At 41.4% G+C, this 57,671-nt stretch carries 47 protein-coding genes, 2 tRNA genes, 3 pseudogenes, 1 riboswitch and 1 other annotated feature (2 of these 54 running past the window's edge); of the genes and pseudogenes, 31 read left to right on the top strand and 21 right to left on the bottom strand.

Annotated features, from left to right (window positions below; translation table 11 throughout):
• The 4 genes and pseudogenes from BT147_RS03145 to BT147_RS03130 form a co-directional block, all read right to left on the bottom strand.
• A protein-coding gene (locus BT147_RS03145) for an FtsX-like permease family protein (protein ID WP_072330784.1) crosses the window boundary here: on the bottom strand, positions 1-772 show its beginning. Its footprint begins 1,154 nt before the window's first position; 772 of the gene's 1,926 nt are visible here — the first part of the coding sequence; the start codon lies at positions 770-772; its stop codon lies off the left edge, out of view.
• A 100-nt stretch (positions 773-872) separates the two neighbouring features.
• Positions 873-1,019 (bottom strand): annotated as a pseudogene (locus tag BT147_RS15805) (ATP-binding cassette domain-containing protein); the annotation flags it as partial.
• Positions 1,020-1,167: 148 nt separating this feature from the next.
• Entirely contained in the window at positions 1,168-2,154 is a 987-nt protein-coding gene (locus BT147_RS03135) for a sensor histidine kinase (RefSeq protein WP_072330783.1), read from the bottom strand.
• The gene (locus BT147_RS03130; RefSeq protein WP_083426322.1) at positions 2,151-2,852 is read right to left on the bottom strand and encodes a response regulator transcription factor; all 702 of its coding nucleotides are present in this window, start codon (positions 2,850-2,852) and stop codon (positions 2,151-2,153) included. The genes BT147_RS03135 and BT147_RS03130 overlap by 4 nt, the downstream gene beginning before the upstream one ends.
• A gap of 150 nt (positions 2,853-3,002) precedes the next feature.
• Here BT147_RS03130 and BT147_RS03125 point away from each other — a divergent pair, with 150 nt between their 5' ends.
• Complete coding sequence (locus tag BT147_RS03125; RefSeq protein ID WP_072330779.1) at positions 3,003-3,818, top strand: squalene/phytoene synthase family protein; 816 nt, start codon at positions 3,003-3,005, stop codon at positions 3,816-3,818.
• A 103-nt stretch (positions 3,819-3,921) separates the two neighbouring features.
• Here BT147_RS03125 and BT147_RS03120 read toward each other — a convergent pair whose 3' ends face one another.
• Both BT147_RS03120 and metH read right to left on the bottom strand, forming a co-directional pair.
• Complete coding sequence (locus tag BT147_RS03120; RefSeq protein WP_072330777.1) at positions 3,922-5,778, bottom strand: bifunctional homocysteine S-methyltransferase/methylenetetrahydrofolate reductase; 1,857 nt, start codon at positions 5,776-5,778, stop codon at positions 3,922-3,924.
• A 15-nt stretch (positions 5,779-5,793) separates the two neighbouring features.
• Positions 5,794-9,249: a methionine synthase gene (gene metH / locus BT147_RS03115; RefSeq protein ID WP_286118964.1), complete on the bottom strand. Its 3,456-nt coding sequence runs from the start codon at positions 9,247-9,249 to the stop codon at positions 5,794-5,796.
• Between the two features lie 89 nt (positions 9,250-9,338).
• Positions 9,339-9,507, bottom strand: a riboswitch (SAM riboswitch).
• Between the two features lie 164 nt (positions 9,508-9,671).
• Here metH and BT147_RS03110 point away from each other — a divergent pair.
• The 3 genes from BT147_RS03110 to BT147_RS03100 all read left to right on the top strand — a co-directional run bounded on the left by BT147_RS03110 (position 9,672) and on the right by BT147_RS03100 (position 12,900).
• Positions 9,672-11,462, top strand: a complete 1,791-nt coding sequence (locus tag BT147_RS03110) for a M3 family oligoendopeptidase (protein WP_072330913.1) — start codon at positions 9,672-9,674, stop codon at positions 11,460-11,462.
• A gap of 119 nt (positions 11,463-11,581) precedes the next feature.
• Entirely contained in the window at positions 11,582-12,418 is an 837-nt protein-coding gene (gene thyA, locus BT147_RS03105) for a thymidylate synthase (RefSeq protein ID WP_072330911.1), read from the top strand.
• A complete protein-coding gene (locus BT147_RS03100; protein WP_072330773.1) occupies positions 12,418-12,900 on the top strand; it encodes a dihydrofolate reductase in 483 nt (160 codons plus the stop codon). Before thyA ends, BT147_RS03100 begins: the two co-directional genes overlap by 1 nt.
• A gap of 44 nt (positions 12,901-12,944) precedes the next feature.
• Here BT147_RS03100 and BT147_RS03095 read toward each other — a convergent pair whose 3' ends face one another.
• The gene (locus BT147_RS03095) at positions 12,945-15,071 is read right to left on the bottom strand and encodes a DNRLRE domain-containing protein (protein WP_286118984.1); all 2,127 of its coding nucleotides are present in this window, start codon (positions 15,069-15,071) and stop codon (positions 12,945-12,947) included.
• A 356-nt stretch (positions 15,072-15,427) separates the two neighbouring features.
• Between BT147_RS03095 and BT147_RS03090 the strand changes: the two genes are divergently transcribed.
• The 7 genes and pseudogenes from BT147_RS03090 to cshA all read left to right on the top strand — a co-directional run bounded on the left by BT147_RS03090 (position 15,428) and on the right by cshA (position 24,582).
• The gene (locus BT147_RS03090) at positions 15,428-16,201 is read left to right on the top strand and encodes an ABC transporter ATP-binding protein (protein ID WP_072330769.1); all 774 of its coding nucleotides are present in this window, start codon (positions 15,428-15,430) and stop codon (positions 16,199-16,201) included.
• A gap of 372 nt (positions 16,202-16,573) precedes the next feature.
• On the top strand, positions 16,574-18,904 hold the full coding sequence (gene helD / locus BT147_RS03085; RefSeq protein WP_072330767.1) for an RNA polymerase recycling motor HelD: 2,331 nt from the start codon (positions 16,574-16,576) through the stop codon (positions 18,902-18,904).
• A 196-nt stretch (positions 18,905-19,100) separates the two neighbouring features.
• Positions 19,101-20,828 (top strand): hypothetical protein, encoded by a 1,728-nt coding sequence (locus BT147_RS03080; protein ID WP_072330765.1) that lies wholly within the window; start codon positions 19,101-19,103, stop codon positions 20,826-20,828.
• Positions 20,821-21,390 (top strand): hypothetical protein, encoded by a 570-nt coding sequence (locus tag BT147_RS03075; RefSeq protein WP_072330763.1) that lies wholly within the window; start codon positions 20,821-20,823, stop codon positions 21,388-21,390. The genes BT147_RS03080 and BT147_RS03075 overlap by 8 nt, the downstream gene beginning before the upstream one ends.
• A gap of 281 nt (positions 21,391-21,671) precedes the next feature.
• Positions 21,672-22,016 (top strand): annotated as a pseudogene (locus tag BT147_RS15955) (lytic transglycosylase domain-containing protein); the annotation flags it as partial.
• A 138-nt stretch (positions 22,017-22,154) separates the two neighbouring features.
• Entirely contained in the window at positions 22,155-22,751 is a 597-nt protein-coding gene (locus tag BT147_RS15950) for a M23 family metallopeptidase (RefSeq protein ID WP_353640698.1), read from the top strand.
• A gap of 196 nt (positions 22,752-22,947) precedes the next feature.
• On the top strand, positions 22,948-24,582 hold the full coding sequence (cshA, locus tag BT147_RS03065; protein WP_083426321.1) for a degradosome RNA helicase CshA: 1,635 nt from the start codon (positions 22,948-22,950) through the stop codon (positions 24,580-24,582).
• A 121-nt stretch (positions 24,583-24,703) separates the two neighbouring features.
• On the opposite strand, the gene BT147_RS03060 is transcribed toward cshA, so the two are convergent.
• From BT147_RS03060 to BT147_RS03045, 4 genes are all read right to left on the bottom strand, one after another.
• Positions 24,704-26,338: an MDR family MFS transporter gene (locus BT147_RS03060; protein WP_072330759.1), complete on the bottom strand. Its 1,635-nt coding sequence runs from the start codon at positions 26,336-26,338 to the stop codon at positions 24,704-24,706.
• 71 nt (positions 26,339-26,409) lie between these two features.
• Positions 26,410-26,841: a MarR family winged helix-turn-helix transcriptional regulator gene (locus BT147_RS03055; protein ID WP_177239648.1), complete on the bottom strand. Its 432-nt coding sequence runs from the start codon at positions 26,839-26,841 to the stop codon at positions 26,410-26,412.
• Positions 26,842-27,027: 186 nt separating this feature from the next.
• Positions 27,028-27,741 carry a hypothetical protein gene (locus BT147_RS03050; RefSeq protein ID WP_072330755.1) on the bottom strand — a complete coding sequence of 238 codons (714 nt, stop codon included), beginning with the start codon at positions 27,739-27,741 and terminating at the stop codon, positions 27,028-27,030.
• On the bottom strand, positions 27,738-28,391 hold the full coding sequence (locus BT147_RS03045) for a DUF4004 family protein (protein WP_072330753.1): 654 nt from the start codon (positions 28,389-28,391) through the stop codon (positions 27,738-27,740). The genes BT147_RS03050 and BT147_RS03045 overlap by 4 nt, the downstream gene beginning before the upstream one ends.
• A 193-nt stretch (positions 28,392-28,584) precedes the next feature.
• Between BT147_RS03045 and BT147_RS03040 the strand changes: the two genes are divergently transcribed.
• The 4 genes from BT147_RS03040 (at position 28,585) to pstB (ending at position 32,176) form a co-directional block, all read left to right on the top strand.
• Complete coding sequence (locus BT147_RS03040; RefSeq protein WP_072330751.1) at positions 28,585-29,520, top strand: PstS family phosphate ABC transporter substrate-binding protein; 936 nt, start codon at positions 28,585-28,587, stop codon at positions 29,518-29,520.
• A gap of 162 nt (positions 29,521-29,682) precedes the next feature.
• Complete coding sequence (gene pstC / locus BT147_RS03035; RefSeq protein WP_286118983.1) at positions 29,683-30,555, top strand: phosphate ABC transporter permease subunit PstC; 873 nt, start codon at positions 29,683-29,685, stop codon at positions 30,553-30,555.
• A complete protein-coding gene (gene pstA / locus BT147_RS03030) occupies positions 30,555-31,412 on the top strand; it encodes a phosphate ABC transporter permease PstA (RefSeq protein ID WP_072330746.1) in 858 nt (285 codons plus the stop codon). The genes pstC and pstA overlap by 1 nt, the downstream gene beginning before the upstream one ends.
• Before the next feature lie 11 nt (positions 31,413-31,423).
• Positions 31,424-32,176 (top strand): phosphate ABC transporter ATP-binding protein PstB, encoded by a 753-nt coding sequence (gene pstB, locus BT147_RS03025; RefSeq protein ID WP_072330744.1) that lies wholly within the window; start codon positions 31,424-31,426, stop codon positions 32,174-32,176.
• A gap of 258 nt (positions 32,177-32,434) precedes the next feature.
• Here the strand turns inward: pstB and BT147_RS03020 are convergent, their stop codons facing one another.
• A complete protein-coding gene (locus BT147_RS03020; RefSeq protein WP_072330742.1) occupies positions 32,435-33,754 on the bottom strand; it encodes a tetratricopeptide repeat protein in 1,320 nt (439 codons plus the stop codon).
• Positions 33,755-33,993: 239 nt separating this feature from the next.
• On the opposite strand from BT147_RS03020, the gene BT147_RS03015 reads away from it, so the two are divergent.
• On the top strand, positions 33,994-34,296 hold the full coding sequence (locus BT147_RS03015) for a hypothetical protein (protein ID WP_072330740.1): 303 nt from the start codon (positions 33,994-33,996) through the stop codon (positions 34,294-34,296).
• A 200-nt stretch (positions 34,297-34,496) separates the two neighbouring features.
• Here the strand turns inward: BT147_RS03015 and pabB are convergent, their stop codons facing one another.
• Complete coding sequence (gene pabB, locus BT147_RS03010; RefSeq protein ID WP_072330738.1) at positions 34,497-36,245, bottom strand: aminodeoxychorismate synthase component I; 1,749 nt, start codon at positions 36,243-36,245, stop codon at positions 34,497-34,499.
• 268 nt (positions 36,246-36,513) lie between these two features.
• Between pabB and murG the strand changes: the two genes are divergently transcribed.
• From murG to nfi, 12 genes are all read left to right on the top strand, one after another.
• Complete coding sequence (gene murG / locus BT147_RS03005) at positions 36,514-37,587, top strand: undecaprenyldiphospho-muramoylpentapeptide beta-N-acetylglucosaminyltransferase (RefSeq protein ID WP_072330736.1); 1,074 nt, start codon at positions 36,514-36,516, stop codon at positions 37,585-37,587.
• Between the two features lie 39 nt (positions 37,588-37,626).
• Entirely contained in the window at positions 37,627-38,382 is a 756-nt protein-coding gene (locus BT147_RS03000; RefSeq protein WP_072330734.1) for a hypothetical protein, read from the top strand.
• Positions 38,379-39,383 carry an agmatinase family protein gene (locus BT147_RS02995; protein WP_072330732.1) on the top strand — a complete coding sequence of 335 codons (1,005 nt, stop codon included), beginning with the start codon at positions 38,379-38,381 and terminating at the stop codon, positions 39,381-39,383. Before BT147_RS03000 ends, BT147_RS02995 begins: the two co-directional genes overlap by 4 nt.
• A gap of 104 nt (positions 39,384-39,487) precedes the next feature.
• The gene (locus tag BT147_RS02990; RefSeq protein WP_177239646.1) at positions 39,488-39,778 is read left to right on the top strand and encodes a DUF2642 domain-containing protein; all 291 of its coding nucleotides are present in this window, start codon (positions 39,488-39,490) and stop codon (positions 39,776-39,778) included.
• A gap of 185 nt (positions 39,779-39,963) precedes the next feature.
• Positions 39,964-40,407, top strand: coding sequence for a MarR family winged helix-turn-helix transcriptional regulator (locus BT147_RS02985; RefSeq protein WP_072330730.1), 444 nt, complete (start codon positions 39,964-39,966; stop codon positions 40,405-40,407).
• A gap of 102 nt (positions 40,408-40,509) precedes the next feature.
• Positions 40,510-41,343, top strand: coding sequence for a glutamate racemase (racE, locus tag BT147_RS02980; protein ID WP_072330728.1), 834 nt, complete (start codon positions 40,510-40,512; stop codon positions 41,341-41,343).
• A gap of 112 nt (positions 41,344-41,455) precedes the next feature.
• The gene (locus BT147_RS02975; RefSeq protein WP_072330726.1) at positions 41,456-42,526 is read left to right on the top strand and encodes a GerMN domain-containing protein; all 1,071 of its coding nucleotides are present in this window, start codon (positions 41,456-41,458) and stop codon (positions 42,524-42,526) included.
• A 128-nt stretch (positions 42,527-42,654) separates the two neighbouring features.
• Positions 42,655-43,398 carry a ribonuclease PH gene (gene rph / locus BT147_RS02970; RefSeq protein ID WP_072330724.1) on the top strand — a complete coding sequence of 248 codons (744 nt, stop codon included), beginning with the start codon at positions 42,655-42,657 and terminating at the stop codon, positions 43,396-43,398.
• 1 nt (position 43,399) lies between these two features.
• A complete protein-coding gene (locus tag BT147_RS02965; RefSeq protein ID WP_072330722.1) occupies positions 43,400-44,023 on the top strand; it encodes an XTP/dITP diphosphatase in 624 nt (207 codons plus the stop codon).
• Positions 44,024-44,176: 153 nt separating this feature from the next.
• Positions 44,177-44,692: a metallophosphoesterase family protein gene (locus BT147_RS02960; protein ID WP_072330720.1), complete on the top strand. Its 516-nt coding sequence runs from the start codon at positions 44,177-44,179 to the stop codon at positions 44,690-44,692.
• 82 nt (positions 44,693-44,774) lie between these two features.
• A tRNA-Arg gene (locus BT147_RS02955) sits at positions 44,775-44,851 on the top strand.
• A gap of 305 nt (positions 44,852-45,156) precedes the next feature.
• A complete protein-coding gene (gene nfi / locus BT147_RS02950; RefSeq protein WP_072330718.1) occupies positions 45,157-45,828 on the top strand; it encodes a deoxyribonuclease V in 672 nt (223 codons plus the stop codon).
• Positions 45,829-45,839: 11 nt separating this feature from the next.
• Here the strand turns inward: nfi and BT147_RS02945 are convergent, their stop codons facing one another.
• On the bottom strand, positions 45,840-46,337 hold the full coding sequence (locus BT147_RS02945; RefSeq protein ID WP_072330716.1) for a toxin-antitoxin system YwqK family antitoxin: 498 nt from the start codon (positions 46,335-46,337) through the stop codon (positions 45,840-45,842).
• A 13-nt stretch (positions 46,338-46,350) separates the two neighbouring features.
• Entirely contained in the window at positions 46,351-47,919 is a 1,569-nt protein-coding gene (locus tag BT147_RS14980) for a YwqJ-related putative deaminase (RefSeq protein WP_083426316.1), read from the bottom strand.
• A 226-nt stretch (positions 47,920-48,145) separates the two neighbouring features.
• On the opposite strand from BT147_RS14980, the gene BT147_RS02935 reads away from it, so the two are divergent.
• Both BT147_RS02935 and BT147_RS02930 read left to right on the top strand, forming a co-directional pair.
• A tRNA-Arg gene (locus BT147_RS02935) sits at positions 48,146-48,222 on the top strand.
• 275 nt (positions 48,223-48,497) lie between these two features.
• Positions 48,498-49,535, top strand: coding sequence for an LPXTG cell wall anchor domain-containing protein (locus BT147_RS02930; RefSeq protein WP_072330714.1), 1,038 nt, complete (start codon positions 48,498-48,500; stop codon positions 49,533-49,535).
• A 192-nt stretch (positions 49,536-49,727) separates the two neighbouring features.
• Here the strand turns inward: BT147_RS02930 and BT147_RS15390 are convergent, their stop codons facing one another.
• Positions 49,728-50,654: a sporulation protein gene (locus BT147_RS15390; RefSeq protein ID WP_072330712.1), complete on the bottom strand. Its 927-nt coding sequence runs from the start codon at positions 50,652-50,654 to the stop codon at positions 49,728-49,730.
• Between the two features lie 172 nt (positions 50,655-50,826).
• Here BT147_RS15390 and BT147_RS02920 point away from each other — a divergent pair, with 172 nt between their 5' ends.
• Positions 50,827-52,119, top strand: coding sequence for a hemolysin family protein (locus tag BT147_RS02920; protein ID WP_072330710.1), 1,293 nt, complete (start codon positions 50,827-50,829; stop codon positions 52,117-52,119).
• 66 nt (positions 52,120-52,185) lie between these two features.
• Here BT147_RS02920 and argS read toward each other — a convergent pair.
• From argS to BT147_RS02895, 5 genes and pseudogenes are all read right to left on the bottom strand, one after another.
• Positions 52,186-53,864 (bottom strand): annotated as a pseudogene (argS, locus tag BT147_RS02915) (arginine--tRNA ligase).
• A 40-nt stretch (positions 53,865-53,904) separates the two neighbouring features.
• Positions 53,905-54,113 (bottom strand) — a binding site (T-box leader).
• Between the two features lie 112 nt (positions 54,114-54,225).
• A complete protein-coding gene (locus BT147_RS02910; protein ID WP_072330708.1) occupies positions 54,226-55,713 on the bottom strand; it encodes a glycine betaine uptake BCCT transporter in 1,488 nt (495 codons plus the stop codon).
• A gap of 198 nt (positions 55,714-55,911) precedes the next feature.
• The gene (locus BT147_RS02905; RefSeq protein ID WP_072330706.1) at positions 55,912-56,613 is read right to left on the bottom strand and encodes a TraR/DksA C4-type zinc finger protein; all 702 of its coding nucleotides are present in this window, start codon (positions 56,611-56,613) and stop codon (positions 55,912-55,914) included.
• 70 nt (positions 56,614-56,683) lie between these two features.
• Complete coding sequence (locus BT147_RS02900; protein WP_072330704.1) at positions 56,684-57,349, bottom strand: permease prefix domain 1-containing protein; 666 nt, start codon at positions 57,347-57,349, stop codon at positions 56,684-56,686.
• Positions 57,342-57,671, bottom strand: partial view of a PadR family transcriptional regulator gene (locus BT147_RS02895; RefSeq protein ID WP_072330702.1) — the 3' portion only. 18 nt of this gene lie beyond the right edge of the window; 330 of the gene's 348 nt are visible here — the last part of the coding sequence; its start codon lies beyond the right edge, outside the window; the stop codon is at positions 57,342-57,344. Before BT147_RS02895 ends, BT147_RS02900 begins: the two co-directional genes overlap by 8 nt.

Raw genomic sequence — 57,671 nt, 5'->3', positions numbered from 1 at the left:
AGAATGAACGATTTTTCTTTAATAGACGGATCGAGACCCCAGTAAACTGAGTAAAAAAGAAATAAGTACCGATGATTCCTAATCCAAGAAATGATAACATAGTCATCTGCGAAAAATTCTTTGGTAGATAGAGGACAAGTAAGCCACTAAACATACAAGCGATTGATAGAAGAGCAAGGAGAATGGAAACTTTGGGCTCGGTCTTCGGCTTACTTGATCCCGTTAATAATTCAAGAACACGATGGGAGCGAATCAACCATAGGACCAGAGATGAAACAATGATAAATAACACTAAAAAGGAAACAATCGTTAATCCAGTTGCTTTTACAGGAAGATATAAGGGAAGTTCATTTACTCCCACGACTTTTGCTCCTAATAGGAGAAAAAATTTGGCGAGAAACAGCCCACAGACGATCCCAGCTAAGATCGAAAACGACCCGATCAGTATATTTTCAAAAAAGATAAGTCGATTTAACTGTTTTTTTTGAGCCCCTAGTATGGTTAATATACCAAATTCTTTGTTTCTTACTTTTAAAAAGGAGCTTATTGAGTAGAGGACAAAAAAGAAAGCGAAGCCAAACACAATAACTTCTGCTATAGATAGAAATATTTGAGTTTTCTCACCTAGACGCGTTTTGGCTAAATCGGGGTGGAAAATAAACATCGCATAGATAAAGAAGATCATAACTGCGAATGAACTACTTAGGAAATAAGCCAAATAGGCTCTAACATTTCGCTTTACATTCTTAAATGCGAACTGACGAAAGTTCATGATTGTCCCCTCCTAAAAGCGAAAGCATATCAATGATTTCTTGGAAGAATTGTTGCCTGTTATCTTCGCAGCGAATTTTTTCGGCGATGGTGAGCGTATCCATGTTTAGTAGTGTCGTTTTCCCACTTCCCGATGGACCCATAATCCCCACAAATTCACCTTGGTCGATCGTTAGATTGATGTCTACCAGCGCTTTCGTCGCTACTTTTCCAGTATAGATTTTGTTTAGTTGTTGTACTTGTAACATGTACATTCTCCTCCGTTTGGCTGTGGTTGGATGATTCATACTTTACCGGAGAAGGGGAATTGTTTCTAACGAATTAGCTTAATCAATCTTACTTTTTTGTAAGGTTCTGCTAGACGAATAAAAGACGGCTACCTGATGGGATAGCTGTTTATACCTCAACTGTCTGCAAATATAATCGTACCGTCGTACCTACACCCACTTGAGATTCCAACTCCACTTGATGATCTAACCGCTTACCGATTTCTTTTACCAGATAAAGCCCCATACCCGTTGACTCTCGATATTCCCTCCCGTGTTGCCCTGTGAAGAAAGGGTCAAACACACGACGGATGTCTTGCTTGGGAATACCGATCCCGTGATCTGTGATCTCTAACACGACTCGATTCTCTTTCGTGTAAGTGGCTACGACAACTTCTTCACCAGAACCAGCCGAATAGCGAACGGCATTTGTAAGCAACTGAATCAGGATAAACTCCAACCATTTTTCATCAGAGTATATTTTTACCTCTGGGTTGATTTGTACAACGGGATATACTTGATTGCGGATAAACAAGCGCTTATGATTTGAAATCACGTCCCTCACAAGAGGTTGTAGAGAGATGGATTCAATATGAAGGTCATGTTCAAATTCATCTAGACGAGAAGCATATAAAACCATCTCTAGCCCTTCTCGTAAGCGGTCTAACTCCTCATGGATACTGGTAAAGATAGGAGCATCTTCATCTTGAATAGTGAGTTCGATCACGGAGATGGGCGTTTTCATCTGGTGAACCCACTGATTGATAAAGGTGATGTGGTCACTTAGCTTTTGTTTGTAGTGGATATAGCCGTCTTGGTAATGATGAAATTGGATGTTTAATAATTGATCTAGTTTCTCTGCCATCGGGGCATAGCCGACTACTTGTACCGATTCGTTTAATGTCTCGATCGGATTAGATAGGCGGTCATAGAAGGAGCGTAGGCTGATAAAACGATAAATTAGGTACACAAGTAGAATAGAGCTGCTTAAGAGAATCGGATAGAGTAAGAGAGATAGATTCTTCACATCTTCGAGCCAAAGAATAAAAAAGGTAAGCGACATTTGAATGATGGTAAGAATGCAGAGAGGGAGGTGATCCCGTAGAAAGAGTCTCATTCTACCTGCCCCCACGTTACTTTTAACATATAACCTGCTCCCCTCACGGTCTCGATCGCATCTGGAACGCCCAGTTCTTGAAGCTTTTTACGAGTACGTGCCATGTATACATTTAAGGTGTTAGCATCGATAAAGGTTTCTCCGTCCCACAGTTTCTCAAGTAGACGGTCCCTGCTTACAATGCGGGTGGGGCGCTCCATTAGGGTTTGGAGTAAAATAGTTTCTTTATGGCTCAATTCTATTTTTATATCCTGATAGGTTAGTTCTAGTCTTTCTGGCTGGAGTATGAGTCCAGATAGTTCGATGACCCGCTCCCCTTGTTTATGAGCATAGATACCGTAGTTCCGTCTGAGATGGCTACCGATCTTAGCCATCACTACCTCGAAGTGAAAGGGCTTGGTGATATAATCGTCGGCTCCATTTTCCAGTGCCATCACTTGCTCCATCTTCCCAGAGCGAGCAGAGATAAAGAGAATCGGACACGTTGATACAGCCCGAATCTGACGACACCAGAAGTATCCATCGTATTTCGGTAAATTGACATCTAGCAGAACTAGATCGGGATTCACTTCTTTAAACTGGGTTAAGACATGATCAAAATCAGTTGTGATCACAGCTTGGTAACCATATTTTTCGAGATAGGATTGTAGCAATTCGGTGATCTTGATGTCGTCTTCTACAATCATAATTTTATACATCGATATCCCCCGTTTACTGGTACAGAATCGTATTGTCGCGAATCGTTCTAACTTCGTTTTGTAGTGGATCTAATATTTTATTATACTAAATACGCAAGAAATCGATCGTTTTGGTAAAATATAAATATGATTAATCGGAGGTGTCAAGGTATGAGCCAGGAAATGGACAAGGCATTAGATGTATTACAGTTAACGAGTCGAACGTTTTTTATTCCAATTACTAGACTACCAGATGGCTTGAAAGAGGCTGTTACATCAGCTTATCTCGCTATGCGTGCGATTGATGAGATTGAAGATCATCCTGATTTGAACAAAGAGATTAAGATTCAATTACTACGTGGTGTTAGTCTAATTCTACGAGAACCTTTTCATGCGGATGATATTAGGCGTTTATTTGAGCCATGGAGTTCTATATTGCCTGAGGTAACGCTTCTCCTGCCTGAGTGGCTTGAACTATGCCCAGAGGCGTTACATATAGAAGTGTACCGCGCTACTGCTGTGATGGCTGACGGAATGGCGAAGTGGTGTGATCGGCATTGGGATATTCGTGATGTTGCAGATCTAAATGAGTATACCTTTTATGTAGCTGGACTAGTGGGTTTACTATTAAATGAGATTTGGAAATGGCACGATGGTACGCAGTGTGATACGAATCTAGCTGTCGCCTTTGGTCGTGGACTCCAAGTGGTCAATATTATTCGGAACCGCGAGGAAGATTTAGCACGGGAAGTAGATTATTTGCCTGATGGCTGGAATACAGATGATCTATATGACTATGCGAGAAAGCAGTTAGAACTTGCTGACCAGTATATCCAAAGCATTCAAACTCGTGAAATATGGGAGTTTTGCCGAATTCCGTATGTGCTTGCTCTAGGGACGCTTAAGGCTATGGAATTAGGCAATCAGAAGCTAACAAGAGAAGCGGTAGTTGAATTAGTGGAAAATGCCCTCGCTTCTTCGAAGTAGAAGGAAGTCTGTGCTTCCAACATAAAAAAATCTCCCTTATTGTATAACAGGTATACAATAAGGGAGATTTTTTATATTGAGTGTGTAATAGGCTATCAAACAATCATGCACTATCCTGAGCGGCACGTGCATCTTTTTCACGAATGTATCTGGTTAACTCTACTGTCATAGGCCAATAGGAAAACGGAGTGATGAGATAGATTCCGGGGAAGTAGGTCATTGCAGTATCGAGCAGATCTTTGGCTATTTCTACTCCTACTTGCCTTGCTATAGAAGGATCTGTGATGGATTCAAAACGGCGTATCACATCATCTGCGATTTTAATTCCAGGGACTTCGTTGTGTAGGAAGAGGGCATTTCGGTATCCAGTAATCGGCATGATGCCAACGAAAATCGGAATCTCTAGATGACGAGTCGCTTCATGTAGTTTGATGAGGGTCTGTTTATCGTAGATGGGCTGAGTCATGGCATAATCGGCGCCCGCTTGAATTTTCTTCTCTAGCCGGGCGACAGCCGATTCAATCTGCCGTACGTGAGGATTAAAGGCGCTTCCTACGATAAACTGAGCCTGTTGTTTGAGTGGACGTCCTGTGAAGGCAAGACCTTGATTCATCTGTTTAATCATGCTGATGAGTTCAAAAGAGGTTACATCGTAGACGGAGCTAGCTCCTGGTAGATCCCCGATTCGAGTAGGGTCGCCAGTGATAACAAGAATTTGATCGATCCCTAAGGCATGTAACCCCATCAGATGCGATTGTTGGCCGAGTAAATTTCGATCCCGACAGGATACATGGATGAGTGGCTCGATTCCTAGTTGAGACTTGAGAAGTGCTCCTAAAGCAAGGTTGCTCATGCGTGCGGAGGCAAGGGAGTTATCAGCGAGTGTGATGGCATCGACACCAGATTTATAAAGCTCTTGGGAACCGAGTAAGAAGCTTTGAACATCTAAGTCTTTCGGTGGATCAAATTCACAGATAATCGTTCTGTCTAGGGCGACTTTCTCTAAAACGGTTGACTCTGTCCGTTTGGGTGGTTGTGAAAGGACTTCACACGTTTCTGGCACTACGGGTGGATTGATGCGAGTGACGGGAGTTTGGTTTTGTGCGATTTGAACAATTTCTTGAATGTGTGCAGGTGTTGTTCCACAGCAACCGCCAATAATCGAAACCCCTTGATTAATCAAGAGATGAGCGGTTTCGCCGAAATAGGATGGAGCTGATTTATAACGAAGCTCACCGTCACTTTCACCCAGCCGCCCAGCATTTGGGAAGGCACTGATGAGGAGATCTTGTGGGACGATAGTTTTTTCTAGGGCACGGATGATTTCAAGTGGACCCATCCGACAATTTAACCCTACCCCCGTAACTCCATGTTTTTGTAGTTGTGCAAAAGCATCTGTAAGAGAATGCCCATCTCGAGTCCGAGAAACTTCAAGAAGCGAGAGCTGAGCCACGATAGGGGTATCCGTTAGCGGGCGAATTGCATTGATCGCGATCAATAGCTCCTGTAGATCCATAAACGTTTCCAGTAGGATGATATCCACGCCTGCATGGAGAAGGGCTGTTGCTTGTTCTTCGTATAGATCGTGATATTCATCTGAGTCATATTGGGTCACTCGTCCTGCGACAATGGAGCCAATGGATCCTGCGATATACGTATCTGCTTGAATGGATTCACGTGCGATTTTAATCGCTTCTCGATTGATTCGTGTTACTTTATGTCCATATCCGTAGCGCTCAAGGCGTTCGCGATTTGCGCCGTATGTGTTGGTTGTGATGAGCTTAGAGCCAGCTTGCTCATAGGCTTGATGGACATTGGCAATCATTTTGGGATGTGTGAGGTTGTAGAGCTCATAGCAGGTTCCAACAGGTGCTCCTTGTTGATAGAGGTAGGTGGCCATAGCTCCGTCCCCTACTACAAGATGGTTTTTCAGATATTCAAGTATTCCTATTCTTTTCATCTGAGGTCCTCCTGTCTAGATTGCATTAAAATAACGAGCTTGTGGATGGGAGAAGACGATGGCTGTGACGGATGCCTCTGGCTCCATCATGAATCCATCTGTTAGCTGTATTCCAAGTTCCTCCGGTTGTAGTAGAGCAAATAATTTTTTTTGATCTTCTAAATCTGGGCATGCAGGGTAGCCAAATGACACACGAATACCGCGATAGCGTGCGCCAAAGCGTTGTTTCATCGTAAAATCGACAGGATCTGGGAATCCCCATCGTGCGCGAATCATCTCATGGATCCGTTCGGCACATGCTTCTGCGATCTCTAAAGCGGTCGCTTGCAAAAGATGCGAGCGTAGGTATTCGCCTTTCTCTTTCCATTCCTGAGCAAGTTGTCTTACGCCTAGGCCAGCCGTGACTGCAAACGCGGCCATAGAGTCCATTTCTCCAGTAGAGACATCGCGGACGAAATCAGATAGGCACAGATGAGGGTCTTTTGTTTGTCTAGGGAAGAGGAATTTTTCTCTAATCGGAGCATTTGGTTGATCGGTCTCGTATAGGAATATTTGGTTCTCCTCACTCCGGACAGGAAAAAATTGGTATACACCTTTTGGCTGAAGCCAGTTGTTCTTCACAATTTCCGTCCATAATTCCTCCCAGATAGTCTTCAATTCCACCGCTTTTTCGTTACCTTCTGCAAGCAGTTTTTCTACATTTCCTTTTAGACCCAAGTGATGTCCAAATAGCATTTGCTCGTTCAGATAGAGCCGTAATTCGGAAAGTGGAAGCTCGCGATAGATATGGCGATCCCAATCGGGAGGAGAAAACAATTCGGGACGCGGATCGACTGTACTTCTGACAGGCGTAGAAACAATAGGTGCAGAGGTAGGCTTTTGTTCTGTTTTTTGTTCGCTTTCTTGCTCTAACCTCAGTTGCTCTAGCTGATCTCGCCCAGTGGGATTAACAAGTTGATTACAGAGATCAAGTCCGTTCATCGCATCTTTCGAGTAGAGCACCAAACCTTGGTACTGGGGAGCAATTCGTGTTTCGGTAAATTTGCGAGTGAGAGCTGCTCCGCCTACCAAAATCGGGATATTAATACCCGCATCTTTGAGATCCTGCGCAGTTGTAACCATTTGCTGAGCTGATTTGACAAGTAAGCCAGATAGTCCAATCGCATCTGGTTTTTCGCGACGTGCTGCTTCGATGATTTGATCGGGTGGAACTTTGATTCCCAAGTTAATGATTTCAAAGCCATTATTAGCTAAGATGATTTCTACGAGGTTTTTACCAATATCATGGACATCCCCTTTTACGGTAGCGAGGATGATCTTTCCCTTCCTCACAGAATCCGTTCGATCCATAAAAGGCTCTAGAAAAGCGACAGATGCCTTCATTACCTCGGCGCTTTGCAATACTTCTGCTACGATTAATTGATTGTCGTTAAATAATCTCCCTACTTCATCCATACCAGCCATGAGAGGGCCGTTAATAATTTCTAATGGTTCCCATTGCGCTAAAGCGAGTTCCAGATCGGGAAGGAGGCCATCTTTACTTCCTTCGATGACGTATCTAGCTAATCGTTCTTCTAAAGGCAACTTTTCCATACTAGGTTTTTTGTCTGTTACCACTTTCCCACGATAATAAGCGGTAAATTCAGCGAGTACGGCCTCGTAATTATCGTGATTCGTGCGGAGTAAAAGCTCTTCTGCTAGTTTTTTCTCATGATCAGGGATCGAGGCATAGCGTTCTAACTTTTCCGTGTTTACAATGGCGTAGTCTAAGCCTGCTTTGGTACATTCATATAAAAACACAGCATTTAGCACTTCGCGGCCCGAGGGGGGAAGACCGAAGGAAACATTGGATACTCCTAAAATGGTGGCGCATTCCGGGAGCTCCTTCTTAATTAAGCGAATTCCTTCGATCGTCTCAAGTGCAGAGCCGATATACTGTTCATCTCCTGTTCCAACAGGGAAGACGAGCGGATCAAAAATGATATCATGTCCTAGTATCCCTTCTTGGTCTACTAAAATCTGATAGGAGCGCTTTGCCACTTCCAATTTGCGCTCGCGAGTAACGCCCATCCCTTTTTCATCAATGGTTCCGACGACAACTGCCGCACCGTAGTTTTTGATCAGTGGTATCGTTTCTCGAAATCGGGTTTCGCCGTCTTCCAAGTTGATCGAATTCAAAATGGATTTTCCTTGGATAAATGTAAGTGCCCGGCTCATTACTTCTAAACTGGTAGAGTCAATCATGAGAGGCGTCTTTACTTTCTTGGTTATAAAGGGCAAAAATTGTTCCATATCGCTTGTTTCGTCGCGATCAGGATCAGCGAGGCAGATATCGATGACATGGGCGCCTGCTTTTACTTGACGGCGTGCGATGTCTGATGCTTCATCAAATTTTTCCTCCGTAATTAATCTCTTGAATTTTCGAGAGCCGATCGAATTCGTTCGCTCTCCTACTAGTAAGGGGCGGTTATCCGCTTCAAGAAACACAGGATCGATGCCGGATATCGCAGGCCCGTGCGGTGGAGAGAGAGTTCTCGGCTTCTTTCCTTTCATCTTCTCGGCGATCTCCCTGATGTGATCAGGCGTTGTTCCACAGCATCCCCCGACAATGTTTAACCAACCAGCATCCGCGAAATCTTCCAACTTTTGGGCGAGGGAGAGAGGTGTTTCCAGATATCGTCCTTCCTCATCAGGCAAGCCGGCATTCGGATAACAGCTCACGGAACTGGTAGTTAAAGCGGATAATGTTCGCAAATGATCTTTCATAAACTCCGGTCCTGTTGCACAGTTTAATCCAATTGAAAGAGGCTTCAGATGCTCTAGTGAAAGGGTGAACGCTTCGATGTTCTGCCCTGCTAGTGTGGTTCCCATCGGTTCAATGGTGCCTGAAATCATGATGGGGATCTCCTTTCTGAGTTCGGCAAAGGCACGTCGAACCCCGATTCCAGCCGCTTTTACGTTGCAAGTATCTTGTGAGGTCTCAATCAAAAGGGTGTCGACTCCTGCTTCAACCAATACTTTTGCTTGTTCGTAATAGGAGTCGGCTAGTTCTTGAAAGGTAATGCCTCCTGTAACAGATAATGTTTTCGTAGTGGGTCCAATCGCGCCAGCTACATAGCGCGGCCACTCTGGAGTTGACCATTTATCTCGTGCCTCTACGGCCGCTCGTACGGCTTCTCGATTAATCTCAGCAGTTTTATCTTGTAAATTATATTCAGCTAGAACGACAGAGGTAGCACCAAATGTATTGGTCTCTACTATGTCTGCTCCGGCCTCATAGTAGGAATCGTGCACTGAGTGTATCAGGTCGGGACGAGTCAGATTTAACATCTCATTACATCCGTCGTACTCTTCACCTCCAAAATCAACTGCAGTTAAATTAGCTTGTTGTAGTACCGTGCCCATGGCACCATCTAGAATCAAAATTTTGTGCTGTAACTGTTCGAATAAGGTGGGTCGCTCATTTTTCACCGTTGTTAGCTCCTCTCTGAAATCGATCGCATCATAAAACGCCTCTCATCTCTGATTGATGAAAGGCGTTGAGTAGGCAACATCCTTGGGTCTCATCTCTCAGAGAATTTCTCTGCAGGAATTAGCACCTTATCAAAGCTTCCTTCTCTGATCGAGTTGTCGATAAATCAAATTTGTCGACAAGTTGGATCAAATCGCAAGCATTTAATGGGTTGCCGGGCATCATCGGGCCAGTCCCTCCGCCACTCTGGATAAGAAATATTCAATTTTAAGAAAACTTAGCCTTTTTAGTATATGTAATTTTTGAATAGATGTCAATATATTAGGCATAGATAGTGCACTTTTCCAATGAAAGGTTTACAATGGTTTTAAGATGCTTCTATATCAAAAATATTCGTGTGGAGGTTTTTTTATTCATGACTATGACTCAAAAATATGAAATGAATTGGGATTTAGATGTGTTTTTTGAAGGAGGTAGTTCTTCACCTGTATTTATGGCACTATTGGAACAATTAAAAAGTGAAATTCCAGCTTTGAAAAAAGAGTTGGAGAAGGTGAAGGAAGACGCAGGAGTAGAAATCTGGCATGATCTTTTAGCTCGTTATCAAAAGCTGATGAGTTTAACCCTTCAAGCATATTCTTTTGTTGATTGTCTAACCTCTGCCGATGTGAAAGATGATAAAGCAAAAAATTTGGGGGGTCACGTTCAAGTAATTCATGCTGATTTATTAGCTGCTTCCACTGTTTTAGAAGCAGAACTAGCTAAGATGTCTGATGAAAGCTTTACGGCTTTAATCAGTGATAACCAGATAGAAAGGATCGCATTTAACTTAGCAGAAAAGCGCAAAGCTTTCCTAGACAAAATGGCTCCGGAGATGGAAGAATTAACGGGCGACTTGAGTGTAAGTGGTTATCATGCATGGAGCGATGTGTATAGCTCAGTTGTAGGGCGTATGGAAATTCCATTTGAAGAAGATGGAGAAGAGAAAAAGCTATCTGTCGGACAGATGTTTACACGATTCCAAAGTCCAGATCGTGCGGTTCGTAAAGATGTCTTTGAGAGATGGGAAGCGGCATGGACGAATGAATCAGAGTTGATCGCTCTCGCGTTAAACAACCTAGCTGGATATCGTCTTGCTTTATACAAACACCGTAAATGGGATAGTGTCTTAAAAGAGCCCCTTGAGATGAACCGTATGTCAGAAGAAACCCTTACTACCATGTGGGAAACCATTAACCAAAATAAGCATCGTTTGACCCCGTTCTTTGAACGGAAGGCGAAGATGATGGGTGTCGAGAAGTTAAGTTGGTACGATGTAGACGCTCCTCTACCAGCTGGAAGTAGCAAAGCAAGCTATGATGAGGCTGCTGCATTTATTACAGAGCAGTTCCAGCAATTTAACCCTCAAATGGCTGAGTTTGCAAAAATGAACTTTGAGGATCGCTGGATCGAGGCAGAAGATCGTCCAGGCAAGCGTCCAGGTGGCTTTATGACCGATTTCCCAGTTAACAATAAAGGTGAATCTCGTATTTTTATGACGTTCGCAGGAACACCTGGATGTGTATCTACATTGGCTCATGAATTAGGCCATGGATACCATACATATGTGATGAGGGATTTACCGATCTTAGCGCAACGATATGCGATGAATGTAGCGGAGACAGCTTCTACCTTTGCCGAAATGATCGTGATCGATGCAGCAATCACAAAAGCAACTGAAAAAGAGGAGAAAGTGGCTCTCTTAGCTGAGAAAATTCAATCGGCTATCGCGTTCTGTATGAATATCCATGCCCGTTTCTTGTTTGAAACGAATTTCTACGCAGCTCGTAAAAAGGGCCCAGTAAGTAAAGATTCCCTAAATGAATTAATGGAGCAAGCACAGAAAGACGCCTTTATCAATTTATTAGCTGAGTATCACCCAACCTTCTGGGCTTCTAAACTTCATTTCTACGGAACCGATGTGCCTTTTTATAATTTCCCATACACATTTGGTTATCTGTTCTCTACCGGAATCTATGCCCGTGCTCTATCAGAAGGCCCGTCATTTGCTGATAAATACGATGCCCTTTTGAAAGATACGGCTAGCATGAGTGTAGAAGAATTAGCCTCTCTCCATTTAGGAGTTGACCTTACTAAGCCAGACTTCTGGCAAGATGCGCTTGATTTAGTAGCCGCTGATGTGGAAGAGTTCCTAGCACTGACGAATGAGTAAAAGGAAATAGTTAACAAATAAGCTCGCTCTTTTTTCTCTTATTGTCAGATAGTATGATAGTTATAGAGAAGGGCGAGTTTGTTGATTAACGATGAGCTAGAGTGAAAGGACGTTTACCATTGAGTCAAGCAGATCAAGTCTATAATCGACTCGTTCAAGATATCCTGGATAACGGCCTATGGGATACAGATCAAGACGTACGGACTAAGTGGGATGATGGAGAATCAGCCTACAGTAAAAGTGTGATGAATCGGAGTCTACTTTTTGATAATCAGGAAGTCCCGATTCTTACGACGAAAAAAGTAGCGTGGAAAACGGCTATTCGTGAGCTTCTCTGGATTTGGAGAGATAAAGACAATAATGTTGAAAATCTCGAAAAGCAAGGAGTAGGGATCTGGTCGAAGTGGAAGCGAGCAGATGGAACGATAGGGAAGGCATATGGCTACCAATTGGGGAAAAAATGTCGTCAGGTGAACGGTATCCTCGTTGACCAAGTGGATTATTTGTTACATACTCTGCGTCATAACCCTAGTTCTCGGCGGATCATGACCACATTATGGGATATCCAAGACCTAGATGATATGGCTTTGCAACCGTGTGTGTGGTCTACACATTGGATGGTAAAAGGCGGTAAGTTGCATCTCTCTGTTAAGATTCGGAGTAATGATATTTTAGTAGGAGGGCCATTTAATTACTTTCAATATTACATTCTCCAACGAATGGTGGCTCAAGTGACGGGAATCGAGATAGGAAATATCCATTTTCATATCGACGATGCCCATTTGTACGATCGCCATATTAAATCAGCAGAGGAGCAGCTTTCCCTTCCGGAGTACTCGGCGCCGACTCTATGGCTGAATCCAGAAATCAAGAATTTCTACGACTTTACCATCGATGATTTCCAATTAATCGATTACCAACATGGCCCTACCATGAAATTGGAGGTAGCCGAATAATGTTTTATTTAGTAGCTGCTAGAAGCTTAAACGGAGTCATTGGAGATAATGGAGAAATGCCTTGGGGAAGAGCGATGCCGATTGATCTTCGCAATGTCAAAGAATTAACCACGGGTCATCCCGTTCTCATGGGGAGAAAAACATACGACTCGATCGGACGAGCGTTGCCTAATCGGAGAAATATTATCCTATCCAGGGAGACAGACCTTGTCGTCCCAGACTGCGAAGTGATGACATTTGAAGAGGTACTGAACACCTCATTCGATAAGCCAGCATTTGTGTTTGGCGGGGAGCAAATCTATCGACTATTTGCTCCGTACATTTCGAAAGCGTATATCACCGTGATCGAGCAGGAGTTTGAAGGGGATACCTACTTACCTGATCTGCCAGGGGAGTGGAGAGAGATTTCTAGAAAACATCATGCGAAAGATGATCGAAATGCATACGATTGTACTTTTTATGTCTATAAAAAAGTGAAATAAAAGAAGGTATTGTAGGAGTATTTTCGTTCCTACGATACCTTTTCTTACTTACCAAACTTAGCAAATGCATAGTCTAGTAGCTTTTTAGTCTCGGTAAACCGAGCATCTTGTGTTTTAGCTCCCATTACAACTGTAATAAAACGTTTTCCTTCTTGTTCAGTGACTCCAGCAAAGCAATATCCTGCAGGAGTAGTAAATCCAGTTTTAAGACCTAGGACTCCTGGATAAAATTGATCGAGCCCTGGTAACATGCGATTCCAGTTTATGACCTTTTTCTCCCGATCAGTTCCTTTACGGAAGGTATATTGGGAAGTAGAGACGATCTTCTCAAGTTCAGGATGCTGTTGTAAGAGTGTCCTAGCTAGATTTGCTGTATTTTCTGCAGACATGACATGCTCTCCATCTACGTTAGGTGGATCCTGATAATCGGACATATTTAGGCCTGTTGCATTACGAAAATGAGTTTCATTCAGGTTTAAGTCCTTGGCTTTTTGATTCATCGCATTGACAAACTCTGTTTCTGTTCCAGCCACATGTTCAGCTAAAGCCGCAGTCGCATCATTAGCCGAATAGACAGCCATTGCCATAAAAAGCTCCCGAACCGTCATCTTTTCGCCGGCTACTAAATCAATTTGTGACTCATCTATTCCAGCGGCCCGAGGACTTACCTCTACGGTATCTTCCCAAGAGAGCTTACCATTCTTAATCCGATCTAATACAACAAATTCTGTCATCATTTTCGTCATACTAGCTGGAGGACGGGGCTGGTTTACAGATTTCCCGTATAATGGTTTTCCTGTTTTAGCATCCATTATAATATATGATTCAGCTTCCACATTTGGTTCAGAAACCGTTTCAGGATCGATTGTATAGGTAACCAGTAATTTAGGCCTTTGGGTGACATCGTCCATATAATCACTTGATCGGAAAGATTTACGATCCTTTGTCTCATCCTCATATTGCAAGGAAATACCGTTGTTAGGTGTTTTGTTACTATACCAGTCTTTAGCTAATTCAGTCAGATCCCAAGAATACTCTCCAGCACCGCCTACTATACTTTGATTTATTTTCTGTCCAACATTAGGCTGCTCGTTCCAAGTAATCCCCTTGCTAGTCCAACTAGAGGTAACGGGATGTAGATTAATGGGTTGTGGATGAGCTGTTGAGTATTGATGTAAGGAGAATGTAGCTCCAGTAATTTGAGCTCCCTGTATAAGAGTAGGTAGATCAAATTTAATAAAGGAACGAGTTGCTCCATAATCATTATGGGTTCCCGTAATTAAAAATGGAAATACCTGATAATTTATTGTGGGATTCTTGCTAGAAACTAAGTTATCATAAGTGGATTTTGCTCCTTGAATACCAACAGTAGGGTCAATGGTGATAGGAAAGACTCGCTTCGGATCTTTGAGCCATGCTTCATCCGCTTTTATGTCAAGATACGTTTCTTTTCCACTTTGGCGGATTTCTAGTTTTACTTCCTGAGACGAAGCATCATTCGCATCATACATAAAGGGACGTGGGATAATGAAAAGGGAATCCCCTTTCTGATTCACAAATTTCATAGATCCGTCTTGTTGCGGAACCGGTTTTGCATTTTTCATCTGGATGCCCATCGAGAATGTAGATCGATCTGAATATTTATGTAATATCCACTCTTCTTTTACACCAGCAGAATCTATATGATAAACGAGGTCTGTTTCTGGATATACACCGGGATAAGTAAGTTTATTCCCTTCTTGTTTAACTGTAACGGATTTCTTACCGATATAACGAAAGTCTACCTTAGAGTCCCCTTGCCCAAAGCTAAGGATTTGGGCAGCATCCGATTTTGTAGCAAAACTAAATCGCGCCTTCCCCTTCTCTACATATATCATCTCATCTGAAGTTTTAGCGGAGATATTCTCTTCCTTAGCTTGACCGATATCAATCCATTTTCCATTCTTTTGAATATGAATAGGCTCTAAATATTGCTCTGTTACAAATGTCTGCCCGTCCTTTTTCTTAAATGTCTTCGACGTTTCGGTTCGTTTCTCTACTACTTCTGTTTGATCACTCATCTGGTTTGAGCCTGTTACGGCAACAGCATAAACAGATTGATTATTTGTAAATAGTAAAATAGTAAGAATCGAAATGAATAGGGCTAGAGCTTTGAAATTCCTTAACCTCATACAAAACACAAGAAAAACTCCTTTTTGATATATAATTATATTAATATTTATAGCGATTTACGGTTCTTTTTATATATTAAATATAAATTAAAACATGCTTGTAATCAATGAAAAAAATTGTGAACAATATAAACTGATAAAACTAATTTGCTGACAATATACATATACTTAATTCCTCATTTAGTTGAAAATTGGGATTAATTACGTAGGCAAGTGGTTTTATAATTGGTAAACTTCATTTTTTGGATTTGAACAAACCTTACAAAAGTGTAAGACAGAGTAAGCTAAAACGTTAGATTCACTTTATTCTATTTGCTAAAGTAACCGTTATATAGTCATGAAAAGGGGTTGTAGCAATGGATATGTTAAAAGTGGACGGTCTAACCAAAGTTTATAATGGAAACGTCACATATGAAGCGCTATCAGATATTCATTTCACGGTGGAAAAGGGGGAGTTTGTTGGGATAATGGGGCCGTCGGGAAGTGGGAAGACGACTCTATTGAATATGGTCTCCACCATTGATGCCCCGACATCCGGAGAGGTCTATATTAATGGACAGCAACCCTTTCGTTTAAAGAAAAATGATATTGCCGTTTTCCGTCGTCGTGAGTTAGGCTTTGTTTTTCAAGACTTTAATTTGCTCGACACATTAACGATTGGTGAGAATATTGTTCTACCGCTTACCTTAGATACCAAAGGAATTCGGGCAATGAATCGGAAGTTGGCAGAAGTAGCAGAGAAGCTGGCCATTACCGATATCTTAAGGAAGAGAACATATGAGGTATCAGGAGGTCAACGCCAACGCGCAGCCATTGCTCGAGCTATTATCCATTCACCTTCGCTATTACTTGCGGACGAACCAACGGGAAACCTAGATTCGAAATCGGCGCGTAACGTGATGGAAATGATGGCGGATATCAACCAAACAGATCAAACGACAACGATGCTCGTTACCCATGATGCCTTAGCTGCGAGCTATTGCCATCGTGTTGTCTTTATTAAAGATGGAGCACTAGTAAATGAGATTGTTCGGGGGAAGAATCGGCAAACGTTTTTCCAAGAGATTATAGACAAGTTGTCATTGTTAGGGGGAGTTTCGCATGAGCTTTCGTCAGTTCGCTTTTCATAATGTCAAACGAAATGCACGTGCTTACTCTGCTTATTTCCTAAGCAGCACATTCGCAGTCACGATCTTCTTTTTGGCCCCGTGAACGTCTGCCAAATGCTAGTTCACCCGAGGTAAAAATGGGTTTGAAATTCCATGAAGAAATGGATAATCAAGGGGAGTCTTTATTTACGTCAGTTGAAACGAGTTATGGTGTAATTTTTATTCATCATCTCTTGTGCCAAATGTAAATCTTGATTCACAAGTAAAACCATAGTAAAATGAGAGATGCCAATCGATGGAATCTCTCATTTTACTATGGTTTTACTCTACTATATCTTATCAGTTAAATATGGAGTTGTCAACTGATTATCACAAATTTTTTGGAGGGATGTTATGAATAAGAATCATCCTGAATGGACTCAAGAGCAGGATAGGGTAGAACAGGTGACAGAGAAAGCGAGGAAGAAAGAGCAATCACTTAGTGAAGAGGCTGGCGGGGTGCGTTCGGAGATTGTAGACATTCGGAATCGATTTTGGGAAGATGTTTCGGTTAACTTTGAGGGTCCGGACGATGCGATTGAGACCGCGGCTAGTATGAAACAGCAAGCGGAGGTATTGTCTGAACGGGAGAGATCTCATCGTCTCATGCATAAACAAGGAAAAATTCTTCGTCGTCTTCAGGATAACCCCTACTTTGGACGGATTGATTTTCATGAAGTAGAGTGGGACGTGGTTCAAGAGAAAGAGGCCATCTATATCGGGATTGCTTCCTTTTACGATGATGAAACAGATGAATTTCTCATCTATGATTGGCGGGCTCCGATTTCTAGTATGTACTATGATTATACGCCTGGTCCGGCTGGCTATCAGACTTTAGATGGACGGATTTCAGGGGAGATGGAGCTCAAGAGGCAGTTTTTAGTTCGTTGTGGACAAATTCAGAGTATGTTTGATACAGGAGTTACGATTGGGGATGAGTTGCTCCAAGAAGTATTAGGGCAAAATTCGGATTCGCAAATGAAAAGCATAGTGGCCACGATCCAACGAGAGCAAAACCAGATTATTCGAGATGAAAAGAGTAAGCTTCTCATCGTTCAAGGCGCAGCAGGTAGTGGGAAGACGTCTGCAGCCTTACAACGAGTCGCCTATTTACTGTATCGGAATCGGGATACCCTGAGTGCGGATCAAATTCTACTCTTCTCGCCCAATGCGATGTTTAATAGCTACATTGAGACGGTGTTACCTGAATTGGGAGAAGAAAACATGCAGCAAACTACATTTCAAGAATATTTAGAGCACCAAGTCGGAGAAGATTTGGAGGTGGAAGATCCGTTTAGCTTGATGGAATATACTTTGTCGCAAGTGAATCAAGCTGGCTATCAAATTCGGATGGCAGGGGTTCGCTGGAAGGCGGGGATGTCATTTTTAGAGCTTATTGAGAAATATATGGAGCAACTGGGTCAAAGGGATTTGCGATTCCAAGACCTAATGTTCCGAGATCAAATGATTGTATTGAAATCGGAGATAGAAGAGCATTTTTATACCTACGACCGAAAGTTGCCGATACCAAATCGCTTGAAATTGACTGCGGATTGGCTTCTAAAGCAGTTACGCCAGTTTGAGGTGGGTGAGCGTAAAGCTGATTGGGTTGATGAAGAAATCGAATTACTTGATAATGAGGCGTACTACCGGGTGCATCAACGCCTACAGAAGGAAAAAGGCTTTACAGATTCTACTTTCGATGACTTTGATCGTGAACGAACATTGCTTGCCCAGTTGTTGCTGAGGGATTTGACTAAGCCACTCCGAAAAGAGATTGAGAACTTCACTTTTGTTGATGTGTTAGAGACATATCGACAATTATTTACCGAGCGTGAGCTCATTTCGAAGTTCTGGGATATTGCGGAACAGACAGTTAATCAACTAGATAGTAAAATATTACCTTATGAAGATGCGACTCCGTTTGTGTATTTTAAAGCGTTGCTACTAGGCTTTCAAATTAATACGAAGATTCGTCATGTCTTTATTGATGAATCGCAAGATTATTCCCCGTTTCAATATGCCTTTCTTCGCCGGCTGTTCCCAAAGAGCACGATGACGATTCTAGGTGACCTGAATCAATCTATCTATGTTCATACAGAGGATGGTGCAGGTTTTGAGCCCTTATGCTCCTTATTTGTAGGTGAACACATCGAGAAAGTTGTGTTAACGAAAAGCTATCGTTCGACGAAGCAGATTGGAGAGTTTACGCAGCAGTTGTTAATCGGAGGAGAGAGGATTGAGCCGTTTGATAGGCCTGGTAGACTGCCTATTGTAGCACAAGTTTTAGATGAGCAAGAGCAGTATCAACAAATGTACCAATGGATTTCGGAACTCCAAGGACGAGGACATCAATCCATCGCACTGATTTGTAAAGATCATCAAAAGTGTGAGCAAGTATTTGAGAAGCTTCGAGATGAGATACCGGTCTCGTTGATTAAGAAGGCTACACTGTCCTTCGCGCAAGGAATCATTATCATCCCAGCTTATTTATCAAAAGGAATCGAGTTTGATGCTGTTATTTTATTTGACGCTTCTGATCGGTGCTATCATCGAGAAGAGGAGAGGAAGCTTTTTTATACTGCTTGTACAAGGGCTATGCATGAGCTGTGCCTATGCAGTAGGGGAGAAGTAAGTCGGTTCTTGGCTGGGGTGGATGAGGGTTTATATAAAAAGATCACATAGTGGGTAATAAGGGAAAATGGCATAAAACACTGTTTGCGGACAGTGTTTTTTTATTTTCCCATTTTTGACTCTTTTGTTTCCATTTCTTTAGTGATATTGTAAAAATATCTCCAATTTGTACAATGTTTATGTTTCCTATTTTAATCATAGTATTTAAGATGAATAAGATAGTTAGAAGTATCTGAGAGGTGATCCAGTGAAGCAAAAAAGAAAGTTCGTAGGTTTGGGAATCCTCTTACTTCTCCCGATTTTGATGTTATTTGCCGTTTCTTTTTTGGATGTAGGGTATGGTTTTGCACAGACGGATAAGCCAGCGACTCCAACGAGTCCCGTAGCTCCGGCGAGTACAACGACCCCGGCAACTCCAATAAGCCCAGCAACCCAAACAACTCAGGGTCCATCAATATCAACACCAACCCCTTCGACGAATGTTCCTAACGCTTGTACGCAACCAACTGGTGAGTTTGCAGAATGTCCGTCCACGTATTTCAAGTTTGACTACATAGGAAAAAAAGTAAGTGCTAGTGATACAAGTAGTTTGTTTCAAGAAGGGTTCCAACAGGGATTTACTTTTTTTCTTAATTTAGTCTGGTACGGATATACGATCTTCATTTATGCCGTTATCTATATCTTAACGTTTAGCTACCGGTTAGAGCTTATGACGAATATGGCGGGTTCGATGAAGGATGTATTAGGCAAATCTGACTCCTTTTTATGGGGAGGGATCCTCCCGTGGTTAGTGGGTCTCGTGGTCCTAGTAGCGTTATGGAAGTTTCTTCGTCGTCGTAATCAAGAGGGAGTATCGTTACTCGTTCGGAACCTACTCATTTTGACGTGTGCTTCTTACTTTTTCACTCAGATTCCAGCAGTTGTATCGCAAATAAGTAATATTACAGGCAAAGCGAGTGATTATACATTAGCTGGCTTTTTGTCTCTTACTCCAGAGAAAGACAAAAGTGCTTCAAATCCCACAAAGGAACAAGTAGAAAAGACAAAGAAAGATGCGATTCAAAAAGTCTCCTCCGCTTTATGGGCTGAATTTTACTATAAGCCATATCTCGTGCTTCAGTTTGGATCAGTAGAAGCGGGTCAGAAAAATATTGGACAACTATTTAGTTATGGCGGAGATGTTGACTCGAAACGAACAGAATGGTTTACAGGCTATAACGAAGATACGAATCAACAAACAGGTACGAAGTATGTAGATTATGAAAAAGGAATTGCTCAGTCTGAGGAATTTAAAATGGTGACGAGCGCAGGGGTTATGAAGCGCTTCGGATATAGCTTTTTTATCTTGCTTATGGGTATTAGCTTTGCGGTTTTATTATTCTTGTTTAGCTGGAAGCTTCTCCACTGGTTTTTCTTGGCGGTTGGTAGGGTGTTGTTGTTATTGATACCGGTTGTGTTCTCTACTATACCAGGAAGAAGCTTACGTGATATTACCAGATGGTTGTGGCAGATCTTATATGCACTCTTCATGAGAGTCTTATTTGCCGCGCTTTTGGGAATCGCAATTACCTTGTTTGTTGTGATTCAAGGGATTCCTATTACAGATGATGGGGAATTTTCTTACCTAGTTACCTTTTTAATGCGTAATGTTCTGGTTTTAGCTAGCTTCTTAGCTGTTTGGAAGATCATGAAAGAAATCCAGGTACAACTTCAAGGTCTAGTTGGAGTGGAGATCTCACAGCCAAATTGGATTACTCTCTGGAAGAATGTACGAGCCTATTGGAATCGTGGTACGAGAGAAGAGAAGATTAATCTACCTCTCATGACTAGTGAAGGAACATCTGTCATTGCTTTAAGCAGTGCCCAAAAACGGTTCAGCATTGGAGCGCGAATGAAGCAATGGAAAAAGAAAAGGGCCATTCGCAAGCAAGATTCTTTATCTGAGGCACCTCCACCGAGGCATATAGATGAATGAATACGGATCAAGGAGTGAAAGACAAAAAGGAGCTTCAAAAAGGGCTCCTTTTGTCTTGGTAGTAACTTCTCTTATCGTTTTAGTCAGTCTCGCGGCGATGGTGAGAGGTTGGTGGTTAGACCAACAGATTCCAGCTTTAGCTCCTTCAAAAGAACAGTCTAAAGTAGCTTCTAAGCTTCTTATTGATTCTCCCTTTGAGCTAGATGTTGTGATTGATCTGACTCAAGATCACAATGAACAGAAAGAAGCTGGGAAAGTAGCAGGACAGGTTTTCTCGATCCTTCATCAACCGATGAAGTCAAATGAAGAACGCTTAAAGAGGCTTTCAGAATGGGTAACAACGCCTGTTTACCAGTCGATGCACGGAAATCTAGATTTACCACTCGAGCCTGTGTCTTGGAAAAAGATCAAGGTAGTATCGGTTCGTTCTTTGGATACGGATCATTGGAGCTTTTTAGTTGCAGGTGTGCTTCGAGGTGAGAAAGTGGAAGGCATCGTTCGGGTTCAGGTGAGAAAGGTGGAAGGAATATGGAAAGTAGTATCCATCGACGAATCGCCTTGATCAAGAAACCATCATGGAAATGGATCATCATGTGCTCACTCATCGTGATTCCTTTCATCTCTTTTGTAACGATTACAAGTGTTACCATCTATTCGGTTATCGCTCGATTGAAAGAAACCGAAACCGCCCAATCATTTGGGATTGACCCTGCTCTAATGCTCCTATATAAAGAAATTGCTGATCAGCATCAGCTTCCCTGGGCTTTTTTAGCTGCCTTAGATCAAAATCTTCCTAAGGCGAAAGCAGTGATGCTTCCACGAGTCAGTAAATTTGAGATGGAGATCGAATCGGCTGCTCAAAAGTTTTCAGTAGATCCGGCGCTCATTCGCGCCATTATCCAGCAGGAGAGTAGTTGGAATCCTAAAGCAAAATCATCTGCTGGTGCTCGGGGTCTCATGCAGCTAATGCCTGTAAACTGCAGGGCATTTAACCTCGATCCCGATACGACTTGTCTGGATCCCCTTTCAAATGTGATGGCGGGAACGGAGATGATCTCTCGTCTATTAACAAAGTACAATGGGAATCTAGAATTAGCCCTAGCTGCTTATAATGCAGGCGAAGGAAATGTGGAAAAGCATAAGGGGGTTCCACCCTTCAAGGAAACCCAAAATTATGTAAAAAAAATTCCTGTATTGTATAAGGAGTATGGGGGGAAGGGAACCTTATCTAAGGAAGAGGCTCAAAAGAAGGAGATTGAAGAGTTAGCAAATCGATTAAAAGAAGCACGCGTTAAGGTAGATCAAGCAGGTGATTCAGATAAGTGTATGAAGGAGTTAGCAATGCATACTCCGAACCGCGGTTCGCTAACTTGTGCGGCGTATTCGATTCAATCAAATTGGATTTTTGTAGAACGTGTAGAGAATCAAGCAAGGGCTTATGAACAAGAAGTTTGGAAGATTACCTCGAATGGAACGGAAGCGACAAAAGAGACGGGTTCAGCAAACCCCTCAATGGAGATGAGTGGGAATCATACATCAGTTGGTATGATCTGGCCGTGTGAAGGAAAGGTAACGTCCCGATTTGGCCCACGTTGGGGAAGAACGCATAAAGGGATTGATATTGCGAACCGAAAGGGAACTCCGATTTATAGTGTGCTGGACGGAAAAGTTACATCTGTAAAATCAGATCCAGGCGGGTATGGTCATTATTTGGTCATCGATCATGGAAAAGGGCTCTCTTCTCTCTATGCGCACATGTATGCTGGCGATATTCATGTGAAAGTAGGAGATCAGGTGAAGAAAGGTCAGCGCATAGCAAGTATGGGAAGCGATGGGAATTCGACGGGGCCGCATTTGCATTTTGAGATTCATATAAATGGGGTTTCAAAGGATCCCATGCAGTATATTGGTAAGGAAATGTAAGGTAGTGGAGCCCTGATTTGTGGAAAAAATAAGTAGTTCTACATCTTTCTTTTCCATTCAGGACTGTAATTGTGTTATTATGATACATTGTATACAACTTCTTAGCTTCTAGGAAGTATAAGATCGGGACGATATCTAAAACTAGAAACTAATAAGCTCGTATGAATATATGGAAGTGAAAGGGGATTATTAATCCTTGGCGAAATTTAGTGAACTCGGCCTTAGTGCTGAGCTATTGCAAGCGGTGCATCAGATGGGATTTGAAGAAGCAACTCCTATCCAATCAGAAACGATTCCAGTCTCTCTCGCTGGGCGAGATGTTTTAGGCCAAGCACAGACGGGAACAGGGAAGACTGCGGCATTTGGGATTCCAATCGTAGAGAAAATGGACCTTGATTCTGGGCATGTACAAGCCTTGATTCTGACTCCTACTCGTGAGTTGGCGATCCAAGTAGCGGAAGAGTTAAACAGAGTAGGTCAATCGAAAAAAGTGCGTGCGCTGCCGATTTATGGTGGTCAAGAGATCGATCGTCAAATTCGTTCTCTTAAGAAGCATCCACACATTATCGTGGCTACACCAGGTCGTATGCAAGACCATATGCGACGTCGTACCATTCGTCTGCAAAACCTTGCTATGGTTGTATTGGACGAGGCAGATGAAATGTTACAAATGGGTTTTGTAGAAGAGATTGAGGCGATTCTTTCGGAATGTCCATCTGAACGTCAGACCCTTCTGTTCTCTGCAACGATGCCTCCACGCATTCGTAATCTGGCATCTAAATTTATGATTGATCCGGTAGAGATCAAGATTAAAGCAAAAGAAGTAACCATGCCTAGTATCGAGCAGTACTATATCGAACTAGCACCGAAACAAAAGTTTGATTCATTATGTAATCTGCTTGATATTCAATCTCCAGAGTTAGCGATTATCTTTGGACGCACTAAGAAGCGTGTAGACGAAATTACAGAGGGATTAACCAAACGTGGCTACTCCGCCGAAGGCATCCATGGGGATCTCTCTCAAGCACGTCGTGATACAGTGATTCGTCGTTTCAAAGAAGGAACGATTGATATCATGGTTGCCACCGACGTAGCAGCACGTGGTTTGGATATCTCGGGTGTTACCCATGTATATAACTTTGATATCCCTCAAGACTCAGAAAGCTATGTTCACCGAATCGGACGTACGGGCCGTGCCGGTAAAGAAGGAATGGCCATTACGTTTGCTAGCTTCCGTGAAATGGATCATCTTCGCATGATTGAACAACAAACGAAGCGTAAGATGAATCGTTTGTCGGTTCCGACCATTCATGAAGTAGTGGAAGGCCAACAAAGATTAGCGGTACAACGCTTGCTCGAGGTTGCTGAGAAAGAGGAAGAGATTACTTCTTATATTGAATCAGCAGAAGCGCTCTTAGAGTCCAACGATTCGGTTACCTTACTATCAGCAGCTCTAAAACTGCTAACCAGAGAACCAGACAAAACACCAGTCCAAATCAGCGATGATCATTACTCAATGCGTCGTGGTGGTGGCCGTCGTGGTGGGGATCGTCGTGGCGGTGGAGATCGTTCATTTGGTGGTAAACCAAGAAACGATCGTAATCGCTTTAGCTATAACGACGGTAGTTTCTCAGATGGTCCTTCTGGGGATCGCCGTTCTTCCTCATCGAATCGCTCTCGTAGTGAAGGCGACAAGGGTGGCTACAGAGGCGGTAGCAGTAAGGGTGGAAGCGGTAAAGGTGGCTTTAAAGGTAGTAGTAAAGGTGGCGGGAAGTTCTCTGGCGGAGGCAAACGCGGGGGATCTGATCGTGGCAAAGTAAAATCGAGATAGTCTTCGTTTGATAGAGGCAACCAATTCCTAATAGAGGAGTTGGTTGTTTTTTTATATCTAGTTTCACAGTATATGAAAAAAGCCAACTTTCCTATTGGAAAGCTGACTTTTTTCGGATCTATTACTTCACAGGTTCAGGATCTACTTGGATTGAATCCTCTTCCTGTTTCTTGCTTTGTGATTCATCAGATAGCTTGATTTTTGGTAGGAAGAAGGTGATCATGCCACCGAGTACGATGAATACCAGTCCCCAGAGGAAGACGGAATGTAATGATTCGACCATGGAACTTTTCATGATCGGAATAATGGAATCCAAAATCGGTTTTGGAATCTTGCTTAATGCCTCTGGGTTAAATAGCATGGAATAAACGCTCTGAGCATCTTTGGAGATCATTGATTCCATGTTTGTTACAAAATCATGAGCCGCAGCAGGTAGTTTTTCTAAAGTAGGAACCAAGTTTGTTTTGAGTAAATCAGCCGTTCTCGCATTCATCACAGCCCCTAAGATGGTCATCCCAAATGTACCTCCGATTTGGCGGAAGAACTGGCTGGAAGAGGTAACCACACCTAACTCATCCTTGGAGAAGCTTTCTTGTAATCCGAGTGTTAATAAAGGCATGACAAGACCTATTCCCAGACCAATGACCATCATATAACCGGTAGCGATTAATTTCGTTGTTTCTAGATTCATGGTCATCAATAGGCTAAACCCGATGGCCATGATAATCATACCTGCATAAATTTGAGGCTTCATACCGACTTTTTGAACCAATTGGCCCCCGATAATACTAGTAATAATCATGGTGATCATCATAGGAGTCATGATCGTGCCGGAATCGGTGGCGCTTACACCCACTACTCCTTGCATGAAGAGAGGAACGAACATAATGGCTCCAAACATGCCCACTGCCATGAAGAAACCAATTCCATTTAAGGTGACAAATGCTCGATTTCGGAAATAGCGAACGGGTAAAATAGGGTCTTTTGAACGTAATTCAATAAAGACAAAGGAAACGAGAGAGACGAGGGCGAGTGCAAATAAGCTTAACGTCTGCCATGATCCCCAGGCATAATCTTTTCCACCAAATGTAAGGGCTAATAGTAAGCTGACAACCCCAATAATCATAGTAAGCATCCCAGGGATATCAAAGTAAATGGGTCCTGAGACTTTATGTTTTTTCAAGCCGAGAGCGATGAAAATAGTGGCTAAAATGCCGACTGGAAGGTTAATGTAGAAAACCCATTCCCATGACATGTAGTCTACAATCCATCCGCCTACTTGAGGTCCTAGGATAGAGGATAGGCCATACAATCCACCAAAAATCCCTTGCCACTTGGCCCGCTCCTTACCTGAGAATAAATCACCGATGATAATCATAGCCATCGGCATCATCACGCCACCGCCAATCCCTTGGATCGCACGGAAAATAATTAATTGCTCCATCGTCTGAGATAAACCTGATAGAGCAGATCCGACCATGAAAATAACTAATCCTGTTACATAGATCGCACGACGCCCTAGTAAGTCCGCCAGTTTACCTGCGACAGGCACAACAGCGGTCGATGTCAGCATATAAGCGGTAGTTAACCAAGTCATTAAGCTAAGACCGCCTAGCTCACCGACGATGCGGGGCATAGCAGTCCCGACGATGGTTCCATCTAATGCTGCAAATAGCATGGCAATAATGAGTCCAGCGATTAATAAGCCATTTTTTCCTTGTTGTTCTGTATTTTTTCTTGTGAGTTCAGCTTCCATCGAAATAACCTCATTTCGTGTTTTGGTCAGTTGATCAAAGTATGCCAAGTTTCGGTACTTCTGATCATTTTTTATTGGATAGGTAGTTCCGAGAGCTTTTCGAATGTGTCGGCAAAGGCTTCCAGTTCTTGTTTATCAAGATGAACTAAATACCGTTGTAAGGTCGCCTTATGTCGTTTCTTAATCGTCTGAAGGACTCTCTTACCTTCATCCGTTACACTAATATAGATCACTCTCCGATCATCAGAGTCGTGATGTCGTACTACGTAATTATTTTGAACTAAGCGATCAATCATAACCGTGATCGCACTCGGTTTTACATCCATTTTTTCTGCTAGCTCTTTCACCTTCGTAGGACCTTTTGTTAATAAGTATTTCAAAACGTGATATTGGGGGGGAGTCAAGTTTAAATCCTTAAATTGGGTCATCTCGGATCGAATTTTATCTATAAAGACAGAAAGGGACTTCAGAATCCGGTCTAGTTGAAGTTCCGTATGGCTCAATATTACGACCTCCATTTTAGTTATATATATATAAATATTTTCTTTAGATAATGATTAACTATGTTTAAATATATTATAGGCGTATATTCATTTGGTCAAGTAGTATTTTTCCGTGATACGAATTTGTTTATGTAAAAAAACAAGAAGCGTCTCAACGGTGCATGAGACGCTTCCTAGATATAAAGGCTATACTTTTATAGCTTCTCCTACTTTAGAGTCTGTGTGAGCAGTGTAGGAGTCCTGGTATTCGATTCTGTCAATGGTGCAATCTTTACCAATGATAATCTGCTTTCCTCTGACAATCTTAGCTTGTGTATTTTCGAGTTCGATATAATCGCCTTCGATACATTCTACTTTTAGGTCAGATTGTAACCAAGGAAGGAATTTATTCCATTTATTACCTTTTTTAATAATGATTTTCTCCCCGCCGATTTCCTTGGCCGCGCTACTTCCGTATAAACTAATATCAATTTGGTCCGCATTTAATAATCCATCAATTTGAAACTGAGCCTTTCCTGTAAATGAATCCGTATTACAGTCACCATCTAGTTTTAGGGAGCCGTAGATGTGAATGGATTCACTTGTTAGATTTTTCTTGCCGGCCACTTCTCCATGGATTCGCAACTGAGGTACTTGTAAGTCACCCCATGCTTTGACGAGTCCATTTACTTGGGCCTTTTTAGCGGATAAATCCCTTTTGGTTACCAGTCTTCCATTTACGGTCATCGATTCGGTAGTGATATCTCCGAGACCTTCCATGTGACCATTCACAGTTAACTGGATTGTATCTAAATCTTCATTGATCGTACCCTGTCCAGCAATTTTTACTTCTTGATATCTTCCTCCGTCAACGGTTGCCACCCCATTAATGGATAAACGTGATTTTCGTTCCGTATTCATGAGATCCCTCCGTGCGTAAGTAATGGTTGTTTAAATCGTTCTTGTAACTCATCTAAAGACAAATTCAGGATGACCTTACTAGCGGAATCAAAGTGAACTTCATCATGTTGATGGAGCAAGATAGCAGTAGCTACGCCTAACTTACGGGATACAAGAAGGACATATGGCTTATGAATGAAGTTTTCTTCCTGATCACGTAACAAAGTTAGAACCAATTTCGCTTCTTCTAATGAACAAGAACCAGAAGATAATATCTCTTCAATCACAAATAGTGTAAAAGCTTGTGGATATGAGAGAGTATCTACATTGGTTAATTCAAGCTGGCAGAGATCCTGAGTTGCCTGTGAGATCATTTCCTTTGATCGTAAGTGAGACAAGGATATATTTTTAAACTGAGGTTCTTCATCTATTTTTTTTGTAAAAAGCTGTGCCAAGTTATCTAAAGAGAGATCGTCTTTATGTTGTTTGATCTTTTCAATTCGCTCTAGGATTTTCTCTTTTGGGAAAAATGTTTCTTGCCCAGTAAAGGTAGATTTACGTATAAACCATTCTTCCGGTATGAGTTGCTTTCGTTTCCACCGATAAAGTTGTCCGTACGAGATATCGGCATCTTGAAGTAAGTCTTTCTTAGAAATTAGCTCTTGATCCATTCGATTCCCCTCCCAAAAACAATGTAACATAACATTGTTACGTTATGCAAGTTTTTTTGAGATGTTCCTGAGCTCTTCTTGGACAATCATATGTGTAGTTCTTAATAAACATTTACAATTCCATAATAATGAATCAAAAGTGGCTTGTTAGGATTTGCTTGTGAAATAATTAATCCTTTTAGGAGGCTCATCCATGAGTTTGAAGAAACTAGGCTTGACTTTGGTTGCGGTGGCATTAACTGCTTCCAGCTTGACTGGTTGTGGTCAGGGAGATAGTAAAGATGCAGGTGCAACAAAAGCATCAGGTAGTATCAAGATAGATGGATCAAGTACAGTGTTTCCGATTACGGAAGCAGTGGCTGAAGAGTTTCAAAAAGCGAATCCAAATGTAAAGGTAACCATTGGGGTATCCGGTACAGGTGGTGGTTTTAAGAAGTTTGCAGCGGGTGATCTTGATATTAGCAATGCATCACGAACGATTAAAGATGCAGAAAAGGCACAGGCTACTACGAATAAAGTGGATTATCTAGAGCTTCCGGTTGCTTATGATGGAATCTCACTAGTGGTAAACAAAGCGAACACATGGGTGGATAAATTAACAGTAGCTGAGTTGAAGAAAATTTGGGAGCCAGGCAGTAAGGTGAAGACATGGAAAGATGTTCGACCTAGCTGGCCAGCGGAACCGATTAAATTATATGGCCCTGGAACGGATTCGGGTACGTTTGAGTATTTTACCGAAGCGATCGTAGGGGAAGCGAAGAAGAGCAGAGCCGATTATAACCAGAGCGAAGACGATAATGTTTTAGTAACGGGAGTAAAAGGAGATAAAAATAGCTTGGGCTATTTTGGGTTTTCTTACTATGAGGAAAACGCGAAGGACTTAAAACTCGTTCCGATTGATTCAGGTGAGAAGACTGTAACACCTACTATGGAAACGATTAAAGATGGTTCTTATAAGCCTCTTTCTCGGCCATTATTTATCTACGTAAGTAAAAATTCACTCCAGAAACCAGAAGTGAAATCCTTTATTACTTACTACATGGAGAATGCAGAAGAGCTTACAAAAGCTGTCTATTATGTACCGCTAAAAAAGGAAGAATACCAAGCTGGATTGAGTAAAGTAAATTAATCAAAAAGCAAGGAAGAATGTGGCGTCAATCCTTGGCGTCACATTTCTATTCCTAAGGAGGTGGGTACGAAGATGAATGAAGCAGTGTTAAAGAATGCAAGGAATCGTTCGACTGGGAGTCAGTCGCAAAAAGAAATCTCAAGGATTGTCCAAAAGAAACGAATGAATCGAGAAGATTCGATCGTGAAGTCGATTTTATTCCTTTGTGCCATGGTTTCAGTCTTGACAACGATTGGGATTGTAGCTGTTTTGTTAGTGGAGACACTCTCCTTTTTTAAAGACGTTTCATTGTTCTCTTTCTTAACAGATACGAAATGGACCCCACTATTTAAACCAGAACACTTTGGAATCTTATCACTATTAAGTGGGTCTGTTCTGATTACGTTAGGTGCGTCACTTGTCGCGTTGCCGTTAGGTTTAATGACAGCCATATACCTGAGTGAATATGCGGACGATCGGGTTAGGAGAGTAATAAAGCCTATTTTAGAGGTATTAGCGGGAATCTCCACGATTGTCTATGGATATTTTGCTTTAACCTTTGTCACCCCGCTTTTTCGAATGATTTTTCCGGACATGGGTGTCTTTAATGCTCTGAGTGCTAGTATTGTGGTAGGTATCATGATTTTACCGATGGTGGCATCTCTTAGTGAAGATGCGATGGTGTCTGTTCCGAAATCATTGCGAAATGGAGCTTACGCGCTAGGAGCAACACGATTAGAGGTAGCGAGGAAGGTAGTGGTTCCTGCGGCATTCTCTGGGATTATCTCTTCCTTTGTCCTTGCGATCTCACGAGCGATTGGTGAGACGATGATTGTGACGATTGCGGCGGGTGCAACTCCGAAATTAACGATGAATCCGCTTGAAAGCGTGCAAACGATGACAGCATATATCGTCCAAGTGAGCCTAGGTGATATCCAACACGGCTCGATTGAATATAAGACTATTTTTGCGGTTGGGATGACATTATTTGTTTTAACCTTCCTCATTAATTTGATTGCCCAGTGGTTGAAGAGACGATTTAAGGAGGAGTATTGATGGATCAAGGGAAATGGAGAATTCGAAAAACAATGGATCATTTTGCAAAAATAACCTTCCTCTCCGCTACCTTATTTGGAATTGCTTTCTTAGGGGTACTCCTTTATCAGATCGTAGTGGATGGTGTAGGGTGGATAAGTTGGGACTTCTTTACTAATTTTTCTTCACGATTTCCATCCAAAGCAGGAGTGGCGGCGGCTTTGATCGGGAGCATCTGGATTGTCCTACTTACGGGCCCGATTGCTTTTTTTCTAGGAGTTGGGACGGCGCTTTATTTAGAGGAGTATACGAAAAAGAGTTGGTTTACACGTTTCATTCAAGTAAATATTCATAATCTCGCTGGAGTCCCATCGATTGTATACGGGATTTTAGGATTGGCTGTATTTGTCCAAGGCCTGATGCTGGGACAGGCTGTTCTTGCAGGAGTTTTTACCATGTCGTTACTGGTTTTGCCGATTATTGTCGTATCCTCACAAGAAGCGATTCGTAGTGTTCCACAACAGATGCGAAATGCTTCTTATGCACTAGGTGCATCTAAATGGCAGACGATTAGCCGTGTGGTAATCCCAACTGCATTGCCCAATATTTTAACAGGTGTCATTTTAGCTTTATCGCGTGCGATCGGTGAAACAGCACCCTTGATCGTAGTGGGAGCCCTTACTTTTGTTGCCTTTGTTCCAGCTTCTCCAATGGATCCATTTACCGTGTTACCTATCCAAATCTTTAACTGGACTTCTCGCCCACAAGATGATTTTAGAGCGATTGCGGCTGCTGGAATTATGGTTCTTTTAGTTGTCCTTCTCACAATGAACTTGCTAGCGGTTTACTTGCGAAATAAATATCAAAAGCGATACTAGGAGGTTTGTTTATGTCTATCATTCAAATCAAAAACGTTGATTTATATTATGATAAACATCATGCTTTGAAGAATATTACAGGTGAGATAAAAGAGCGCTCGATTACAGCCTTAATTGGTCCATCGGGTTGCGGCAAGTCTACCTTTTTACGAACGTTAAATCGAATGAATGACATGATTCAAGGGGTGCATATTGAGGGGGAAGTTTTAGTAGCGGATCAAAACATCTACCATGAGGATGTGAATGTGGAAAATCTGCGTAAAAACATCGGGATGGTTTTTCAACAGCCTAATCCCTTTCCAAAAAGTATTTATGATAATATCGCATTTGGTACGAGGATTCACGGGATGCGAGATCGGAAAGAACTAGATGAGGTTGTGGAACAAAGCCTGAGAGCAGCAGCCCTGTGGGAAGAGGTAAAGGATATTCTAAAAAAGCCAGCTTATGGATTATCAGGTGGGCAGCAGCAACGTCTTTGTATAGCTCGGGCTTTGGCAGTAAATCCACAAATTTTGCTTATGGACGAACCGACTTCAGCGCTCGATCCGATTTCAACAGCCAAGATTGAAGAGTTGATCGGAGAGTTACGTAAACAATACACGATTGTCATTGTAACGCACAATATGCAACAAGCGGCTAGAATTTCAGATGAAACAGCGTTTTTTTTACAAGGAGAAATAATCGAGTTTGATACGACGGAAAAAATATTTCATACTCCTTCTGATCAAAGGACAGAGGATTATATTGCAGGTCGTTTTGGATAAGAGAAATAAGGATTTGCTTGTCCCACAAAAGAGGAGGGCGAGCAAATCCTTTTTTTAAAAGACCTATTTAAAATAGATCTGAATATTCTACTCTAATGGTGGGTCACCGAAAGTGAACAACATGTCCATCAACTCCTATTGGTAAAATAGATGGTAGAATAGAATTTGACGAAAATCAGTGCTTGAATTGGCATGATTTGTCAAACAAATTCCTTCTTTGACATAAACAGCATTTTGTACAACTGGAAAATTTTATACTTACTGTTTACTTGTCTCTAATTGTACGGAGATTCGTAAGAATTTGTCAATATAAAATTGATATTTTTTTTTGTCATAATTTGCGCATACATTTGCTAGTTTCATCAGGATTCTTCGTTTATGCTTAGATAAGCCTTTATCTTCGGCTATTTTTAGAGCTTTTTCCCACCATTCAATTGCCTTAGGATATTTTTTTTGTACATATTGACATTCTCCGTATATGATAAGGGCCTCGACATAGTCCATTGCATCTGTTGTGTAAGAAGCAAGGGTGACCGCTCTTTTTAGAACTTCTTCGGCCTCTGTTATATTATTTCGCTTTAAATGGAGTAGGCCTAGCTTGGTATTGGCCACCACAATGGGCTGTTTTTTCTTTAATTTGCTTTCCAGTTGGAGCGAGCAACCATATGCATATTCTGCATCTGACCACATTCCTTTTTTCATCAGACCATCGCCGAGTACCGTCCATAGCTCACAAAGGCGATCATAGGCATAGTTGTATTTTGCCTTTTCAATCCCGACTAACGCACACTCAATAGCCTTATCGTAGTGTTCCATCCGGTTAAAGAGGCGGGCTCGTACCTCGTACAAATTTAACAATACCTCGCTACTGTCAATTTGCTCTTTCTGTTCCCATAATTCATTGATAATAACATAGGCTTCTTCTGTTACATTGAGTCGCTCTAAATAAATAGCTTTCGCAATTTGAAAGAAATGGATCATATGTGCCTTTTCACCGTTCGGATGAAAGCATTGTTCAGCTGCTATGGTATGCTGTAGCGCTTCTTCTACCTGATTATCAAGGTAGTGGGTTCTACCTAATGCATAATAGCAGATGGAAGCTAGGTTGGTAGAATGCAACTCTTTGTGTTGGTCCAGAAGAGCGATACACTGTTGGTAGTTTAACCGGGCGTAGTCCCATTTTTTCTTATACTCATAATATCTTCCACGTAGATAGGTAACATTACAGATTCGAGGGTCATCTTTGGTATACTTCAGCGTGCGAATTTCTTCCCAACTGAGTTCCGGATCGATCGTTCCTTTCATTTCGATGCCCATCATCACGATTTGATCGTTTAAATGTTGTTGTTGCTCTTGGCGTTCTTCTGTATGTAGGAGAGAATCAAAGCCGATTTCTAGTTTATCGCACAGATATTGCAGTTTTTCTTTTCCGATATGATGAGAGCCGCACTCAATTTTACTGATGGTCCCAGTGGAAATTAAGTCGTCTGCTAGATCTTCTTGTCGTAGACTCTTTTTTTTACGCGCCAAGCGGATCTGTTTGCCCAGCTCCGCGTGAATATAGATGTACTCTTTCATGTTCATTCCTCCCGAAAAAAATTTTTTGTCGTATTTTATGAATTTTATGTTCAAAAGGTTAAGCTTCATCTATTTGCTTCATTTTCACTCTGAAAGACTTTTTTAGGTGGTGTAAGAGTGAGGAAATGTTCCTAATCTATATTTCTTACAGAATTTTCATTATTGGTCAAAATAATTATACTATGGCATGATGGACTTGTCGCTACGAAAACTAACAAATTCTGAAAGGAGATCGAATTGTGGTAGAAGTGAAGATTAAAGGAAAAGCGAGTGAAGTAGAACCGATTTTGTATGGTTTGAAACGTTGGGCTCAAGTGGAGGTACTGAAAGCCGAATATGTCTACCCATCGATCCACAAGGATGAGGATGAAATGACACTCACGTGTTCTGTCGAAAATCCTGTCAATACAAGAGCAAGAAGACTGAAGATGCATTTGGGTAATGGCCAAGAAGTAGAGTTTACGTTCCTTGATTTTATGCAAGTTGACCTTGATGATGGAATTCACATTTATTCAGGAAGATTCTACGATATTTTTGCTTAAACCATGATTTACACAAAAAGAAAGAAACTGAAGAACTGAAAATACCTTTGGAAAACCCGCTATACATTTTTCATTTTATTCTGAGTTTTAATGCCGGAATGTGAATTTCTTGGACGTGAGAGTCGGTTTTCCAAGTTACAATAAATATGAACAAAGCCAACTTCCATGTGAGCATGAGTAGTTGGCTTTGTTTAGCTACATTAGGCATGAAGTGAGCACAGAACCCAACCACGGACACTATTAATGAGCCAGATTTGGGTAGCGTTAGTTAAATCATCTTTATGCAAGACTTTTTCTAGTACTCTTTTTGTTTGGATCAGTTGTTGACGGAAAGTGCCGCTTAAGAGACCGGATGAGATAGGGGGTGTATAATGAATGCCATCGATCTCAAGGACGAGATTTCCGGTCGTGAATTCGGTTAACTCACCTTGCTCATTCCATAGAAGTACATCATATAAATCTGATTTTGTTTGTTTATGTAACTCATAGATCGATCTCTCGGTTGTCTTGTGATAGAGGTAGGGATGGTTGCGAGAAATGGGGGTAGTAGCCAGTCCGATGGATTGTGATTCTGAGGTGGGCTGGATCGGTTCCCCTGTAATCTCCCAGTGACCGAGATGATCTAAGGTAACTTTAACTTTCCAGTGATCATGGGGATGCTGAAGAGCAAACTTTGCTAAATTGGATTGATAGACCGATAGATCACACGGGAAACCGAAGGATTTAGCAGAACGAGCGATTCGTTGTTCATGTAAATCAGCTAGCCAATAGTGTCCTTCTTTTAATAAAATACTCTCTATTAATTGGAAGGAGGGAGTTGCTTTTTGGAGAATGGCCGTTTTCATAAGGACTTCTTCATACTCTTCTTCGGCAGTAGAATCCCACGTAATGCCCCCGCCGACCCCATAGGTAGCAAGTTGTGTTACTTGATCGATCAGAACTGTGCGAATGGGAACATTAAAGACTGCATCACCTTTAGGAGACCAAAATCCGATGGCTCCGCAGTATACATTTCGCGGGGTTTCTTCGATCGCATTGATAATTTGCATCGTCCTTCTTTTAGGCGCACCCGTGATCGAGCCACATGGGAATAAGGCTTGGAAAATCTCTAGTGGTGTAGCCTCTTTTTCTAGTTTGGCAGTAATGGTTGATGTCATTTGAAACAAGGTTGGATACGTTTCAATGGAAAATAACTCCGGGACCTGAACCGTACCTTGCAGAGCCACTTTTCCGAGGTCGTTACGAAGAAGATCAACAATCATGACATTCTCTGCTCTGTTTTTCTCAGAATTCGCGAGCCATTCTTTGTTTAGGCGATCTTCCTCTGGCGTGCTTCCTCTAGCCATGGTTCCTTTCATCGGCCTTGTTGTGATCGTAGATTGATCAATTCGAAAGAACAACTCTGGAGATGCGGAGAGAACTTGAAAACGGCCCGTATCGATATAAGATGTATAAGATGCTTGCTGGACATCTGTTAGCTGTCGATAGAAAGCAAGTGGGTCTTGATTGTTCCATGGACTTTCTACTCGAAGGGTATAGTTGACTTGATAAGTATTGCCCTTCGCAATCTCCTCTTTAATGGTTTTAATCCCTTGTTGATACTGCTCTTTTGAAATGGTAGATTCCCAAGAAAGATGGCAAACTGGATGGAGCGGTCGATGTAAGAAATCTCCTACCGCGGGCTTGTCGTATACACCGAACCATAAATAAGGAACTTGACTTGTATCGTTGATATCACTTGATACAAAGACGGCCCCAGCTTCATAGGAAAGCCAGCCTGCTACATAAAAACCTGCTTGCAAATATTCCTGAAGCTGATGGAGAGCCGGAATCATTTCTTCTAATGAATAGGCGGTTACGATGTGAGCAGGATGTAAAAATGTTAGGGGTTTGCTTTTTCCGTTTATATCGGGAAATTCAAATAGTAGTTGTGGGGATGAATGCGTCACGATGGGTCACACCTTACATTTATTATGAGAATAGATATTTTTATTTGTTAGGGATGAGTATATCACAAAATGGAGTGTTGATTTATTTGAGTAGGAGTGTTGAATGTGGCCGTGTGTGAGGCTTATTTGTATACATTTCATTGCTTCTTCCTGTGAGATCTTACATTGGAATTTTTTTTGTGCTACAGTAGATGCATTCAAGGGACGCCTGTGTTAGGGATGTCCGTGCATTCTATGTCTTATATTTACGAGAGGAATCATAGGGGATATGAAGAAAAAAAAGGTGCTGTTTACGGGTGGTGGAACGGCAGGGCATGTTACGGTCAATCTAGCCCTAATTCCGAAGTTTCAAGAAGACCAGTGGGAAGTTTCGTATATTGGTTCTTATGATGGGATTGAGCGGGAGTTAATTGGAAAGTTAGAGAATGTTCCGTACGAGCCTGTGACAACAGGGAAGCTTCGCCGTTATTTTGATTTGAAAAACATAAAAGATCCGTTTAAAGTGTTGCAAGGGATTTGGGAGGCGTACCGTAAGATACGAAAGCTTAAGCCAGATGTTATTTTTTCAAAAGGTGGGTTTGTTTCGGTTCCAGTTGTACTCGGGGGTTGGATGAATCGCGTGCCGATACTGATCCATGAATCTGATTTAACACCGGGACTAGCAAATAAGATCGCAATGCCGTTTGCGAATAAAGTTTGTACCACGTTTGCAGAGACGATGAAACATATTAAAGGAAATAAGGGTGAGTATTTAGGGGCAGTTGTACGAGAGGAATTATTTAGTGGGGATCGCAAAAGAGGCCTGATTTTATGCGATTTCGTGTCGAGTAAACCTGTCTTGCTAGTGATGGGTGGAAGCATGGGTTCCCAAAAGATCAACCAAGTGGTCAGGGAGAATCTGGATGCATTATTACCAACGTATCAGATTGTACATATTACTGGGAAAGGCGCCATGGATCAATCATTATTAAGGAAGCCTGGATACCGGCAGTTTGAATATGTGAGCTGGGAATTGCCTGATTTGATTGCTATGGCCGATCTGGTTGTCTCCCGTGCTGGATCTAATTCTATTTTTGAATTTGCGTCTTTACATAAACCCATGCTTTTGATTCCGTTATCGCGTGCGGCCAGTCGTGGAGATCAGATTTTGAATGCAAGTTTATTCGAAAAGCAAGGGATTGCTGAGGTGTTAATGGAAGAAGATTTAGCGAATGAATCATTTTTGGATGCTATCACGAGTACTTGGGTGAAACGGGATCAACTGATTGAAAATATGAAAGCGCAAAAGTTAACCTGTACCGCTCGAGAAGTGGCTGAGATGATTCAATCGTTTGCTAAGTAGGAGTTCATTAATAAGTAGTAAGAAGGGGAAGGTACTTTCATGCGGATGGGGAGACAGTTTCGTTTTCTTTTTATTGTCGCCATAATGATGGTTGCGCTAGTTGGTTGTGTGGATGCGGATCTTCATGCCACTGTTAACCGTGACGGGACAGGAACATTTCAGCTTAAGATGATGACAACGGATCAACAAGTATGGAATAAATTGAAGGAATCGATAGGGTCTGGGGGAGATGGCCCATTTAAAGAGCTAGAGAAGAAAGGCTATCAGAAACAAATAACGGAAAAAGATGGCCAATATGGCTTTATTTTTACCAAGAAGATTCAAGATATAGCGAATCCAAAAGAGTGGGCTTTAATGGAAGAGGGAGCTACTTCCACGGAGGGTGTAAAGTTTGTGAAAGAAAAGGGCTTCTTGTTTACTACCTATCAGTTAAACAAGCAGGAAATGGGGACAGCATTAAGTAATGCTGGAGATCTTGCTGGGATGATAAATTCCAGGTTTAAGTTAACGTTGCCTGTAAAGCCAGATTCTCATAACGCGGATCGCGTCGAAGATGATGGGACGTTAGTATGGGACTTAAAAAATAAAAAATCGATCCAAGTACACGTTTCGGTAATCAATATGTGGGTTATCGTGGCACTGGGCCTAATGGGGATTGCTCTGATAGTGGGAATGATCTTTTTATTTATAAAGAAGCGAAAAAAACGTTCAAGTCAAGATCCTCCCGCATGGGGACTGGGATCAGACCCTTTACATCCAACTACGATGCAACCAAATGAGGAGAGACATAATTGAAACATCAACTATCAGAGGTAATCGAACTGCCTGCCTTTCATTGGAGAGAAACAGATGCAGTGGAGCGTGTGAGTGACTGGATTTTTTCTCGCAAGAACGAAGATTGGATAAGCATTTCCCAAGCACAAAATTGGGATGTTACGTTGCTAGGAGTTCCTCTATCAAGATCTTCCATCAGTGCGTCAGCTGCGAGTGAGCATCCAGAAGCATTTCGTAGAATGTGGAAGTATTTTGTTCCATATCATGTGGATTATGATCTTGATTTAACCCCTCTTCGCATAGTAGATGTGGGAGATGTGATTCAGCATACTACTGATATCGGGATCAATCATCAGCGGATTGAAGAGGCCATGATGTTGCTCCGAAAGCAGTTCCCGCAGACGTTTCCGATTACGATTGGAGGAGATCACTCCATCACAGCTCCACTCGTGAAAGGGTGGAAACGGGCACATCCGGGTGAAAGAATAGGGATGTTGCAATTAGATACCCACTTTGATCTTCGGCCCCTAACAAGTGGACCTAGTAACGGCACAGTAATCCGTAATTTAATTGAAAGCCAGGCGATAAAGGGCTCAGATGTGTGGAATATAGGCTTACATGGATTTTATAATACGAAGTCACTGCGAGACTATGCCCAGTTAAAAGGAGTACACTACATTCCGCTACGAGAAGCACGAATGGCAGGGATGGTGGAAACCATTCAGCGTGCATGTAAGCAAATGGAACAAGAAGTGGATACGATTTATTTAACGGTCGATATGGATGTCTTAGATATAGCATATGCACCAGGCGTTGCGGCGGCAACAGTGGGAGGTATGAGGACAGAAGAACTATTCTCTGCTATCTATGAAGCAAGCCAACATCCGTTAGTGAAAGCAATGGATATCGTATGTGTGGACCCAAGAAAAGATGTTGCTGAGATGACGGTGAGGGCAACGGTTCATACGATGATGACTTTTTTAAGTGGATTTTGTATGCGAAAGAAGCAAGAGAGATTGTAGAAAGTTTTTTTAAAAAATTCCTTGTGAGCTGGGCATCTATCCCAGTCCTTATGCACCTTAGTCACATAACATGAATGTGATTAAACATAGGGGAGGATATGTCCATGGAAAATAATTATGATGTAAAACGCGAACCATACAGACCTATGCCAGTACCTAAGAAGCCGATGGAGCAGCCATCCGGTTATAGCCGGATGGAGTTGGTAGAACCATACCTATATGAGGCTTTAAGATGTTTGTGTGGACGAAAAGTGTGTGTCACAACAACTTGCGGAAAATATAGAGGCCAATTGCTAAAAGTAAAACGGGATCACCTTGTGATTTGCGAGGGCCAATGTGTCTGCTACATTCGTCTGCAAACAGTTTGCATGATTATGCCTGAGCCGAAATGCTAGTCACCGTTTGATTCTTAAAAAATCTCAGTCTCTAAAGCAAGAGCTTCCCTAACTTATAGGGGAGCTTTTGCTTTTGGAACTGAAATCTCTCGTAAGTAGAGTAATCTTTTGTTAAAATAGTCGTAGCTCTTGCAACCATCAAGGACCTACAGGTAGAGCGGGAATATACTATTAAGGGGAGCCTTATGAAAGAACATTCTATTACACCCGAGACTGTCAACGAAATTGAACGTCTACTACGCGAAATTAGTGTGATTGTAAAGCGCCATGGGCGTGAAATTTTGCACAATTTCCCTATTACTCCGCCCCAATTAAATGCTTTGCTTTGGTTAAATGAAGAAGGAGATCTAACGATTGGGGACCTTAGTCAAAAGATGTATCTCGCTTGTAGTACGATGACCGATCTGATTGACCGTATGGAGAAAAATAAGTTGGTCGCGCGAATTCGTGATGATAAAGATCGTCGAGTGGTTCGCATTCGTCTCTTGGAATACGGTACAGAAGTAATCAATGAAGTTTTAGCAGCGCGCAGAGCCTACTTGGCACAAGTATTAGAAAATGAGACAAATGAAAGCGCTACAATTATGAGAGATTACCTACAGGTTTTATTTGATAAAATGAAAGACTAACCCCTTGTGAAAGGGGTCCTTTTTATTTATATATTTGAGCAGACTAGTATTATTGATCATATCATGATAATTTAAGGGAACTGTAAAAAAGGAGGTGGTAGCATGGATCGTAATGTGATTGGAGTTTTGGATTCTGGAGTAGGGGGGCTTACTGTTGTCAAAGAAATCATGAGACAACTACCTAAAGAGACGGTTTACTACTTTGGTGATACTCTTCGTTGTCCTTATGGACCTCGATCCACAGAAGAAGTGCGCCAATTCACTTTTGAGATCATAGACTATCTTCTCCAATACCCACTTAAAGCCATTGTCATTGCCTGTAATACAGCGACGGCTGCTGCATTAGTTGAGGTGCAGAAACATATCAAGCTTCCCGTGCTCGGAGTCATAGAGCCTGGTTCAAGGGCTGCAATTAAAGCATCTAAACGGGGAGAAATCGGTGTGATCGGTACTGTGGGCACCATTCATAGTAAAGCATATGAGCATGCACTGAAGCGGCTTAATCCTGATCTCACTGTTCATAGCTTGGCCTGCCCCACATTAGTTCCACTTGTAGAAAGTGGTAGGAGAAATACTTCACTTGCTGATCAGGTTGTCGAGCAAGCGCTTCGTCCATTTAAGCAAAAGAAATATGATTCATTAATATTAGGCTGTACGCATTATCCATTACTGACATCTTCTTTTAAGAAGGTGCTTCCCGAACATGTCGAATTGATTAGCTCTGCTGAGGAGACAGCAGTGGAGTTAAGTACCATTTTGCAATATAAAGAGCTTCTATCAGAACAAAAATCATTTCATCGTTTTTTCACCACAGGGGATCAACGATCTTTCCAAGCCATTGCTCAAGATTGGTTAGGCCAGATTGTTCGAGTGGAACATGTAAAATTATCATCCCATCTAGTTCATTTTCCACCAAAAGAAGTTCCATTGCCTTAAAAAGTCCACAGAGTCATATCATGGGCTTTTTTCTTTTTGAAAAATAGTTGTCCTAAAAACAGTTCCCCTTCGTATACATATATCAATACTTGTCCTGTAGGAGGAACGAAATATGAACAAAAAAGTATGTGCCGCCCTAATCGTACCGCTTTTATTGGTTGGATGTATGGGTCAAGACAAAGATGCAGTAGCGCCAATCGATCCACCGCCAGCCGATGTGGCTAAGAAAATGGAGCAAGCGTCTAGTGTCGTAACCACAACACCACCAGCCGATTCAAAATCGGAGGATAAAGAGAATAAAAGCAGTCAGAAAACGGGCGATAAAAAGGTTGTGAAAGGTTCTGAGCTATATTTCTTAACTGATTCGGGCTATGTGGTTCCGTATACACTTTCAAAAGAGTTAAAAAATAGCAATGAAGCATTATCATATCTGGTAGAAGATCAAGCAAAGTCAATGGTTCCTAAAGGGTTTCAAGGTGCACTTCCCAAAGGAACGAAGATCAAGGGAGTACAAGTGAAAGATGGGGTTGCAACCGTCGACTTCAGTAAAGAATTTACCAAGTATGATACCAAGAAAGAGGAGCACATCTTTAGCGCGATTACGTGGACTGTTACTCAATTTGGAAATGTTAAAACGGTGAATCTGAACGTAGAAGGTAAGCCGTACACTGCGAAAAGCAAGATGAAAACACAAGGGCTTTCCCGTCAAGATGGGATTAACTTAGAAATGGCGAAGGGAGTCGATATGACCCAAAGCATGCCGGTTACCCTGTATTTTATGGCTCAATCAGAGGATCGTACGATCTACTACGTTCCGGTTACAAGAATGATTAACCGTGCAGACAATCGCGCGAAATCGGTTCTCCAAGAACTAGTAAGAGGTCCTGAGCTAGATTCTAAGCTTCTTAGCGCCGTTGATAGTACCTTAGCAGTAAATAATGTTGCTCTAAAAGGAGACACCGTCACAGCTGACCTCGGAGAGCAACTCTTACAGTTTAGTGCGGAAAACAAGGCTTCCAAAAATGCGATTGATATGATCGTTCTTTCCTTAACGGAAAATACTGCTGCGAAAACAGTAAAGTTCCTTGTGAATGGTAAAGATAGCACGAGTACGATGACAAAAGGTGAAAAGCTATCGGAACCTGTGTCTCGTCCAGAGAAGATTAATGCAGTTTCTATGTGAGGTTAACATAGAAGAATAGAAGTAGAGGGAGATGCTTGGTTCTGTGTAATCCTGGCATCTTCTTTTTTGTGAGAGTATCATTTGATTATGCTATACTAGATAAATCTAGGATTTGGAGGGATATGCTGTTGAGATTAGACAGACGAGAAAATAATCAACTAAGACCAGTGGAAATCATTCGTCCATACATAAAATCAGCTGAAGGTTCCGTATTGATCAGCGTGGGAGATACGCGAGTGATCTGTACAGCATCCATAGAAGAGAAGGTTCCACCGTTTCTACGAAATTCGGGCAAAGGATGGATTACAGCCGAATATTCAATGTTACCTCGAGCTACCCAACAACGTACGATCCGTGAAGCGAGTAAGGGAAAACTGGGTGGTAGAACGATGGAAATCCAGCGCCTAATTGGACGTACATTACGCTCTGTGATTGATTTAAAAGCGCTTGGTGAGCGTACGATCTGGATTGATTGTGATGTGATTCAAGCAGATGGTGGGACACGTACGGCTGCGATTACAGGAGCATTTGTGGCGTTGGTAGATGCATTAGCGAAACTGAAACAAGCGGGTACGATTACCAAGTTTCCCATTAAGGATTTCCTTGCCGCTACGAGTGTTGGAGTGGTCGGAAACGACGTTCGCCTTGACCTGTGTTACGAAGAAGATTCAAGTGCTGTCGTCGATATGAATCTAATTATGACGGGACAAGGTAAGTTTGTGGAGATTCAAGGGACAGGCGAATCAAATCCATTTAGCAGTGAGCAGCTTATGGAGCTATTAGAGGTAGGAAAAGCCGGTATCGCAGAACTTATTCAACTACAGAAGGACACTCTTGGTGAACATGCTTCTTATGTAGGGATAGGAATATAAGATGAAAAAAGTATGGCAATATCCTTACGTGCTGATCGCATCCCAAAATCAGCATAAACTAAAAGAGTTTCGTGATCTGTTTCAGTTAGAGCTAGGGATTGGCGTAAAAGGATTAGATGAGTTCCCTGATGCGCCTGAAATCATAGAGGATCAAGATACGTTTGAAGGAAATGCAATGAAAAAGTCGGAAACGATCTCTCGTTGGTTAGGGCAACCGGTTCTTTCCGATGACTCCGGGATTGTGGTTCCTGCTTTGGACGGGGCTCCCGGTGTGTACTCGGCTAGATATGCAGGAGAAGGAAGTACAGACCAGCAAAATGTTCAAAAAATGCTTCACGAGATGGAATCACTCCCTGATTCTGATCGTGGGGCTTACTATGTATGTGTTATGGCACTCTCTGTACCGGGAGAAGAATCCAAATTTGTACGTGGAGAATGTCATGGGATGGTCGCTGATGCACCTAGAGGGGAAAATGGATTTGGATATGATCCCGTTTTCTATGTGCCGGGGCGAGGGCAGACGATGGCTGAGTTAAGTAGTGGGGAAAAGAGAGCAATTAGTCATCGTTCGATTGCGACGAAGAAGTTGGTTGAACTTTTGAAGGAGACGTATACGTTTTCATAGAGATGTTGATTAATAGTAGGTACGATACTAGATGGAATAGGGACATGGTCAGACACATTGTCCCTATTCCATTCAACTTACTGACTGATCAAGCTCACCATTGCGTTTACTTAAATAGCGAGTCCGTAACGTTTACAAGAGGTGGTATTCGGCATGAAAATCTTAATTACAAGTGACTCACATGGGAAGAAAGATTTACTTGAAGAGATTATTAAACGAGAGAATCCGGATTACACGATTCATTGCGGTGATTTTTGTACGGATCTAATCGAGTTGCCTGATGTTCCTTTAACAGTGGTGCGTGGCAATTGTGATTGGGAGCAGGTTCCGGAGGAAGATATTTATGAAGTAGATGGATTGCGTTTCTATGTGACACATGGGCATCTATTTCGCGTGAGTCAGTCGGGGTTACCGCTCAAATATCGGGCCGAGGAAAAAGACGCTCAGATCGTTTGCTTCGGGCATTCTCATTATCCAGTTTGCGATCAAGTAGACGAACGACTGTACATCAATCCGGGAAGTATCAAGCAGGCAAGAGGTTTTGCATACCCTACTTATTCGTTGTTGTCGATTGGTAGCGATCAACAGATTGAAGTCACTTATCATCAAGTAGATGGCACTCCGATCACCGAGCGCGGGGGAACCTATCAACTGAAAGTGAAGAAGTAGCCTATTTTCTTCACTTTTTCGTTGACACGGTCACAGTTAACCCTGTATAATCATACTTACTTGCGAATGAAATGATAATCGTGTCCCAGTAGCTCAGCTGGATAGAGCAACGGCCTTCTAAGCCGTCGGTCGGGCGTTCGAATCGCTCCTGGGATGCCAATGAAAAGTGGGAAAAAAGGCGTCATATCAACCTTCTGTATATCTAAGTGCAACGGTCAGTATCACGGTCAAAAAGTCAAAATGTACCTATTTTCGGCTTAGTGAAACTAACTCGTGCTCTTGGAATAATGCAGGGGGTTTTTGTGTTGACGAAAAGAAAAGGTTTGTTAGATGTTAAGGTGAACGTAAATGATTTACTTTCAGAAGCACCTGAAGATGGTTTGATTCATCTGGAGTGTTGTGTTTTATTGACTCTATACCATTAATTAGATAGAGTAGGAGAATATTGAGAAAAGGTGGATAATATGAAACCTATCATAACTCATCCATGGGATTTAGACGAAAAATCAGCTTTGGAGATTCAAAAAAGTTTATCACAACTAGTAACTACCAATGATCAGTTTGACAATATTCATTACATTGCTGGTGTTGATGTTGCCTATTGTGATCATAAAGATATACTTGTTGCAGCGGTTGTAATTTTAGATAGTGACTCACTAAATGTGATAGAGTCTGTTGTTATTGAAGATAGATGCTATTTTCCATATATACCGGGTTTATTTTCTTTTAGAGAAATTCCACCCATTACAAAAGCACTAAATCTATTAAAAAATAAGCCCGATCTTTTTATCTGTGACGGACATGGTTTAGCACATCCTAGACGCTTCGGCTTAGCATGTCATCTAGGAGTTCTATATGATATTCCATCTATTGGGTGTGGCAAAACAAGATTAATAGGGGAATTTGGAGATCTAGGAGAAAAAAGAGGCGATTACTCACCTCTTATTGATGGGAATGAAGTGGTAGGACATGTGTTACGAACTCAAGACAATGTAAAGCCTGTGTTTGTTTCAATTGGTCATAAAATCTCACTATCTACTGCAAGTGCTTGGATTTTAAAAGCCACTCCGAAATACCGGCTTCCAGAAACCACAAGGCAAGCTGATCAACTTGTTCGAAAGAGCTTGAGGTTTTAAGCCGATACGCTCTATGTGCCCTTTTGACTAGTCCATCTGATTTCATCTAATTCACACTTGTGAATCATTTCTTTTTCGAACTCATTAGGCTCTTTCTTTAAATTAATTAAATTCCCGCTCTCATCCCACTCACGAAAATGAGTATAGAAACTAAATTTCCGTTCCGCAATTGATTTTACTAAACCATTTTCAAACCAAACAAATTCCTTTCCATGGACTGTACCTCTACACATATTTTTATAGGAACTAACAGTCTTATCTGGATAAAATCCAACCGTTATCCCATGTGGGATTCCATTATCATAAAAGCTATAGTATGCAAGTGAACCATTAGGATATTTCTCGTATAACAATCCTGAGAAGACTGAGCCACCTTCTTCCATTGGTTTAGTAAAAACTTGTTGTCCAAATTCACCTGAGAAGCATACTTCCCCTTCGAATTCTGTCCCTATTTTTATAACCTCAGACGGAGTCAGAATGTTTAAATCGTCGATATGGATTTCTTCCATAGTTTCACCTCTGTCAATTGGTAGCAACAAAAAAGTCTTGAAGTATATGTGAGCAATGTGGGCACATAGGAAACGGATCGCCTAACGGTTTTACAGTTCCTCCCGATTTAACTACATAAGTCATTAAATCTTTTGGATTTGCTCCATCGAGTAATGCTTTGTTAATTGCATAGACTTCTGCATGTGAACCAGATCCGTGTGTCTTGATATAAGATTCTTTTATCGAACTTGGCATACCATTAATTTTTGAGTCGATTAGTGGATGTAACTCCTTTGGTAAATCTCCATCCATATTGTTTATTGCAGTGTAATACTTTCCGGATTTCTTATCAAATGTAGTTGCAACTGCTGCTCCTAGTTGTTTCTTGGTTAAACCTGAATTTTTTAATGCTGATGCTTCATTATTTACGTATTTCACTAAGCTGTCTAGTTCCTGTTTAGAGAATCCTCTACTTTTTAATATATCATCATTTACACCTTTAGGAAGGATTGTTTCATCAAGAGCCTGTGAACTATTTCCACTCGGACAATCAAGCTTCCCTGCCAATTGTATCGAAGCAAAATAATGCCCTGTATCCTGCTGTTGTATGGCCACACAATCCGAGAACTTCATTATGTACGGTTCAATCTTCGGCCACACAAACGTAATCCCTGTAAGTAACATCGTACCTGCTGTAGTGGTAGCAAGTATTCTCTTGGCATTACCGAATAGATTATCACCGAATGACTTTACTTTGTCACCGAATCCTTTGAAGGAATCAGAGATTGCATCAAAAGCTTTACTTGCTAGAGGAAATTTACTAGAAATGCCGCCTGTCTTCGAAAGAACAAAACCTGCCTTACCTGCTTTATCCAAGCCTTTTGATCCAACGAAGATACCGACAATTTGTGTTGCCGCGTATCCTAGCCACTCTGAACGAGAATTCGCATCACCGTTCACAACCATTTGATCCCACGATTCAGTTATCTCATTCCATACTCCACCTACCATATTAGTTAGATTATTCCAAACCTCCCCTGGGTGCGTAATCCAATGCCAGAGCTTTTTCCCTGACTCAATCGGATTTAGGATGATATATCCAATGAGCCCCAAGGCTCCTACCACTAAGTCAAAGACCCCGATCACGATGTCAGCCAATCCTCGTAAGACACCTTTGATAAAAGAGAATGCCCATTCAACGGCTTGTAGTGCAGGAATCTGCTTCTTCAATAATGCCCATGCTAATGTAGCTGCAGATCCGATTGCTAATGCCCACTTCCATGCAGTGTCCATGATACCCTGAATCTTAGCACCTAGATCGTCCAAGATATTATTTACATCATCCCACAGCTCACCGCACCAATCTGTGAAACCGTCCCACTTGTCACTAACCCAATCTCCTGCAGACTCTAGCCAACCTTTTTCCGTTGCGGTTGATGTTTGAGCAATGTCTTGATTGAATCCTCCATTTATGGGAGTATTATCGATGTTGAAATCCACAGCATATGAGACACCATTTCCTATGTAACCAAAACTTAAAAAGACAACCATCATAATAAGTAAGAATTTCGATAATCTTTTTCTATTCGTGTTGTTTCTCATAGATGCAATATCTCCCCCATAACCCAACGAAAAAGGGCAGCTATATGCCACCCCTTTCGTATTAATACTATCTGCGATTTACATGCTAAATATCATCTATTCTAATATTATATAACAAAATTGGAGTTTTTTAAATATTTAATCGAGATAGACAGAACCCAAAGTTGGAGAACACGGTCTAAGTTCGAAAGATGACCGTTGTATAGATCGGAAGAAAGAGCCTTGTGTCCCAGTAGCTCAGCTGGATAGAGCAACGGCCTTCTAAGCCGTCGGTCGGGCGTTCGAATCGCTCCTGGGATGCCAATGAAAAGTGGGGAAAAAGGCGTCATATCAACCTTCTGTATATCTAAGTGCAACGGTCAGTATCACGGTCAAAAAGTCAAAATGTACCTATTTTCGGCTTAGTGAAACTAACTCGTGCTCTTGGAATAATGCAGGGGTTTTTTTATATTGACGAAAGAATACCTAAAAATAGGTATTTTTTTGTTATATTATATATAAAAAAACTAGTTTTCTTTTGAACTTATATATATAATATACGATTGTAATTATAATGAAATACATAGGAGATGAAATGTATGAAACGTATCACTAAACCATTCGCAGTACTTGCAACACTAGCACTTTCTGTTACCGCATTCCAAGGAGTTGTAGCTGCACAAGAAACAAAAACAGTCGACCCAAAAGTCAGCGGAACAGTAGCTAACAGCCAAAAGGATGACAAAGCGCTCAATCCTCCAATTACTCCCGCTAACGAAAAAAACAAACCCGCTGTGAATAGTAAAAAAGTTGATATTAAGGTAACCGAGACTGACGACTATTTTAAAGTACAGCTTAAAGATGTTAAAGAAGCAAAGGGTACATGGACAATGCTTGCTGGAGGCCAAGAAATTCACTCAGCACAAGCTGGTACCTCTTTCACTTTCTACACTTTCCCAAGAGTTTGGGACATAATTGAAGAGACTGGTGGGAATTCCTTGGAGTTTCGATTCGAAGGAACGTCTAATGGAACACCTATAAAATCATCCTTTGTATATAAGCCTGAAGCTGGCCTCTCACGCATTTCCCCTAGTACTGAAGTAAAAGATGGAAAGCTTTATGTAACCGCAACACTAAAAAGTTACTATAGAGTAGAAGGTCATTGGTCTTCTGTGGTAAGCAAAACTCCCGAGTTCAAAAAAGAAGACATCATTGAATATGATATGGGACCAGCATATGGAAAATACAGAAATTTTATCCTTCGGAAATTAGAGCCAGGTAATACTTACTATGTGCGTGCCACTTTAAATGGTACGATTGATGATAAAAAGAAAGTTATTTCTACAACATTTAAAGTCACCATGCCAAAAAAGGATACAGCTTCAACAGGTACACAAACTGATCCTGTAAAACCAATTTCAACAGGTACACAAACTGATCCTGTAAAGCCAATTCCAGTTGCAACTACAAATCCAGTTACCAACGAAAATGCTAAAAAAGAAGTGAAAAAAGAAGGTGGACACTTGCCAAAAACAGCTACTAGTTATCCAATTGCGATGGTTGGTGGAGCTGCCGCTTTAATGGTGGGAGCAGGTCTATTCTTCGTAGTTCGTCGTCGTAAACAAAACCAACAATAATTTTTAAGAATCGAAAGCATGCCTAAAAATAGGTATGCTTTTTTTCTGGCGTAGTAACCGTCGGTCGGGCGTTCGAATCGCTCCTGGGATGCCAATGAAAAGTGGGGAAACCACTTAATAAAGACCTCCCACATTATTATGTTTTTTCTCATAATGATGTGGGAGGTCTTTTATGGGACGGGTTATACGAAATTAATCTTCTTCGTCTTCAAAAGCCTCAAAATCTGGGTCGTCCTCGTCATTTTCTTCATCATCTTCTTCGTCAAAAACTTCATCGATTACTTCCGATATTAACATCCCGGCAAGGAAACCACCTACAGCCCCTGCTACAACCCCGCCGATGCCACTACCTTCATGATGGGAGCTGTGATAATAATGCCCATGGTGGTAATAGATATCATAAGAGTGCGGATTACGTAACATGTCTTCCATTTGATCGATCAAGAACACAGTGAGCTCATCCGTGTTTTCAAGTAGAGAATTTGCCAACCAAATTTGCCTTTTGATTTCTTTTTCTCCTGAGAAGGAAAAGGCGTCAAGCTCCAAATGAAGAAGGATACCCTCTGTTTCACAAGTCATGAAAAACTCAATCTCTTCCACCTTACCAGCTAAAAACGAACCTGGAGCATATTCAAACTCTTGAACCTTACCGTTGAACTTCTTAGAGCCGTGTTTCTCATAGAACCCGAGTTGTGAAATGGCACTTAATACTTGATTCATACGGGAGTTTGGCACAACTTCTAAAAAGTCGCGGTCAGAAGCATCTACCGCTCCAGCTATATCAAGGTTGGTAGAGAAGTAATAGGAAACATACGGAGAGGAAAGGAGCCAATTATTGGGGATTACATATTGAATGGGAAAAGAGAGTTGCTCACTTGCTTGAATGGCCCTATGTACAGGCAAGGAGAATGTTTCGATTTTGTGAGTGTGTAATTGTTCGTGATGATGGAAGTCAAGGAAGAGGTGTACCTCAATTATATTGATATGTTGTTCAACATTTCCGCCTTTTACAACCACTTCACCATGTAGAGATTCACCTAAGGCGACTTGGCTATTTGATAAACGAAAGTCAACCTTTGCCCCACCATGTCCGATACTTGCTAAAATCTTTTTAAACATCTTGGCTATCTCCCCCTAATAAGGTTTCTAGCGAATTTTACCATAAAATGTTTAACTATATATTAAGATTGGGTATTTTTTATGAGGTACTTCCTTTTCAACATATATGTGGTTACAAACACATCACTTTCGTTTAAACTAGGGTTAATAGTAAATAGGAGGGTTTCATTAATTGGACGACTTTATAGAAATAATCTTGAATTTATTGCTTGTCCTATTTTTGGTGTTATTAAATGGCTTTTTTGTAGCATCTGAATTTGCGATTGTAAAGGCACGATCTACTCGTATTCAGAGTTTAACTACTTCGAGAGGGAAGATCGCACAAAAAGTAATTAGCAAGATGGATGCGTATTTGTCGGCTACACAGTTAGGAATTACTCTTGCTTCCTTAGGACTTGGGTGGGTAGGGGAACCTGCTATTGCCAAGATGTTAGAGCCACTCTTATCGTATTTGCAAGTACCTGAATACCTACTACATCCAATTGCTTTCGTTGTAGCCTTTACTATTATTACCTTCCTGCATATCGTAGTGGGAGAAATGGCTCCTAAAACGTTAGCTATTCATAAAGCTGAACAAACAACCCTTTGGACTGCAAGACCACTCCATTGGTTTTATATGGTCTTTAAGCCATTTATTGTTTTCTTGAATGGGGCTGCGAATCGACTTCTACGCCTCATGGGTATGGAATTTACAGAAGATCATCAGCACGTTCATACAGAAGAAGAGATCCGGTTGGTTATCAAGCATAGCTACAAAAGCGGTATGATTGACCAAACTGAACTAAAGTTGTTTGATAATGTGTTCGATTTTACAGCCCGAATTACGAGAGAAGTTATGATTCCTCGTGTAAATATAATGGGCTTAGATTTAGATGCTTCTTGGGCACAAAATGCAGAAATCATTCGATCAACAAAGTATGCCCGCTTTCCAGTCTACCGGGGTGATAAGGACGAAATTGTAGGGATGCTGTTGGTTCGGGATCTCTACGATTATATCTGGGACCAGAAGGAATTTAACATTGAGGATCATTTGCGTCCTGTCCTCTCCATTCCTGAAACGATGGAAATTAAAGACGTAATGATACGAATGCAAAAGAGCAAATCTCATTTGGCCATTGTGGTGGATGAATTTGGTGGGACATCTGGTCTCATTACCTTGGAAGATATTTTCGAGGAAATTTTCGGAGAGATTCAAGATGAATTTGACGAAGAGGAACCGGAGATTTTGAAGACCGCCAAAGGGGCATTGGTTCACGGTCATGTCCTAATTGATGAAGTGAATAAATATCTCCAGCTTGATATTAATGATTCAAGCAATGATACGATCGGTGGTTGGTTGTTTTCAAAGCTAGAAAAGTTACCCACAGTTGGAGACTTTGTTGAATATAAGGGGCATAAATTGCTTGTAGAGCAAGTAGATCAAAGACGGATTTCTAAGGTGTTAATAGAGAAAACGATGAGCTAAAAGAAATGAGTATATCTCTCTACGGGATATACTCATTTTCATGTCTATTGAGGGGAACCCCTTTTATTACATTGCTTTTGGAGCCTTTATACCTAAGATTCTCAAGCATTCCTCAACCACAGTTGCTACAGCATACACTAGGCTCAAACGAGCCTCCCTGTCTTCTGAGTCTAGAATTCGTACTTTTGCATAGTAGCTATTAAAATGACGGGCTAGATCCAAAGCATACCGAGCTATTTTCGATGGATCATAATCTTCCCAAGCCTGTTTCACTACTTCATCAAAACGAGTGAGATGCGTGATGATGTACCATGCTTCTTGTTCAGTGAGTGAGTAACCTGATTCGGGAGTGAAGTTTCCAGCTTTACGCAACAACGAGTGACAACGGGCATGGGTGTATTGCAAATATGGCCCTGTTTCTCCATCGAAATTAAGCATCTGTTCAAATGAGAAATCAACATCGTTGGTTCGGAAGTTTTTCAAGTCTTGGAAGATAACGGATCCGATCCCGATTTGCTTGGCTACCTCGTCTTTGTTTTTGAGGGTAGGATTTTTTTCGCTAATCATTTGATGTGCGAGATCGATTGCTTCATCTAAAACTTCTTCTAATAACACAACTCTTCCTTTTCGGGTAGACATTTTCTTGCCATCTTGTAACATCATCCCAAAAGGGATATGAACCATTTCATTCTCCCATGTGAAACCAGCTTTACGAAGTGCTAGCTTTACTTGCTTAAAATGTAGGGATTGTTCACTTCCAACGACATATAAGGACCGAACAAAGTCAAATTTTCGTTTCCGGAATAGAGCAGTGGCAAGATCCCGAGTGGTGTAGATGGTGGCTCCATCTGATTTTTGAATGAGACAAGGCGGATAATCGTATTCATCTAGCTTGACAACAAGTGCACCTTCGCTTAATTCAAGAAGCCCTTTTTATCAAGGATTTCGATCACTTCATCCATTTTATCGTTATAAAATGCTTCTCCTTGTATATGGTCAAATGAGACTCCTAGTAGATCGTAGATTCGAAAGAACTCGTTTAAGGATTCCTCCCGAAACCAGTTCCAGAGGTGACGAGTTTGTGGATCACCATCTTCGAGCATTTTGAAGGTACGACGACCCTCATCGACTAACTCAGGATGCCTTTCAGCTTCATCATGAAATTTTATGTAAAGGCTTAGGAGTTCTGAAATAGGCTGTTTTTTTACGAGCTCTTCGCTACCCCATTTTAGATAAGCAACGATTAATTTTCCGAATTGAGTCCCCCAATCTCCTAAATGATTGATACGGATAGGGGTATAGCCGTTCTTTTCTGCCAGATTTGCAATGGCATTACCAATGACGGTAGAACGAAGGTGCCCCATTGAAAATGGTTTTGCGATATTGGGCGCAGATAGATCGATGGTTACGTTACTTCCTTGTCCATCCGAATTAGTGCCAAATGCTCCCTTCAATGTGATGATTTGATGGATGATTTCTTTGCTGATGTATGTCTTATCCAGAAAAACGTTGATGTACGGACCTACGGCTGTAACCTTCGAAAAAAGAGAATGATGAATAGATGGAGCTATCTTCTGTGCGATATCCTGTGGAGATCTCTTACATGATTTAGCCAAGTTAAAACAAGGGATTGCATAATCGCCAAAGTCAAGATTTTTAGGCTTTTCTACTGTGAGTTCGGTGTTAGTGACATGATCTTTTAATGTTTGTTCAAGTGCTTGAACGACCATCTTTTTAATCTCCATCTCAATTCCTCCCTAAAATAAAGAAAAAACCCATCTCCATAAAGGAGACGAGTTTTCCCGTGGTACCACTCCAGTTGCAAATAAGATTGCCACTCTTATCGATAACGGGATCATTTCCGGATACGCCTACTGTAGTTCAACGTAACAACTCATGAGTGCGGTTCAATGAAAGGTGTTTACTAGGCTTGCAGCGTCCCTAGCTTGCTGAAAAACAATCCCTTTATCTACTCTCTCAGTCATTGATTTAACAGTATCAAATTTTATATAGCATCTTATCGGATACCAATAGGGAAGTAAAGGAGTGTAGGGGCCATACTCAAAAAATAGCATTGTCTTATCGGATCATTTACTAGATACTTATCTATTTTAATTTCTCCTTGCGAAGAGCAAGAACTAGAGAAAATATGATACCAAACAGAATGAATATAAACGGAAACGATACAATGATTGAAGCAGTTTGTAGAGCATTTAATCCCCCCGAGAACAGCAGAATTGCTGCAGAAGCAGAAATAATGAGTCCCCAAGTAACTTTCATATAGTTAGATGGATTGAGAGAGCCATTACTTGATTGCATCCCTAATACAAATGTTGCTGAATCAGCTGAGGTAATGAAGAATGTCGCAATCAAGAAAATAGCTAATACTGATAATATCCCGCCCATTGGATACTGCTGTAGCATGGCAAATAGTGCAATTTCCGTGCCTTGATCGCTCATAATGTTAAACAGAGAAAAGTCCTTTGCAAGCTCTAGATGTAGGCCTGAGCCACCAAATACAGAAAACCATAAAGCACCAAAAAGAGTAGGGACTAAAAGAACTCCTATCACAAACTCTCTAATTGTCCTCCCCTTTGACACACGAGCAATAAAGGTCCCAACAAAAGGAGCCCAAGCAATCCACCATGCCCAATAAAATACCGTCCATCCTTGTATCCACTCATTTGTTTTTGGGAAAAATGGAGCCATATTTAAGCTCATTGCGGGAAGGCTTTGAATGTAGTTACCTATCGTTGTTACAAATATATTCATGATAAATTTAGTTGGTCCGACAAATAAGAGTAATAAAAGCAATAATACTGCTAAGATGATATTTGAATTACTTAAATACTGAATCCCTTTACTAAGACCGGTTGCTGCAGACACTAAAAACAAAAGAGTTACAACTACAATAATCACTAGTTGAGAAGTGAAGTTGTTACTAATATTCGTTAGATAAGAGAGCCCTGCACTAATTTGTACAGCTCCAAATCCTAGTGAAGTAGCTACTCCAAAAACCGTTGCGAATATGGCGATAATATCAATAGTCTTACCGATTGGCCCATTTACTTTTTCTTTGAGCAAAGGATAGAAGATATAACTGATCAGGCCAGGGGCATTCTTTCGGAATTGAAAATAAGCAAGTGCGAGTGCTAATACGCTATAAATCCCCCATGGATGCAGTCCCCAGTGAAAAAAAGAAGACCGCATAGCTAGCCTTCCTGCTTCAGCAGTTTGAGGATCTCCTACAACAGGATTATGGTAATGTGAAAGTGGTTCAGCTACACCCCAAAATACAAGTCCAATCCCCATGCCTGCACTAAATAGCATAGCAAACCAACTAAGGGTACTATACTCTGGTTGATCCGTATCTTTTCCTAGTTTGATTTTTCCATATGGACTAAAAATCAAATAAAAGGAGAAAACAAGAAACAGAGTGGCTGATAAAAGGTAAAACCATCCAAAGTCTTCTTGTAAATATTTTTGAATGGCTGATGTGTATGTAGTCAAGTGTACAGGATAGAAAGCACCCCACAAGATAAATAAAAAGGCTATTGTGACAGATACCATGAATACAGTCGTAAATTTTTTCATAATTCTCCCTTTCTTAATGGATTGTACATTAGGTGCGTATCGTATAAAAAGTTTCTCCTATCCCTTCTTCGCATTTTTAATGTACAAAGCTTATTATAACGAAACTAATTACTAAGATGCCAACATTGGACCGAATATAAAATAAAAAACGCTATTCTTCACGGTGAGAAGATAGCATTTTTCCCGTGGTGTAGGTATCTACATCCATTCGTCATCATAGCCAGATTCTTCTTGCTCTAACTGACGATATGCATCGTTGTGAGTGATCTCGGCAAATCCGGTTACGTGTCCCGTGATATCGGTAATTGCGACTGCTTCGACTAAATCGACATAGCCGCGTGGTTCATCTTGATCTATATATAGACTGTTGTAATCTTCTCCGTCTCGAAAGAAATCGGGGGGATTGGATGTACCGTATTGTTCGACGGCTTGCCATGCATCCTCTCCGTCAAAGGCGTTATAGTCGGGCTTGTCTAAGAATGTGTGCTCGGGGGAGTGTAATACTTGTTCTTCGACAGGTCGACGAATAGAGGAATGTTGCTCAGGCTGGTGTTCGATACAATACTTGGTCCATGGAACGGCTTCTAGTCGTTCAAATGGAATCTCTTGATGACATACGGTGCACTGACCGTAATCCCCAGATTTTAGGCGTGATAAGGCATCTTGTATATCATGTAAATGGTGCTCGTCCATATCATGTAGTCCTAAGTCTTTGGAACGCTCAAATAGTTCTGAGCCTAAATCAGCTGGGTGGTTGTCATAACCGGATAATTCGCCTACTGATTCATTCATTGAATTTTCTAATCCGTAGTGTCCATGTTCCTCAAATCGTTTTTGTAATTCTAACTGTTCTTGTTCTAGAAGCCCTTGAAGTTGTTTTTTTTGTTGGTTGTTTATCATATTCAAAAACCTTCCCTCACACTTGTTAGGATTAGAATGTGCGAAGGAAGGCAAAAGCATGTAATCAACCTTATTTATTTTCTTTCAGACGACTTTTTTCGGTAAGCATAAGGTATAGATATAGTCCTAATCCAATTAGTACAAATACCATGCAAGCAGCAATGGCAACATACACCTTTCCAGTGCTGAAGTAGCTAAAAGCGGATGAAAAGAAGCCGAATAAAATGGTGCTGATGGCTACTGTATAGAGTAGCGCGCGAATCTTATGCATCGCAAAGCGAGATCGAGTTTCTCTGGTGAGCATGCTGTAAGTGATGAGCGCGGTACCGAGCATGATGAACAAAAAGCCAGAGCCAACTACGACATTGGGAGGACGGTGCATAAAAAACACAATGACAGAGTTAAACATACCAAAAATCGTCAATAGTACGCCTATGATGATTCCCATGGTGGAGATTCTTTCTTGTGCCCTAGAATGAATGGATTGTTTTACTGGGTCTTCTCCATATTGGCGTAGCTCTTCAGCTAAACTGCTTAAATTCCCCATGGAAGCGATCGCATCTCTAAATGCTTCCTCTTCATCTTTTCCATTTTTGATTAAATCCATTGAGCGTTCTTTTAAGTTCATAAACAACTCTTCTTTTGTATCGAAAAGATGTTGTGTCTCTTTAATCCCTTCAAATTGACGATTTAGATAGATTTGGATCTGACTATCGAGCGTTTTATTTTTATTCATGGTCGATTACTCCTTCAATGAGTTGGTTTAATATCTCTTTGGCTATATTCCACTCATCTTTACTTTGTTTATAAAAATCATTACCAGAGTCTGTAATTCGGTAATACTTCCGTCTGCCGCCTTGTGTTTCATCTCCCCAATAGGAGCTGATATATCCGTCCTGTTCGAGTCTGCGAAAGGCGGAGTATAATGTTGCTTCCTTTAGTTCGTACTGCTGATGACTAAGTTGGATGATCTTTTGGTAAATCTCATAACCGTAGCTATCCCCTTGTTGTAATACATTTAAAATGATGGTACTTGTATGACCTCGAATCAGATCCGT

It is taken from the genome of Thermoactinomyces sp. DSM 45891, assembly GCF_900119485.1.
GTDB lineage: Bacteria > Bacillota > Bacilli > Thermoactinomycetales > Thermoactinomycetaceae > Baia.
Note: the sequence above shows the minus strand (reverse complement) of the source record. Positions and strands in the feature narration are given on the sequence as shown.

What these genes read in the sequence shown, in the direction of transcription:
- BT147_RS02990 (WP_177239646.1), top strand. Translation starts at nt 39,488, where the DNA reads ATGGAAAATAATTATGATGTAAAACGCGAACCATACAGACCTATGCCA.
- murG (WP_072330736.1), top strand. Translation starts at nt 36,514, where the DNA reads ATGAAGAAAAAAAAGGTGCTGTTTACGGGTGGTGGAACGGCAGGGCAT.
- BT147_RS03090 (WP_072330769.1), top strand. Translation starts at nt 15,428, where the DNA reads ATGGATATGTTAAAAGTGGACGGTCTAACCAAAGTTTATAATGGAAAC.
- pstA (WP_072330746.1), top strand. Translation starts at nt 30,555, where the DNA reads ATGGATCAAGGGAAATGGAGAATTCGAAAAACAATGGATCATTTTGCA.
- BT147_RS02910 (WP_072330708.1), bottom strand. Translation starts at nt 55,713, where the DNA reads ATGAAAAAATTTACGACTGTATTCATGGTATCTGTCACAATAGCCTTT.
- BT147_RS03040 (WP_072330751.1), top strand. Translation starts at nt 28,585, where the DNA reads ATGAGTTTGAAGAAACTAGGCTTGACTTTGGTTGCGGTGGCATTAACT.
- BT147_RS02960 (WP_072330720.1), top strand. Translation starts at nt 44,177, where the DNA reads ATGAAAATCTTAATTACAAGTGACTCACATGGGAAGAAAGATTTACTT.
- BT147_RS03095 (WP_286118984.1), bottom strand. Translation starts at nt 15,071, where the DNA reads ATGAGGTTAAGGAATTTCAAAGCTCTAGCCCTATTCATTTCGATTCTT.
- BT147_RS02985 (WP_072330730.1), top strand. Translation starts at nt 39,964, where the DNA reads ATGAAAGAACATTCTATTACACCCGAGACTGTCAACGAAATTGAACGT.
- BT147_RS03125 (WP_072330779.1), top strand. Translation starts at nt 3,003, where the DNA reads ATGAGCCAGGAAATGGACAAGGCATTAGATGTATTACAGTTAACGAGT.
- racE (WP_072330728.1), top strand. Translation starts at nt 40,510, where the DNA reads ATGGATCGTAATGTGATTGGAGTTTTGGATTCTGGAGTAGGGGGGCTT.
- BT147_RS03110 (WP_072330913.1), top strand. Translation starts at nt 9,672, where the DNA reads ATGACTCAAAAATATGAAATGAATTGGGATTTAGATGTGTTTTTTGAA.
- BT147_RS15390 (WP_072330712.1), bottom strand. Translation starts at nt 50,654, where the DNA reads ATGTTTAAAAAGATTTTAGCAAGTATCGGACATGGTGGGGCAAAGGTT.
- BT147_RS03050 (WP_072330755.1), bottom strand. Translation starts at nt 27,741, where the DNA reads ATGAATACGGAACGAAAATCACGTTTATCCATTAATGGGGTGGCAACC.
- BT147_RS02945 (WP_072330716.1), bottom strand. Translation starts at nt 46,337, where the DNA reads ATGGAAGAAATCCATATCGACGATTTAAACATTCTGACTCCGTCTGAG.
- BT147_RS03045 (WP_072330753.1), bottom strand. Translation starts at nt 28,391, where the DNA reads ATGGATCAAGAGCTAATTTCTAAGAAAGACTTACTTCAAGATGCCGAT.
- BT147_RS02905 (WP_072330706.1), bottom strand. Translation starts at nt 56,613, where the DNA reads ATGATAAACAACCAACAAAAAAAACAACTTCAAGGGCTTCTAGAACAA.
- BT147_RS02975 (WP_072330726.1), top strand. Translation starts at nt 41,456, where the DNA reads ATGAACAAAAAAGTATGTGCCGCCCTAATCGTACCGCTTTTATTGGTT.
- BT147_RS03100 (WP_072330773.1), top strand. Translation starts at nt 12,418, where the DNA reads ATGTTTTATTTAGTAGCTGCTAGAAGCTTAAACGGAGTCATTGGAGAT.
- pstC (WP_286118983.1), top strand. Translation starts at nt 29,683, where the DNA reads ATGAATCGAGAAGATTCGATCGTGAAGTCGATTTTATTCCTTTGTGCC.
- BT147_RS03130 (WP_083426322.1), bottom strand. Translation starts at nt 2,852, where the DNA reads ATGTATAAAATTATGATTGTAGAAGACGACATCAAGATCACCGAATTG.
- BT147_RS03060 (WP_072330759.1), bottom strand. Translation starts at nt 26,338, where the DNA reads ATGGAAGCTGAACTCACAAGAAAAAATACAGAACAACAAGGAAAAAAT.
- nfi (WP_072330718.1), top strand. Translation starts at nt 45,157, where the DNA reads ATGAAACCTATCATAACTCATCCATGGGATTTAGACGAAAAATCAGCT.
- BT147_RS15950 (WP_353640698.1), top strand. Translation starts at nt 22,155, where the DNA reads ATGAAGGAGTTAGCAATGCATACTCCGAACCGCGGTTCGCTAACTTGT.
- BT147_RS03135 (WP_072330783.1), bottom strand. Translation starts at nt 2,154, where the DNA reads ATGAGACTCTTTCTACGGGATCACCTCCCTCTCTGCATTCTTACCATC.
- BT147_RS03020 (WP_072330742.1), bottom strand. Translation starts at nt 33,754, where the DNA reads ATGAAAGAGTACATCTATATTCACGCGGAGCTGGGCAAACAGATCCGC.
- BT147_RS14980 (WP_083426316.1), bottom strand. Translation starts at nt 47,919, where the DNA reads ATGAGAAACAACACGAATAGAAAAAGATTATCGAAATTCTTACTTATT.
- BT147_RS02965 (WP_072330722.1), top strand. Translation starts at nt 43,400, where the DNA reads ATGAAAAAAGTATGGCAATATCCTTACGTGCTGATCGCATCCCAAAAT.
- BT147_RS03120 (WP_072330777.1), bottom strand. Translation starts at nt 5,778, where the DNA reads ATGAAAAGAATAGGAATACTTGAATATCTGAAAAACCATCTTGTAGTA.
- BT147_RS02930 (WP_072330714.1), top strand. Translation starts at nt 48,498, where the DNA reads ATGAAACGTATCACTAAACCATTCGCAGTACTTGCAACACTAGCACTT.
- BT147_RS03000 (WP_072330734.1), top strand. Translation starts at nt 37,627, where the DNA reads ATGCGGATGGGGAGACAGTTTCGTTTTCTTTTTATTGTCGCCATAATG.
- BT147_RS02900 (WP_072330704.1), bottom strand. Translation starts at nt 57,349, where the DNA reads ATGAATAAAAATAAAACGCTCGATAGTCAGATCCAAATCTATCTAAAT.
- pstB (WP_072330744.1), top strand. Translation starts at nt 31,424, where the DNA reads ATGTCTATCATTCAAATCAAAAACGTTGATTTATATTATGATAAACAT.
- helD (WP_072330767.1), top strand. Translation starts at nt 16,574, where the DNA reads ATGAATAAGAATCATCCTGAATGGACTCAAGAGCAGGATAGGGTAGAA.
- BT147_RS03075 (WP_072330763.1), top strand. Translation starts at nt 20,821, where the DNA reads ATGAATGAATACGGATCAAGGAGTGAAAGACAAAAAGGAGCTTCAAAA.